This window comes from Curvibacter sp. GW821-FHT09D12 (genome assembly GCF_059416245.1).
In genome coordinates this window covers 1-56608 of sequence record NZ_JBWKOU010000004.1, presented here as the reverse complement: position 1 = coordinate 56608, position 56608 = coordinate 1, and the positions used below count along the sequence as shown (strand labels likewise).

Here is a 56608-nt window from a genome sequence, read left to right as displayed (position 1 = left end):
CCCAGCGGGCCGAGCGCCTCAAAACTGGCCTTGACCAGGGGTTGATGGCTTTGCGTTGCGGTCAGGATCTGCCCCTTGACGCTCGGTCGGGCCTCCTCCACGTGCGAATAGGCCAGCATGCGCCCTTGCGGATCCACCACATAGGCCAAGGCCGAGGGATGCTCTTGCAACAAAGGCAGATGGCGCAGCAAGGCCGACAGATCGTTGAGGGACACGTCGGTGCCCAGCACCCCCAACAGGCGGCCATTGGCGCGGTACACCGGCGTGGTGGCCGAAATCGAGGTGGAGTCGCCAAAGCTGGAGACATAGACCTCCGTCCAGCGCGGCTGCCCCAGGCGGGCGGCTGGGGTGTACCAAGGGCGCTGACGCGGGTCGTAGCGCTGGATCACGGCCTGCTCAGTCCCGCTGTCGGTGTCGTAACTGATCAGGCGCTCGGCCGTGCGGCGGTCTTTGAGAAAGGTCTGCAGCCGACCGTCGGGGCCGATCTTGATGCCGAAGAAATCACCCTGCTCGGTGCCCAGCTGGATCATGCCGACCTGGGGAAAGTGGGGACGGTAGATGGACTTGAAGTGACCGCTGAAAAGGGACTGCACAGCGCTCATGTCGCCGCCGTGGACAAGGTCCTGGCGCGTCAGCAGGTCAGCCATGCTGAGTTGCAAGGTGTAGATGACGTTGAGGTGACTGATCACCTCGGCACGCATGTGATCACTGGTGGCAAACAGGAGGTTGCGGCCACTGGCCTCGATGAGTCGGGCCGAGGTGAGGCGCTGCGCACCGATCAGGATGCCGATCGTGGTCAGCAGCACGCCCCCGAAAGGCAGTGCCAGCGCGACCCACAGCGGCATCCTCCATCTGGACATGACAACTCCTGAAACCCAGTTTCAATCGGCGTCTGGTGCCGAATTGCCCGATAGCAGGCCCCGTTGACACTGATTGCGCCCGATGCGAAATCGATGTTAACAGGCCCTTACCAATGAAACGCGACAAATGAGCATTTCTCTCATTTTTGCGCGCCCAGCGCCCACCCTGATCTCACTCAGTGGGCCTGGTCCCAGTTATGGCCCACGCCCACCTCGGCCAGCAGCGGCACCTGCAGGCTGGCCACACCGGCCATGACGGCCGGGATGGCCTGGCGCAACCAGTCCAGCTCGGACTCTGGCAGCTCGAACACCAATTCGTCGTGCACCTGCATGATCATGCGGGTGCCGCGCTGCTCGGCATCAAGCAATTTCTGCACCTGCACCATGCTCATCTTGATCAGATCGGCGGCCGTGCCCTGCATCGGCGCGTTGATGGCCGCGCGCTCGGCGCCAGCGCGGCGCGGGCCGTTGGGTGAGTTGATCTCAGGCAGGTACAGGCGACGGCCGAACACGGTTTCGACATAGCCCTGCGCCTTGGCCTGGGCGCGGGTGTCGTCCATGTAACGGCGTACGCCCGGGTAGCGCTGGAAGTAGCGGTCGATGTAGGCGGCAGCGGCCTTGGTCTCGATGCCCAGGCTTTTGGCCAGGCCAAAGCTGCTCATGCCGTAGATCAGGCCGAAGTTGATGGTCTTGGCATAGCGGCGCTGCTCGGTGCTGACCTGCTCCAGGGCCACGCCGAAGACCTCGGCCGCAGTGGCACGGTGCACGTCCAGGCCCTCGCGGAAGGCGTTCAGCAAGGCCTCGTCACCACTGAGGTGGGCCATGATGCGCAACTCGATCTGCGAATAGTCGGCACTGGCGATCAGGCGACCTGCCGGGGCCACGAAGGCCTCGCGCACCCGCCGGCCCTCAGCCGTGCGGATGGGGATGTTCTGCAGGTTGGGGTCGTTGCTGGACAGGCGTCCGGTCACGGCCACCGCCTGCGCATAGTGGGTGTGCACACGGCCGTCACGCGGCAGCGCCAGCAGGGCCAGCTTGTCGGTGTAGGTGCCCTTGAGCTTGGACAGGCTGCGGTGCTCCAGGATGCGCGCCGGCAGCGGGTAGTCTTCGGCCAGCTTCTCAAGCACCTCTTCGTCGGTGCTGCGGGCGCCGGTGGCGGTCTTCTTGATCACCGGCAGGCCCAGCTTGTCGAAGAAGATTTCGCCCAACTGTTTGGGGCTGCTCAGGTTGAAAGGCTGGCCGGCGATCTCGTAAGCCTCGGTTTCGAGCTGCAGGATGCGCTGCCCCAGGTCATGGCTTTGCTGCTGCAGGGTGGGGGCGTCGATCAGCACGCCGTTGCGTTCGATGCGGTAAAGCGCCTCGCTGCTGGCGATCTCCAGCTCGTAGATCTCGCGCAGGCGTGGCAGGGCCTGCAGCTGCGGCCACAACACCTGGTGCACGGCCAGGGTCAGATCGGCATCCTCGCAGGCGTACTGCGAGGCCCGGTCGATGGCCACCTGGCTGAACGGGATCTGGTGCACGCCTTTGCCGCACAGGTCTTCGTAGCTCAGGCCGCTGCGCCCCACATGGCGTTCGGCCAGGCTGCTCAGGCCGTGCGGTTTGTGCACTTCCAGCACGTAGCTTTGCAGCATGGTGTCGTGCACATAGCCCTGCACCTCGATGCCGTGGTTGGCAAACACATGGCGGTCGTACTTGATGTGCTGGCCCAGCTTGGGCCGGCTGGCGTCCTCCAGCCAGGGCTTGAGTCGGGCCAGCACCTCGTCGCGCGGCAACTGGGCCGGGGCATCGGGGTAGTCATGGCCCAGGGGCACATAGGCGGCGGCGCCCTCTTGCACACTGAGGCTGAGGCCCACGATCTCGGCGCGCATGGCATCCAGCGAGGAGGTCTCGGTGTCAATGGAGCACAGCTCGGCACTTTGCAGCAGGGTCAGCCAGCGCTCGAAGGCCGGCCAGTCGAGCACGGTTTCGTAGTGCTCGTTGGCCACGGCCACCGCATCGCCCTCGGCCGCCGGGGCCGGATCGGCGAACAAATCACCAGTGCCACCCTCATCGGCAGGCGCCGAGGCTGGTTTGGAGGATGCCTTGGCCTTGGCCAGGGCCGGCGCGGCCACAGCGGCCCCGCCCAGGTTGCGGGCCAGGCCCTTGAAGCCATATTGCTCGTAAAACGTGCGCAGGGGCTCGTTTTGCGGCGCCCGCAGGGCCAGGGTGGAGAAGTCGGGCAGGCCGGGCACCCAGGCCTGCAGATCACAGTCGGTCTTGATGGTGACCAGTTGACGCCCGGTGGGCAGCCAGCCCAGGGTGTTGCGCAGGTTTTCGCCCGCCACACCCTTGATCTCACCGGCCCGCGCCATCAGGGCCTCCAGCGAGCCGTACTCAGCCAGCCACTTGGCCGCCGTCTTGGGGCCCACCTTGGGGACGCCGGGCACGTTGTCCACGGTGTCGCCCACCAGGGCCTGAAAATCGATCATCAGCGACGGCGGCACGCCGAACTCGGCGGTGACACCAGCCACATCGCGCTTCTTGCCGTTCATCGTGTCAATGATGGTGATGTGCTCGTTCACCAACTGGGACAGGTCCTTGTCGCCGCTGGACACCACCACCGTCAGCCCCTGGCGGGCAGCGCCCACGGCCAGGGTGCCGATCACGTCATCGGCCTCGACGCCGGGCACATCGAGCACGGTCCAGCCCATCAGGCGCACCACCTCGTGGATGGGCTCGATCTGGCTGCGCAGATCGTCGGGCATGGGCGCGCGCTGGGCCTTGTACTCGGGGTAGATCTCGTCGCGAAAGGTGGGGCCCTTGGCATCGAAGATGCACACGGCGTAGTCGGCAGGCACCTCCTTGCGCAGGCTCTGCATCATGTTGATCATGCCGCGGATGGCCCCGGTGGCCGGGCTGCCCGGGTCACCTGGCACGGCACGCAGGTCGGGCATGGCGTGAAAGGCGCGGTAAAGGTAGCTGGAGCCGTCCACCAGCAGCAGGGTGGGCGGGGCGCTGGCGGCATTGCCAGCGGAACCGGTCTCGGCGGTGGCTTGTTCGGCGGGGTCGTGGGCTTCGTCTTGCATGGACGCGATTGTGCATTGCCTACAATCAAGTCCATGCGCGCCCTTACCCTTTCTCTCATTTACCCGCTGGCTGCTGCGGCAGCCCTCCTGTGCGGCCCGCTGGCGCGGGCCCAGGCCCAGGCCCCGGCCACGCCAGCGGCCGCCACGGCACCCGCCGCTCCCGCAGCCCAGAAGGGCGATCAGCGCATCCAGCACATCCATGTCGAAGACAGTGGCAGCAAAGTGGACGAAGTGCGCTACGGCGGCCACACCCAGAGCGTGACCGTGCAACCCAAGGGCAGCCAGTTGCCCGAGTACGAAGTGCTGTCCAACGACGGCTCGCGGGCCCGCCCCCTGACGCTGGAGGGCAACAACGGCCCGCTGGGTCAGCGCGTGTGGAACGTGTTCAAGTTCTGAAACCCATTTTTTCGACCGATGGCTGTATTTACCGAAGTCTCTCGCGAAGAGGCACAGAAACTCATGCGCCGCCTGAACCTGGGCGAGCTGACCGACCTGCGTGGCATCGAGGGCGGCATTGAAAACACCAATTACTTTGCCAGTGCCGAGCACGATGGCGTGGCGAATCACTATGTGCTGACCCTGTTCGAGCGCCTGACGGCCGAACAGTTGCCGTTCTACCTGTACCTGATGAAGCACCTGGCCCAGGCGGGTATCCCGGTGCCCGACCCGCAGGCCGACGCCCGCGGTGAGGTGCTGCATCAGGTGTGCAGCAAGCCGGCGGCCGTGGTCAACCGCCTGCAGGGCAAAAGCCAGTTGGCCCCCCAGGCGGTGCACTGTGCGGCGGTGGGCGACATGCTGGCCCGCATGCACCTGGCGGGGCGCGACTACGATCGCCAGCAGCCCAACCTGCGCGGCCTGCCCTGGTGGAACGAAACCGTGCCCGTGGTGCTGCCCTACCTGGAGCCCGCACAGGCCGACCTGTTGAAGGCCGAACTGGCGTTTCAGAACCACACCGCCGCGTCAGCTGACTTTGCGGCCTTGCCGCGTGGACCAGTGCATGCCGACCTGTTCCGCGACAACGTGATGTTCGACGGTGAGCGCCTGACCGGCTTTTTCGACTTCTACTTTGCAGGCGTGGACAGCTGGCTGTTCGATGTGGCGGTGTGCCTGAACGACTGGTGCATCGACCTGGCCAGCGGCCACCACGACGCCGCTCGGGCGCAGGCCTTCGTCGAGGCTTATGCGGCGGTCCGCCCCTTCACGGCGGCCGAGCGGGCGTTGTTCCCGGCCCTGCTGCGGGCGGGTGCCTTGCGCTTCTGGATCTCACGCCTGTGGGACTTTCACCTGCCACGCGAGGCCGCCATGCTCAAGCCGCACGACCCGACCCATTTCGAGCGGGTGCTGCGCGAGCGCATCGCTGCCCCTTGGCGCCCCTGAGCCTCAGAGCCCCCCATGAAACTCAACATCGTTCCTGCACGCACCGGCCTTTTGTGGGTCAAACAGGGCATGAGGGCTTTTTTCAAGCAGCCCATCGCCCTGTCTGGCCTGTTCTTCATGTTCATGGCCGTGATCTCGATGTGCACGATCCTGCCCTGGATCGGCAGCGTGCTGGCCCTGGTGCTGATCCCCGGTGCCACCCTGGGCATGATGGCGGCCAGCCATGAGGCCTCGCGCGGGCGCTTTCCGATGCCCACCATCCTGGTGACGGCATTTCGTGCCGGCCACCAGCAGATGCGCTCGATGCTGGTGCTGGGCGCCCTGTATGCGGCCGGCTTTGTGGGCCTGCTGGGGCTGACGGCCTTGCTCGATGGCGGGCAGTTCGCCCAGCTCTACCTGGTGGGTGGGCGCATCAGCGCCGACCTGCTCAATGACGATCGCTTTCTGGGCGCGATGTGGCTGTTCACCCTGGGCTACCTGCCGCTGTCGCTGCTGTTCTGGCATGCCCCGGCGCTGGTGCACTGGGACCACGTGCCCCCCGTGAAAAGCCTGTTCTTCAGCCTGGTGGCCTGCTGGCGCAACAAGGGGGCCTTCACGATGTTCGGGCTGGCCTGGATGGGCGTGCTGACCACCGGGCTGTTGCTGGCCAGTGTGGTGGGCGGCCTGCTGGGCCCGCTGATCGGCAGCACGCTGGTCATGGTGGCCATGCTGGTGCTGTTGGCCATGTTCTTTGCGTCGCTGGTGTTCACCTTCCGCGACTGCTTTGCGCTGCAGGCGCCGGTGGTCGACACCAGCGCCTGAGGCCGGGTCAAATCACGGTCAGCTTGGCCACGCTGAGCGCCAGCCACTTGACGCCGTGGCGCGGAAAGTTGACCTGGGCCCGGGCATCGGTGCCGCTGCCGTCCACCGTGAGCACTTGGCCCTCGCCGAACTTGTTGTGAAACACCCGCATGCCGGCGCGCAGGCCCTGAGGCGGTTCGGCCTTTTGCGGTGGCAGCGGGGCCGGCGCCGCCGCGGTGTAGGACGAAAAATCGGGCAGGCTGCTGCGCGAGCCCCCGAACGATGAACCACCGCCCGAACGGGCCCCTCCGCCAAAACCGCCCCCAAAACCACCCCCGGAGGGTGCCGAGAACCCCTGCTGCTTGGGCGTGAGCCACTTGAGTGCGGTTTCGGGCAACTCTTCAAAAAAGCGGCTGCGCAGGTTGTAGCGGGTCTGGCCGTGCAGCATGCGGGTTTGCGAATGGCTCAGGTACAGGCGTTTGCGGGCCCGGGTGATGGCCACATACATCAGGCGTCGCTCTTCCTCCAGGCCCTCGTAATCGCTCATCGAGTTCTCGTGCGGGAACAGGCCTTCTTCGAGCCCGGTGATGAACACCGCATCAAATTCAAGCCCCTTGGACGAGTGCACGGTCATGAGCTGCACCGCATCCTGGCCGGCCTGGGCCTGGTTGTCGCCGGCCTCCAGGGCGGCGTGGGTCAGGAAGGCGGCCAAAGGCGACAGGGTTTCGCCCGTCTCGGCATCCGGCGGCAGCGGGTCGTCGGCCTGGATCAGCGGGCGGCTCAGGTCCAGGCCCTGGCTGGCCGGTGACTGGGTCAGGGACTGGCTGAGCGTGGCCACCTGCTGCTCGGCCGACATGGCCACGGCGTCGCGGCCAAAGCCTTCCTGGGTGACAAAGCTTTCGGCGGCGTTGACCAGTTCCTCCAGGTTTTCCAGCCGGTCAGCGCCTTCGCGGTCGGCCTTGTAGTGCTCGACCAGATCGCTCTGCGCCAGCACCAGCTCGATGATCTCGCGCAAGGTCTTGCCCTCGGTCTGCTCGCGCATCACGTCGATGCGGGCCACAAAGGCAGCGATGTTGGTGCCCGCCTTGCCACTCAGGGCGCTGACCGCATCGTGCAGGGAGCAACCGGCCGACCGGGCCGCGTCCTGCAACTGCTCGATGCTGCGCGCACCAATGCCACGGGGCGGAAAGTTGACCACGCGCAGAAAGCTGGTGTCGTCGTTGGGGTTCTCCAACAGGCGCAGGTAGGCCAGGGCGTGCTTGATTTCGGCCCGCTCGAAGAAGCGCAGGCCGCCGTACACGCGGTAGGGGATGCCGTTGTTGAACAGGCCGGTTTCGATCACCCGGCTTTGCGCATTGCTGCGGTACAGCACCGCAATCTCCTTGCGCTCGAAACCGGGCTCGCTGCCCTGATCCCGGATCAGGTTCTTGATCTCGTCGATCATCCAGGTGGCCTCGGCGAAATCGCTGCTGGCTTCGAACACCCGCACCGGCTCGCCCGGGCCCTGGTTGGTGCGCAGGGTTTTGCCAAGGCGCTTCTTGTTGTGGCTGATCAGCTCGTTGGCCGAGTCGAGGATGTTGCTGTAGCTGCGGTAGTTTTGCTCGAGCTTGATCTGGTGGCGCACCTGGAACTCGCGCACAAAATCGGCCATGTTGCCCACGCGGGCGCCGCGGAAGGCATAGATGCTCTGGTCGTCGTCGCCCACGGCCAGCACCGCATTGCCCTCGCCGCACAGCATCTTGATCCAGGCGTACTGCAGCTTGTTGGTGTCCTGGAACTCGTCGATCATGATGTGGCGGAAGCGCCGCTGGTAGTGCTCGCGCACGGGGTCGTTGTCGCGCAGCAACTCGTAGCTGCGCAGCATCAGCTCGCCAAAATCGACCACGCCCTCGCGCTGGCACTGCTCTTCATAGAGCTGGTAGATCTCGACCTTCTTGCGGGTTTCCTCATCACGGGCCTCGACCATGGCCGGGCGCAGGCCATCTTCCTTGCAGCCCGAGATGAACCACTGGGTCTGCTTGGCCGGAAAACGCTCGTCGTCGACGTTGTATTGCTTCATCAGCCGCTTGATGGCCGAAAGCTGATCCTGCGTGTCGAGGATCTGGAAGCTCTGCGGCAGGTTGGCCAGCTTCCAATGCGCACGCAGAAAGCGATTGCAAAGGCCGTGGAAAGTACCGATCCACATGCCGCGCACGTTCACGGGTAGCATGGCGCCCAGGCGCAGCAGCATCTCTTTGGCGGCCTTGTTGGTGAACGTGACCGCCATCAGCCCGCCCGGCGTGACCTGGCCGGTCTGCAGCAGCCAGGCGATGCGGGTGGTCAACACCCGGGTCTTGCCCGATCCGGCCCCGGCCAGGATCAGCGCGTGCTCAGGCGGCAGGGTGACGGCCTGGCGTTGTTCGTCATTGAGTTGGGCCAGCAGCGGCGAGGCCATCGCGGCGGGCGCAGGGGTGGCGGGCGCCGGCGCGTCGAACAGGGAATTTTGCGGGGACATGGCGTCATTGTAGAAAGCCGCACTCAGGTGGGCGGCGCCGCGCTCAACGGCCGGGGTTGGGCGGCCGGATCGGGTCGAGCACCAGGTCCTTCTGGAAGCCCTGCCAGAGCTCATCGCGCCGCTGCAAGGCCTGGCTTACCGCCTCGCTGCGGCCCTGGGCCACGGCGCTGACCAGTGCATTGCACAAAAAGAAGGCCGCGGTGTACGAGTCGAAGGGCGAGGCATTGGCGGTGTGCACCTGCAACCAGTGGCTGGCGTGCTCAATCACCGGGGCGGCCGGGCCGTCGGTGAGGGCCAGCACCTCGCAGCCCTGGCGCCGGAAATGCCGGGCCGCGTGCAGCGCACTGGCGGAGTACCGCCGGATGGTGAACACCAGCAGCACATCGGGCGGCTCCACCCACAAGAGTTTGTCGACCACGGCCGGCGCCCCGGCGCTGAGGTCGTGCACGCCAGGGCGGCACATGTTGAGGTGGGCCACCAGGTAGGCGCCGATCGGGGCGCTGTTCTTTTCGGCCATCACGAACAGGCGCCCTCGGGGCTGGCTCAGGCATTCCACCACCTTGGCAAACACCGGCAAGTCAATGCCGTCACGGGTGGCGGCCAGGTTGTGCTGGTCGTGCAGCAAGGCGTCGTCGATGCACTCATGCAGGCTGCGGTGCGCGCCCAGGGTGGCGCTGGCCCGCTGTCCTGCCGAGTGCAGCCGCGTGCTGACCACACCACGCGCCTCGCGCCGCACCTCGGCCAGGCTGGCATAGCCCAGCTTGGCAAACAGGCGCACCACGGTCGAGGCGCTGGTGCCCACCGCGGCGGCCATGGCACTGGCCGAGTCCAGCACGCTGTCGGGGTAGCCGCGCATGAGGCCGTCGGCCAGGGCACGCTCGCTGGCGGTCAGGGTGTTGGCATGGCGCACCAGGCGCTCGGTCAGAAGCATGTCGGTCTCTCAAAAAACAACGGACGGCGGGGCCAAGCATAGCGATGGCATTGCAATAAATATTGCAATGAATATGATTTGTGAAATATTTATTTCAAACACGCCATGACTCAAGTCCCTTCTACCCCGGCCCAAGCCCCTTCCAATGCCGAACAGCGCCGCCAGGTCTGCGATTGGCTGGCAAGCCAGCGCGGCGAGATGGAAGCCATGCTGGCGCGCATCGTCAACACCGACAGCGGCAGCCGCCAGAGCGCCGGCATTGAGCAAGTGGCCAGCCTGCTGCGTGCGCCGCTGGAGCAGGCCGGCTGGCGCACCGAATGGCTGACCCAGCCCGGCTACGGCGCCTGCCTGCAGGCCGAGCTGCCCGGGCAAGACCCCCAGGCCGCCCCGGTGCTGCTGCTGGGCCACATGGACACGGTGTTTCCGGCCGGCACCGCCGCCGCCCGCCCCTACCGGGTGGAAGACGGCAAGGCCTTCGGCCCCGGCGTGGCCGACATGAAATCAGGCCTGGTGCTGCACACCTGGGTGGCCCAGGCCCTGGCCCGCAGCGGCGGCGCGCCCCGGCCGCTGCGACTGTTCTTCTCGTGCGACGAAGAGATCGGCTCGCCCGCCACGCGCGGCGCCATCCGCCAGGCCGCCCAGGGCTGCCACGCAGTACTCAATGCCGAGCCCGGCCGCATCAGCGGCAATGTGGTGACCTCGCGCAAGGGCTCGTGCGTGACCGTGTTCGAGGTGGAGGGCGTGGCCGCTCACGCCGGCATCAACCCGGCCCAGGGCGCCAGTGCCATCGGCGCGCTGGCGCTCAAAATCGTGGCCCTGCACGCCCTCAATGGTCGGGAAGACGGTGTGACGGCCAATGTGGGCCACATCGAGGGCGGCATGGCGGCCAATGTGGTGGCCCCGCTGGCCCGCGCCCAGCTCGACCTGCGCTACACCGCCGACACCGACCTGCCGCGTCTGCTGGAGACGGTGCGCCAGATCATCGAAGCCCCCAGCCTGGAGCGCACCCGCGGCCGCATCATCGAACAACACAGCACCCTGCCCATGGCCCCCACCCCGGCGCCGCTGCTGCAGCTGTACCAGCGCAGTGCCGCCGAAGCCGGCTTTGCGGTCGAGGGCGAATTCACCGGGGGTGCGGCCGACAGCGGCATCACCTCATCGATGGGCATCCCGACCCTGTGCGCCCTGGGCCCCGTGGGGGGCTACGCCCACAGCGAACGCGAGTTCTGCCTGCTCGACACCCTGGTGCCCCGCGCCCAGGCCCTGGCACTGACGGTGCTCGGGCTGACCTGACCTGATTTTTAGCCTCTGAACTGGAGCCCACCCCATGAAGCACACCCCCCTGTCTGCACTGCCCCTGATGCCACGCCGCCGCCTGTTGGCCGGTGGCCTGGGCCTGGCCGCACTGTCCAACCCGCTGGCCAGCCTGGCCGACGGCGACAAATACCCCTCGCGCCCGATCAACCTGATCGTGCCCTTCCCGCCGGGCGGGTCGGTGGACGTGATGGCCCGCACCTATGCCGACCCGCTGGGGCGCCTGCTGGGCGTGCCCATCGTGATCGACCACAAACCGGGGGCCGGCGGCTCGATCGGCAGCCAGTTCGTGGCGCGCGCCAAGCCCGACGGCTACACCCTGGTGGTGTCTTCGCAAAGCAGCCACCTGGCCAACCCGCTGGTGCAGCCCAAGCTGGGCTACGACCCGATCAAGGATTTCGAATCGATCGCCATCCTGGGCCGCCAGCCCAATGTGCTGGTGGTACACCCCAGCCTGCCGGTGCGCACCTTCCAGGAGTTTCTGGCCTACGTGAAGGAACGCCCAGGCCAGCTCAACTTCTGCTCGGCAGGGGCCGGCAGCATGGGACAGTTGAACGTCGAGATGCTGATGCTCAACACCGGCATCAAGGCCACCCACGTGCCGTACAAGGGCGGCTCGCCGCTGATCACGGCCATTCTGAGCAACGAGGTGCAGTTTGCCCTGGACAACCTGGTGATCATGCTGCCCCACATCCAGGCCGGCAAGATGCGCGCCCTGGCCGTGGCCTCACCCACCCGACTGGCTCAGTTGCCTGACGTGCCCACCTTCACCGAACTGGGCCACGCCGGGCTGAACCAGACCTCCTGGACCGGGCTGGCCGCGCCGGCCAACACCCCGGCCCCGGTGGTGCAGGCCCTGTACAAGGCCGTGCGCGAGGTGGCCACCAGCGCTGCAATGCAGGACACCCTGAAGCAACGTGGCGTGATCGTCCCCGAGGAAATGTCGCCCAAGGACTTCGAAAAAATGATGGCCGATCGCCTGGTGGTGTATGGCGACGTGGTCCGCCGCGCGAACGTGAAACCCGAGTAAGCCCGGCCCGGCAAGGGCCGGACCGCCTGTGCGACCATCGGGCACTCACCCGACCTGGAGTTGCATCATGTTTCTTCGCGCCCCCGCCCTCGCCGGCCTGGCGGCCCTGACCACCCTGCTGGCGGGTGCCGCGGCCCAGGCTCAATCCACCTGCAGCAGCGATGACCAGGTCAGCCCGCGTGCCGTGCGCGAGCGCTTTCTGTCGGCGCAATGTGCCGACTGCTGGGGCGCGGCGGGATTGCCCATCCCGGCGGGCACCGTGGCGGTGGACTGGATCGTGCCCTCCGCCGAACAAGGCGACGAAGCTCCGCTGTCCGCCGCAGCCACCCGCGACAGCCTGGAGCGCTTGCCCAGTTGGGGCCTCACCGAAGAGGCCGTGCGACAAAACACATCGGCTGCCCTTGAAAAATCACACGCCCCAGCCCCCCGGCAAGGCCATCTGCGCGTGGCCCAGGGACAGGCCGTGAACGACTACATCGGAACGTCGGTGCAATGGCAATCGCACCACCGACAAGCAGGTCAAAGCCTTTGGCTGCTGCTGGTCGAAGCCCTGCCGGCGGGCACCGAGGGTTCACCCGTGGCCCGGCTTCTGGTGCGCAACAGCCTGAACCTCGAACTGCCCCGCGCAGGCCAAAAACCCTGGCGCGACCTGCGCGCCATGCGCATCCCTGAGGGAGCCAACCCCGAACGGCTGCGGCTGCTGGGCTGGGTACAGGATGCCCACGGGCGTATGCTGGCCATAAGCGAAACCGTATGCAAAAACGCCCCTGAAAGCGGGGCAGGTCGATAGAATCAATCACCGGGCCCAAGATTCTTGCGCCCGGTTTCTGCTGGCCGGCATCCACGATGCCTGCGCCCATCAGGCCGGTCTCAAGCCAAGCGCTCAATCGTTTTTCAACGACCCTTCTGGAGCTTGGTTTTCTCATGGAAATTTTCGACTACGACAACATCCTTCTGCTGCCGCGCCAATGCCGCGTGGAGAGCCGATCCGAGTGCGACGCCAGCGTCGAGCTGGGCGGACGCCGGTTCCGCCTGCCGGTGGTGCCAGCCAACATGAAGACGGTGGTCAATGAAAGCATCTGCCTGTGGCTGGCGCAGCACGGCTATTTCTACGTGATGCACCGCTTTGACATCGACAACGTGAAGTTCGTGCGGGAGATGCACGAGCAAGGCGCATTTGCCTCGATCTCGCTGGGCGTCAAGGCGCCGGACTACGAGACCGTCAACACCCTGGCTGCCGATGGTCTGGTGCCCGAATACATCACCATCGACATTGCGCACGGCCACGCCGAAAGCGTGAAGAACATGATCGGCCACATCAAGGCCAAACTGCCCACGGCCTTTGTGATCGCCGGCAATGTGGGCACACCCGAGGCCATCATCGACCTCGAGAACTGGGGTGCCGACGCCACCAAGGTCGGCATCGGCCCAGGCAAGGTGTGCATCACCAAGCTCAAGACCGGCTTTGGCACCGGCGGCTGGCAGCTCTCGGCACTGAAGTGGTGTGCCCGCGTGGCCACCAAACCCATCATTGCCGACGGGGGCATCCGCGAACATGGCGACATCGCCAAGAGCATCCGCTTTGGCGCCACCTTCGTGATGATCGGCTCGATGCTGGCCGGCCACGAAGAATCCCCAGGCGCCACCGTCGAGGTGGATGGCCGCCTCTACAAGGAATATTACGGCTCGGCCTCCGACTTCAACAAGGGCGAATACCGCCACGTGGAAGGCAAGCGCATCCTGGAGCCCGTCAAGGGCCAACTGGCCGACACCCTGATCGAGATGGAGCAGGACGTGCAAAGCTCGATCAGCTACTCGGGTGGCAAGAAGCTGATGGACATCCGCAAGGTGAACTACGTGATCCTGGGCGGAGACAACGCAGGCGAACATCTGCTGATGTAAACCAGGGCCGCGCAGGGCGCCTGAAGCCCTGCGCGGCACCGGGTTGACAGCCCCCCGACAGCGAACCGGGGGCAAATTGTCCGATCATTCAGGGTATTGGACGGGCCCTCTCTGTGGCTCGTTCCCGGAAACCGCCCCCACGGGCCCCTGTTCGATCCACAGCTTCAGCCCATGACCACCGCCACCCCCACCTCCCAACCCACCATCGCCGTGCTCGGCATCGGCCTCATGGGCTTCCCGTTGGCTCGCCGCCTTTGCGAAGCCGGCTATGCCGTCCACGTCTGGAATCGCAGCCGCGACAAGGCCGAGCGCGTACAACCCTTTGGCGCAACCGTGCACGACAGCCCTGGCGCCGCAGTGGCCCAGGCGGACCTCGTGGTCAGCATGCTGGAGAACGGCAGCGTGGTCGGCGACGTGCTTTTCCGCCAAGGGGCGGCCGCCGCCATGCGCCCAGGCACCCTGGTGGTGGACATGGCCTCGATCAAGCCCGCCGAAGCACGCGACCATGCGGCCCGACTCAGCGAACGGGGCGTGGCCCACCTGGATGCGCCGGTCTCGGGCGGCACGGTCGGGGCGGAACAAGGCACGCTGGCCATCATGGCGGGCGGGCGCGCCGCCGACTACGAACGCGCCCTGCCCGTCTTCAAGGTGTTTGGCCGAGCCACCCATGTGGGCCCCCATGGCGCCGGCCAGTTGGCCAAGCTCGCCAACCAGATGATCGTCGGCATCACCATCGGCGCCGTGGCCGAAGCCCTGCTGTTTGCGGCCAAGGGCGGCGCCGACATGGCCAAGGTGCGCGAAGCCATCGGCGGCGGCTTTGCCGAAAGCCGCATCCTGCAACTGCACGGCCAACGCATGGTCGAGCGTGACTTTGCCCCGCGTGCGCGCATGTCGGTGCAACTCAAGGACATGCGCAACGCCCTGGACACCGCCCAGGACATCGGCTTCGATGCCCCGGTCACCGCCCTGTTCGAATCGCTCTACGCCAGTGGCATCGAGCACGGCCTGACCGATCTGGACCACTCCGGCCTGTTCGTCGAACTGGCCAGCCGCAACGGCATGACCTGACCCGAATCGGCCCCAAACAAGATTTTTTAAAATTTTTGTTCAAAAGCTTGCAAAGCCCGAATTTTTCCATGCATAATAGAGGTCTTGACGCAGTGCTGAACAGCAAGGCGGCAAGAAAACAAAGAGTGGGTTCTTAGCTCAGTTGGTAGAGCAGCGGACTCTTAATCCGTAGGTCGAGTGTTCGAGTCACTCAGGACCCACCACTCACAAGCCTCACAGGCAACCTCAAAGCCCGCTTCGGAAACGACAGCGGGCTTTGTTCATTCTGGCTTTGCCGCAAGACCAGAATGCGATCCCCCCACCCAATGACAACCGATCTTGCGTGCTGCAAACGCTCACAGTGGGTTCGCCAAGTCACAAAAACATTACATGCCGTTACCACGATCGTCATTGAAAAGCAGCCGTTCACGACGATGATTTCGGCTCTCCCTGCTTCAACGAAACCCACTTTCAAGGAGCATGCCCATGAGCTTGAACACTGAGCCAACGCTGGTGCCAGCCGGCCTCCCCACTGTTGTACTGGCACGCCAGGTCGGCGGCCCCGAGCTGGCCCGCGCCGTGACGGCTGAATCGCCCGAAGAGCAAGGCAAGGCCTTGTCCCTGTTGATCGGTCAGGTGTATGAATCCGCCAGCCCGCCGCTGAAGGCACGCCTGCTGCAGCGCATGATCGCCCCGCTGGGCGTGCTGGCCACCGTGGCGGTGGCGCATGGGGCGTTTGCGCGCCTCAAACTGCAGACAGGCTGGCAGGATCTGCAAAGCCTGGGCCCGGAGTTGCAGAAAATCAGCGCGGATGACGTGGTGGCCCTGGCTGACCGCGTGCAGCTGGTGGGCACCGACGCCCTGCTGCGCCTGGCCGATGTGATCGGCAAATCGCCGGTGCTGGCCTCCTCGGCCGCGGCCGCGCTGCTGATGACCTTGCTGATCCGCAAGGCGCAGAACACCTCACTGCTTGAAGACTAGGGCCTGTTAACAGGCCCTAGACTCAGCCCCACCCCGCCCCAAGGCCCGAGCCGGCCCTGAACAGTCACCCCACCTTCGGGCGCCCACAGCAGCCCCGTGCAAGACCCCGTGGTCACGATCTGACCGGCCCGCAGCGGCAGACCCCGCCGGGCTGTGTGCCCGATCAGCCAATCCACCAGCCGGCGCAGGTCTTGCGCCGGGTTGCCGCCCACCGTGCTGGCCACGGGCAGGCCGTTCCAGCCCAGCGTGGCGCTCAGGGTCCGCAGATCGGGCTCGGGGTCGGCCGGGCCCAGTGAACGCGCCAGCCCCAGGATCAAAGCGCCGTGGCTTTGCAGATCGGCCAGCCGCACCACGGCCGGGCTGGCCTGCCCCAGGGCCAGGCGCGAGTCCACCCACTCGATGGCCGGCAGCACCGCATCGAACACCGTATTCAAAGGGGCATCACCCAGGCCCTGCTGCTGGGGTGGCAGGTCGCGCGCCACGCGCAGAGCCAGTTCCAGCTCCAGGCCGCGCAAGGCGCCTCGGGGTGGGCTCAGGGCCAGGCCTGAAGCCAACAGGCCGGCGGCCGGCAGGGGTGCACAGATGGGGTTCTGGGTCGGGCCGGCTGCGCCCACTTTCCAGCCCCCTACCGGGCCCAGCCAGCGCAGGCTCTGGTCCTGCACGGCATAGGCAGCGGCCGCGTCGGGCAAAGCCGAGGCATCGCAGACCGGGCCACTGACCCGGGGCTGGCCGGGCTGACGGGCCAGCCACAAAGCCTGGGCCAGGGCCGCTGGCGTCATGCCGGGACCTCAGCGGGTTCGGGCTCCAGGCCCGGCGGCCAGAGGGGCCCTTGCCGCAGATGGGGCTCCAGTCGAGCAGACAGGGCCAGCAGCGCGGCATCAGCACCGGCCGGGCCGATCAATTGCAGGCCACAGGGCAGCCCATCCACCAGCCCTGCCGGCAGGCTGATGGCGGGCAGGCCGGCGGCATTGGCCAGGGCGGTGAACACCGCATGCCCGCGCGGGCCCACGGGCTGCCCATCGATCTGTTCGGGGTGGCTGACGCCCAGCGGCCAGGCCACGCAGGCCGTGCTCGGGGTGAGCACAAAGTCGACCTGCTCGAACAGCGCCCGCATCGTCTGCTGCAGCACATGGATGGCCGCCAGCAGGCGAAACAGGCTTTGCGCCGTGCCCTGGCGCCCGGCCGCCAAGGCAGCCTGCGCCACCGGGCCGGCCAGGCTCAGGTCCGCCGGTGCCGGCTGCCCGGTGCCCAGCCGGGCCCAGGCCACAGGTGTGTCCAGCAGCCAGGCCAGGCCCACCCCATTGAGGCTGGGCCAGTGTTGGTTAAGATCGTCGGCCAGGTCGAACGACGTGGGCTGCACCAGCTCATGACCCAGCGCCTGCAAGCCCTCGGCCACCTGGCCCAGGCGCTCACCCACCCCGGCCTGTACCGGGTGCTGGCCAAAACGGGGCAATACCAGGATGCGGGCTGGTCGGGCGGGCGGCTCAGGCACAGCGGCCTTCGCGCCACCGGCCAGCACCTCCAGCAGGGCCTGCAGGTCGCGGCTGCTGCGTGCCAGCCCGCCCACCACCTCGTAGTCCAGAAAGATCTCGGGCAGGCCGCCTGCCCGCGGCACCCGGCCCGCCGAGGGTTTGAAGCCCAGCACGCCGCAGTGGGCGGCCGGCCGGCGGATCGAGCCACCGCCGTCGGTGGCCAGCGCCAGCGGGCCCACGCCGGCCGCCACGGCGGCCGCAGCGCCGCCCGACGAGCCGCCAGGCGTTCGGCCCAGGTCCCAGGGGTTGTGGCAGGGGCCGTGCAGCAGGTTGTCGGTGATGCCTTGCATGGCAAATTCGGGCAGATGGGTCTTGGCCCATAGCACGGCACCGGCGGCGCGCAGCCGGGCCACGGGCAGTTCGTCGGCCGGGCGTGGCAGCTCGGGCAACAGGCGACTGCCCCAGCGGGTGGGCCAGCCCTGCACATGCAGGTTGTCCTTCACCGTGACCGGCACACCGTCGAGCTCACTCAGAGGCTGGCCCCGGGCCCAGCGCCGGGTGCTGGCCCGGGCTGCGGCCAGCGCGCCTTCAGGATCACGCCAGATCAGCGCATTGAGGCGATCGCGGGTGGCCGCATCCCGCGCCAGGCAGGCCAGCAAGGCCTGCTCGGGCGTGAAGTGACCCGCCCGGTAACCCGCCACCAGCGCGGTCGCGTCCAGGCGCCAGAGCGCTTCGCCAGCCATCAGAGCCAGCTTGTTCGGATGGGGCCGCTCATTGCGGCAGATCGCCCGCGGGGCGGCCCAGCCACTTCACGGCCAGACGGTCCAAGTCACCGCTCTTCTTGGCCTCCAGCAGGATCTCGTTGACACGCAGGCGCAGCTTGTCTTCGCCTTTGGCCAGACCGATGTAGTTGGGAGAATCCTTGAGCACGAACTTGTATTCGGTGCCCAGTTGCGGGTTGCGCGCCATCATGGCGCCGGCCACCTGGGCACTGGTGGCAATGAACTGGGTCTGGCCGGCCACAAAAGCCGAGATGGTGGCGGTGTTGTCCTCGAAGCGGCGCACTTCGGCGCTGGCCGGGGCCACCTTGGTGAGTTCGGTGTCGTCCACCGAACCCCGGGTCACGCCGATGGATTTGCCGGCCAGGTCGGCAGGCGCCTTCAAGGCCTGGGTCTTGGGACCGAAGACGGCAATGAAGAAGGGCGAATAGGCCACGGTGAAGTCGATCACCTTTTCGCGCTCGGCGTTCTTGCCCAGGGTGGAGATCACCAGATCGGCCTTGTGGGTCTGCAGGTAGGGCACGCGGTTGGAGCTGGTGACGGGCAGCAGCTCGGCCTTCACGCCCAGCTTGTCGGCAATCAGCAGGCCCACATCAATGTCCAGGCCCTGGGGCTTGAGGTCGGTGCCCACAAAGCCATAGGGCGGAAAGTCGGTCGGAATGGCCAGGCGCAGGGTCTTGTTCTTCAGCACCTCGTCGAGGGCGTTCTGGGCGTGGGCGCCTTGCAGCAGGCCCAGGGACAGGGCCAGAGCGGAGCCGGCCAGTGTGATCAGCGATTGGCGTTTGCAGGGAATCATGACGGGTCCTGTGGTGGTGGGTCTCAAAAGATCACCGCCATGCAAGATGTCTGCCTGCCCTGACAGGCCTGTCCAGATGCCCTGGTTTGGTGCAAAACCGGGCCACCCAGGCTGGCCGCGCCACAAAACAGGGCGAGCCCTGGGCCTTGCCAACCCGCCGCGCTCAGAGTGCCAGCAAGGTCTCGCTGCCGTCCAACGCCACCACCGTGGGGGCCGCCCCGGGTCGGATCTCGATCGGCGCGCCATGGTATTGGTCGCGCGGAAACTCCTGGGCCGAGGGGCCGAACACCTCGCGAACCACGGCAATCTCGTGCATCAGCGAGGCATGGTCTTCAGGCGACAGGATGAATCGGGGGTACTGGTTCTGGTGCTGCTTCCAGTGCGACTGAAGAGCAGAGTTCATGGCTTCGTAAAGGCTGGGCATCCGTGTATTGTGCCCGCCCATCAAGTCTTTGCCGGCGGCCTGGCGCTCGTCCAAGCGGCACAAGGTTGCCAATGGGCCAGCCACACCAGAAAGTCGGCCGCGGGCATCGGGCGCGCAATCACGTAGCCTTGGGCCAGCTCACAGCCCATGTCGATCAGGCGGCGGCCCTGCTCGATGTGCTCCACCCCTTCGGCCACCACCTGGCGGTTGAAGGCCTTGGCCAGGCTGATCACCCCTTGCACGATGGCCAGGTCCTCCTCGTCCACCAGCATGTCACGCACAAAGCTCTGATCGATCTTGAGGGTTTCGGCCGGCAGGCGCTTGAGGTAGGTGAGCGAGGAGTAGCCGGTGCCAAAGTCGTCCACCGCAAAGTGCACCCCCATGTCGCGGCACTCGCGCATGACCCGAGAGGCCTGGTGGATGTCCTCCAGCGCGCTGCTCTCCAGCACTTCCAGCTCCAGCCGGCTGGGGTCGACCTGCGGAAAGTCGGCCAGGCAGGCCCGCAGATGGGCGGCAAAGCCGCCTTGCAGCATCTGACGGGCCCCGACATTGACACTCAGGCCCAGGACCAGGCCCTGGCGCGACCACTCGTCCAGTTGGCGCAGCGCCTCGCGCAGCACCCAGTCACCCAGGGCGTCCTCCAGGTCCTGGCCGATGACCAAGGGCAGAAAAGCCGGCGGGTGCAGCAGGCCGCTGCTGGGGTGGTGCCAGCGCAGCAAGGCCTCCACGCCCACCACCGCGCCGCTGCGCATGTTGACCTTGGGCTGGTAATGCAACTCAAGCTGGTGCTGGTCCAGGCCCAGGCGCAAGGCCGCCAGCACCCCGGCGCGGCTGCGCATGCGGGCGTCGTGCACCGGGTCGAACAGGTGGTAGCGGTTCTTGCCCATCTGTTTGGCCTGGTACATGGCCTGGTCGGCATGGCGAAGCAGCTGATCGACATCGGAGTCGTCCTGCGGGAACAAGGTGATGCCGACGCTGGCCGACACCTGCAGCAACCACTCACCCACCCGCAAGGGGGTGGCACAGGCCAGCAGCAGGCGATCCACCAAGGGCAGGCAAGCCTCGGCCCCGGGCAATTGGCCCAGCACCACCACGAATTCATCGCCCCCCATGCGCGCCAGGGTGTCGGACTCGCGCAGGGCCATCTTCATCTGGGCCGCCACCGCCACCAGCAGCGCGTCGCCCACATCGTGGCCATGGCTGTCGTTGATGGCCTTGAAACCGTCCAGATCCAGGTACAGCACCGCCAGCGCCTGGCTGTGGCGACGGCTGTGGGCCATGCTCTGGCGCAGGCGGTCGGACAGCAACAGGCGGTTGGGCAGGCCGGTCAGGGCATCGAAATGGGCCAGGTGCTCCAGCCTCTCCTGCTGGACCCGCATCGAGGTCACATCGGCAAACAGCGCCACGTAGTTCTGAGGCTGGCCGGCGGCATCGTCGACCCGGCTCACGGTGAGCAGGCCGGCATAGGCCTCACCTGTCTTGCGCCGGCTCCACACCTCGCCCTGGCATCGGCCGTGGGCCTGCAGATCGGACAGCAGACGCAGCACCACGTCCGGGCCATCCCGCCCGGAGCGCAGAAATTGGGCCGTGCGGCCCAGGGCCTCCTCACGCGCGTAGCCGGTGATGCGCTCAAACGCCTGATTCACGTCCACCATGCGCCCCTGCGGGTCGGTGATGACCACCCCCTCATTGGCATGGGTGAACACGCTGGCCGTCAAGCGCAGTTGCTCCTCCAGGCGCTGCTGGTGCGAGATGTCGCGCACGATGGTGGAGGCCCCCGAGACGCGGCCCAGGTGATCGCGCACCGGCGAGATGGTGACGGACACGGCCAAGCGGCGCCCGTCGCGGTGGCAGCGCTGGGTCTGGAAATGCGCGATGCGCTGACCCGCCGCGATGCGCCGCAGGATCTCGGCCTCTTCGCCCTGGCGGTCGGGGGGCAGCAGGCGCAGCATGGGCTGGCCAATCATCTCGTCGGCCCGGTAGCCAAACAGTTGCTCGGCCGACGCGTTCCAACTGGTGACAATGCCTTGGGTGGTCTTGCTGATCACCGCGTCGTCGGTGGACTCGACAATCGCCTGGAACAGTTGGGAGCGGTGCCACAACTCGACGCGCTCGCTGATGTCGCGTGCAATCTTCGAAGCCCCCACGATGCGCCCCTCAGCATCGCGGATCGGCGAGATGGTGACCGACACATGCAAGCGGCGCCCGCTCTTGTGCAGGCGCACGGTCTCGAAGTGGTCCACCCACTCGCCCTGCACGATCTTCTCGAGAATGAAGCTTTCTTCGTTCTGGCGCTCGGGCGGAAACAGGCGCAACAGCGGCTGGCCCAGCATCTCGTGGGCCGCATACCCGAACAGGCGTTGCGCCGCGGGGTTCCAACTGGTCACGATCCCATCGAGGGTCTTGGTGATGATGGCGTCGTCGCAACAGCGCAGCACGGCCTCATAAAAAAGGGCCGGGTCGTCGGATCGGGTATCGCAGGAAGGCATGCACGCTCCCTCAAGCAGAGTGACAAAAGCGCCAGCCCGGCTCCAGCTTTTCTGCGGATACCTGTCCGCCAGAATAAGCCAGCCCTCCCAAGCTACGCATTGCAAGGCCGCTAACACATCAACATGTGCCGGCCATTCTTTCAACACCCCATTGTGAGCGCAAATCGGTTTTTGTGGGCAGGGGCTAGGCCTTGCCCCAGGCGCGCCAGAAGCCTCAACTGCCGAGCGCAAAGCCCGTGTCGAAGGTGCTCCTGGTGTCCAGGCGTTGGCGGATCAGGCCGGCCTCAAAGTAGAAATCGGCGGTGCGCTGCTGCTCGGCCACCACGGTCGCGTCGATGGCCTGCCAGCGGGTCTGGCGGCGTTCGAACTGCAGGCGGGCGGCTTCGGCCGGAATGCCGATGATGCGCGCCAGGGTGTCGCCAAATTCGGCCGGGTGCTGGCTGGCCCAGCGCTGCGCCCGGGCAGAGCGCTGGGCAAAGTCCAGCAGCACGGCGCGCTTGTCGCGCAGTGCGGTGTCGGTGGCGGCCAGAAAGCTCAGGCCGCTCCACAGGCCGCGCCCGCTCACCAGCACGCGGGCGTGGCCGCCCGTCTCGGCCAGGGCGGTGTAGGGCTCCCAGGTGGCCCAGGCATCCACCGCCCCGGTGCTGAGCGCCAGCTTGGCCTCGGCCGGCGGCAGAAAGCGCCATTGCACGTCCTCGCTTTTCAGGCCCACCGAGGCCAGGGCCTTCAGGGTGACAAAGTGCCCGATCGAACCACGGTTGGTGGCCACGCTGCGGCCCTTGAGGTCACGCGCGTCCTTGAGTGGCGAGTTGGGCGCCACCAGCACCGCCGTGCCGTAGGCGTCCGAGCGGTTCACAGCAAAGGCCTTGACGCGGCTGCCCGCGGCCAGCGAGAAGATCAGCGGTGCATCGCCAATCGGCCCCAGGTCCACCGCCTGGGCATTCAGGGCTTCGGCCAGGGGCGCCGCGGCCGGGAACTCGGTCCACTGAATGTCGTAGCCCAGGCCCTTGAGTTCGCCTGCGGCCTCCAGCAAGGCGTGCAACCCGCCCTTCTGGTCACCGGCCTTGAGCAGCGGGCGGCTTTGCGCGCGCACCGGCAGGGCCGGGCCCGTCAACAGCCCAGCGGTACCCGCCAGGCCCAGCCACTGGTGAAAACGACGACGATGCATGGTGAGCTTCCTCTGACAAAGAAAGCCTGGATTGCAGCAGTGCCCTGGACGATGCACAACGACGCATTTCGCACAACGATATGCAGGCCGTTCAGGCCGGCGCGCCCGGGATGGGCAGCGACTCGAAGCCCCGGAACTCCTCCAGCGAAAAGCTGGTCTGCACCTGCCGCACGCCGGGCAGGCGGTGCAGGCGGCGCTGCAACAGGGCCGAGTAGGCGTCCAGGTCAGGGGCCACCACCATCAGCAGAAAATCGGCCGAGCCCGTGACGCCATGGAACATCACCACCTCGGGGATGCTCAGCACCGCCTGCACAAACTCGGCCGAGCGTTGCTCGTTCTGGAAGTCGATGCTGATGCTGACAAAGGCCACCACGCCATAGCCCAGCTTGCGGCGCTGCAGGCGGGCGTGGTAGCCCTCGATCAGGCCCAGTTCCTCCAGCCGGCGGATGCGGCGCCAGCAGGGCGACTGCGACAAACCCGTCAGTTGGGCCAGGTCACTGGTGGTCAGGCGGGCATTGCCCTGCAGGGCACGAAGCAACTGCCGGTCGGTTTCATCGAGCTCAATTTGCATGGATATTCCACCAATCAATTATTAACGGGTATTTTTATCCACAAATCAAATTTTTGTTGGATTGAACAAAGAGCGGCAACACAATTGACGCACAAAGCAACTTTCAACCAAGACAAACTGCCATGAACCCAAGCCAGTCCGCCCTGATGTCCCATGTGCCCGCCTTCCCGGGCGACCCCATCCTCTCGTTGATGGAGGGCTTCCAGGCCGACCCGCGCGCCAACAAGGTCAGTCTGAGCATCGGCCTGTACTTTGACGAAAACGGCCAGGTGCCGCTGCTGCCCTCGGTGCGCCGCGCCGAAGCCGCGTTGATGCAGCACAACGGCCCCCGCTCCTACCTGCCCATCGACGGTCTGCCCACCTACCGCGCCGCCGTGCAACGCCTGATCTTCGGCCCCGCCCACGAAGCGGTGCTCAGCCAGCGCATCGCCACCCTGCAAAGCCCGGGCGGTTCGGGCGCCTTGAAGGTGGGTGGCGACTTTCTGCGCCGCTACTTTCCGGACAGCGGCCTGTGGCTCAGCGACCCCAGCTGGGAAAACCACCGCACCATCTTCGAAGGCTGCGGCTTCACGGTGCAGAACTACCCCTACTTTGACGCACTCACAGGCTCGGTTCGCATCGAAGACATGCTGGCCAGCCTGAAATCCCTGCCTGAGCGCAGCATCGTGCTGTTGCATGGCAGCTGCCACAACCCCACCGGCGTCGACCTGACTCAAAGCCAATGGCGGGCGGTGATCGAGGTCCTGCAAAGTCGCAACCTGATCCCCTTCATCGACCTGGCCTACCAAGGCTTTGGTGACGGCCTGGACGAAGACGCCTTCGCTCCCCGTGCCATGGCCGAGGCCGGCCTGACCTGCCTGGTGGCGAACTCGTTCTCGAAGAACTTCTCGCTGTACGGCGAGCGCTGCGGTGCCCTGAGCGTGGTCTGCCCCGATGCCGTCACCGCCGATCGCGTGCTGGGCCAGCTCAAGGCCACGGTGCGGGCCAACTACTCGACCCCCCCGATGCACGGGGCCCAGGTGATTGCCCAGGTGCTCAACGAACCTGAGCTGCTGGCCCTGTGGACGGCCGAGACCACGGCCATGCGCACCCGCATCCGTCGCATGCGCGAACACCTGCACGCCGCGCTGAACCAGCGCTTCCAGGGCCGCCGCTCGTTTGACTACCTGCTGAGCCAGCGCGGCATGTTCAGCTACACCGGGCTGAGCGCCGAGCAGGTGGACCGCCTGCGCGCCGAGCATGCGGTGTACCTGGTGCGCTCGGGTCGTCTGTGTGTCTCGGGCCTGACCGATGGCAACCTGGCCCACGTGGCCAACGCCATCGCCGCCGTGCTGGAAGCCGCATGACCCAGCCCAGCGCCGACGTCAACGCCGACACCGCCACGGCCTGCCTGGCCGAACTGCTCACCGCACTCGGCCACCAGGGCATGCGCCTGGGCGATGAGGTTGAGCTGCCACGCTGCACCGACTGGAGTGGTCACCCGCCCGTGCGCCCGCTGGCCTTGCTGCGCCCCGGCAGCACGGCCGAAGTGTCGGCCGCCCTCGCCATCTGCCACCGCCACCGCATGGCCGTGGTGCCCCAGGGCGGGCTGACCGGCCTGGCCGGTGCGGCCGTGCCGGTGGCCGGCGGGGTGACGCTGTCTTTGGAACGCATGAAAGGCATCGATGAGGTGGACAGGCGGGCCGCGACGATGACCGTGCAGGCCGGCGCCACGCTGCAGGCCGTGCAGGAAGCGGCGGCCGAAGCCGGTCTGGCCTTCGGGGTGGACCTGGGTGCGCGCGGCAGTTGCCAGATTGGTGGCAACCTGGCCACCAACGCCGGTGGCAACGGCGTGATCCAGTTTGGCATGATGCGCGAGCAAGCCCTGGGGCTGGAGGTGGTGCTGGCCGACGGCACCGTGCTCGACATGCTGCGCCCCATGATCAAGAACAACACGGGCTACGACCTCAAGCAACTGTTCATCGGCTCCGAGGGCACGCTGGGGGTGATCACACGCGCCGTGCTGCGCCTGCGCCCGGCCCCGTTGGCGCGCGCCACCGTGTTGCTGGCCCTGCCCGATTTCGAGGCGGCCATGGCCCTGCTGGGCCGCTTGCAGGCGGCCTTCCCGGGGGCCCTGGCGGCGTTCGAGCTGATGTGGCGTGACTTTGTCGAGCTGTCGCTCGCCTGGAAAACGGCGCCCCCACCCTTTGCCGAGCCGCACGCCTTTCTGGCCCTGGCCGAGGTCACAGGCGCAGACGAAGCCCTTCTGCAGCAGGCGCTGGAAGAACTGCTGGCCCCGGCCCTCGAAGAAGGCCTGGTGGTGGACGCGGTGCTGCCGCCCTCGCGCGCCCAGGCGGCAGCGCTGTGGCGCATCCGTGAAGCCACGGCCGAGTTTCCGACCCGCATGCAGCCCATCAATTTCGACATCAGCCTGCCCCTGGCGGTGATCGGCGAATTTGCCCAGGCCTGCGTGGACGCCCTGACGTTGCGCTGGCCCGGGCAACACAGTGTGCGCTTCGGCCACCTGGGCGACGGCAACCTGCACCTGAGCACCGACGCGCGCTCGCTGGGCGGGCTGTCGTTTGCCGAGGCCGAGGCGGCGGTCGAAGAACTGGTCTACGGCTTGCTAGCCACCTACGGGGGCAGCGTGTCGGCCGAGCATGGCATCGGCCTGCACAAAAAGCCCTACCTGGGCCTGAGCCGCAGCCCGGCCGAACTGACCGCGATGCGGCAGATCAAGCAGGCCCTGGACCCGCTGGGCCTGATGAACCCCGGCAAGATTTTCTAGGAGCGTGTTCAATGCCTCCCTCGTGCGAGACATTGAACACGCTCTAACAACAAAAGCACCCACCCCCTCGAAAGGAAATCCATGAACCGCCACCACTTCCTGCTCGGCGCCCTGGCACTGGCCCTGACCAGCACCACCGGCGCGGCCCTGGCCCAGAGCAATGCCAGCATCCGCATCCTGGTCGGCTTTGCCGCTGGCGGCAGCTCGGACATGATTGCGCGCCAGTTGGCTCAGGGCCTGCAACAGGAGCTGGGCCAGCCGGTGGTGGTGGACAACAAGCCCGGAGCGGGCGGCCAGATCGCGGCCCAGTTGCTCAAGGCCGCCAAGCCCGACGGGCAGACCCTGTACCTGTCGAACAGCCACACCATGGCCATGATCCCGTTGACCGTGCTCAACCCGGGCTACGACGCCGCCAAGGACTTCGCCCCCATCGGCCTGGTGGCCGTCAACCCCGATGTGTTCGTGATCAACCCCAGTGTGGTCGGCAACCCCAAGGCGGGCTTGAAAGAGTACGCGCAATGGGCCAAGGGCGGCCCCGACCGTGGCAGCGTGGGCGTGCCGGCCCCTGCGAGTGCGCCCGACTTTGCGGTGGGCATCGTGGCCAAGGCCCTGGACGCCGACCTGCGCTCGGTGCCCTACCGCGGCGATGCCCCCGTGGCCCAGGACGTGATGGCCGGCCAGATCAGCGCCGGCATCGGCTCGGTGGGCGCCATGCTGCAACCGGCCAAGGCGGGCAAGGTGCGCATCGTGGCGGTCAACGGCACCAGCCGGCTGGCCCTGCTGCCCGACGTGCCCACCTATGCGGAACTGGGCATCAAAGGCTACGAAGAAATGATCTACACCGGCCTGTTCGCCCCAGCCGGCCTGCCGGCCGATCTGGTGCAGCGCTACAGCACCGCCCTGGCCAAGGTGGTCAAGTCGGAGGTGTTTGCCGAGAAGCTGGCGGCCCTGGGCATCAGCGCCGCCAGCAGCAGCCCGGCCGAGCTGGCCGCCCGCGTGGCCCACACCCACAAGGATTGGTCGGTGATGGTCAAGAACGCCGGCTACAAGGCCCAGTGATCGCCCCCGTGAACGACCAGCCCTTCCCCCCACGACTGGCAGCCCCCGAACTGGGGCTGGCCGAGCGCGAGCAGGCGTATTCGCCCAGCTCGTGCATCGGCGGCGACTACCGCCCCTTTCTGCAGCAGTACCAGCAGCGCAGCGACACAGCCCGGGCCCTGCCCCACCAGGAGCATGCCTACGGCGGCCTGCCGCGCCAGCGCCTGGACCTGTTCCTGCCCCCGGCGCCACAGGGCGCCGCCCGCCCCCCAGCGCTGCTGGTGTTCATCCATGGCGGCTACTGGCAGGAGTTGTCCAAGCAAAGCGCCTGCTTTGCCGCCCCGGCCTGCCTGGCCGCGGGCCATGCCTTTGCGGCCGTGGGCTACACCCTGGCGCCGGAAGCCACGGTCGAGCAGATCGTCCAGGAGTGCCGCACAGCCCTGGTCTGGCTGCACCAGCATGCGGACCGACTGGGCTTTGACCCGGCCCGCATCGTGGTGGCCGGAAGCTCGGCCGGTGCGCACCTGGCCGCCATGTGCGCGCTGCGCAGCTGGCCGCACGAGGCCGGCCTGCCCGCCGGGGCCGTGCTGGTGTCGGGGGTGTACGAATTGGCCCCGCTGGTGGGCACCTCGATCAACACCGCGCTAAACCTGACGCCCGACAGCGCCAGCCGCGTGAGCCCGCTGCACTACAGCCTGGCAGGCTTTGCCCGCACCGTGCTGGCCTGGGGCGAGATCGAGACCACGGAGTTCAAGCGTCAAAGCCGCGCCTTCGGGCAGGCGCTGCAGGCCCAGGGCCTGCCCGAGGTGCCCAACCTGGAGGTACTGGCCCGCAACCACTTCGACGTGGTGCTCGACCTGTGCGAACCCGGCACGCCACTGGGCGACGCCACGCTGTCCCTGCTGGCCCGTGTCTGAGCCCCTTCAATTCCCCTTCATCACTCCGAACCTGCCATGAGCAAACAAGTCATCGACATCGGCCTGCCGCCGCTGAAGCAACCTTTTTCGTGGGCCGTGCAAGGCGCCGGCATCGTGTTCACCGCGCACGGACCGGTGCAGGCCGACGGCAGTGTGTTCACTGGCGACATTGAAACCCAGACCCGCCTGACCTTCGGCAACCTGAAGAAGGCCGCCGAAGCCGCAGGTGCCACCCTGGCCGATGTGGCCCAGGTGCTGATCTACATGACCGACGTGAAAGACATGCCGGCGATCGACAGCATCTACCGCGAGTTTTTCGAAGCCCCCTACCCCAACCGCTCCAGCATGGGCGTGAACGCCCTGGTGGTGCCGGGCATGAAGATCGAGATCGTGGCCTACGTGCTGGCGCCGCCCAAGGCGTGAGCACTGAGCGCATGGGCCACTCTGTCGCGGAACTCCTCTTCGCTGACCACGCTCAGGCTGGCCGATCCACACCTCACTTCCCTCGCCAGGGCCTGTCGCCAGCGCTGCTGCAGGCCTGTCGGCTCACGACCCCGCTCGGCCTCCAGCCACCAAAGGCCAGCCACCGCGCCATCCACCCCGGGGCGCACCACGGCCTCCACCCCGGCTGCCCTCAAGGGCGGGGCCAATTGCCACCAGTCGTCTGACAGCAGCACGTCCAGCGCCACTGATTCCAGCCTGGGCTTGGGGGCGTGTGCCTCGCTCAGAAGGAAGGCCTGGCCTTGCCGGCTCCAGGAACACCCCGAATCATGAAACAAGGCCTGCGTCTGTGAGGGATCGACGCAGTTGAACCACTGCGTCGACGCAGGCCCGCGCAGCGCTGAGGGGAAGACCCGGGCCCAGCCCCGGCGTTGCGTGTCATCTTGCGAAAGGTGATCCAGTCGCGCCATGCCCACCCAAACACGCGCCAGCAGTTGCTGGACCGGCTGGGGCACACCGCCCTCCAGGCCGGGCTCTCGGCACGCCCAGCCCAACAGCTCGAGGGTGCCCTGTCTGGGCGGCAGCAGACCCAGCTGCCAGTCGGAGGACAGGGGGTTCTCACAGATCAGGAGGTGGGTCATGGTCAGTGCGGGGGCCAAGTGCCGGAGGCGGGATGCGGGTGTCGACTGCACAGAATCAGGCGCACCCATGAACATCACACTCTAGGCACTGAAATGCCCCCACCAAGCCCAAGTCCCCATGACAAACGACCTTCGGTCACATCTGTCGCCCTGAATGCACTCACGTGGCGCCCCAGGGCACTGGCGCACTCAGGCAGCACCACGGCCCACGGGCTCAGTAGGTCCCGGGGTAGGCCCCGCCATCGGGCAGGATGTTCTGCCCCGTGAGGTAGCCCGCGTGCACGCTGCAGAGGAAGGCGCAGATGGCACCGAACTCAGCCGGGTTGCCGTAGCGCCCGGCCGGGATCTGGGCTTGCTGGGCGGCACGGATGGCCTCGATGGGCTTGCCGCTTTTCTTGGCGGCAGCGCCCAGGGTGCCGGCCAGGCGGTCGGTGTCGAACTTGCCGGGCAGCAGGTTGTTGAGGGTGACGCCGCGGGCCGCGATCGAACTGCGCGCCACCCCCGCCACAAAACCGGTCAGGCCGCTGCGAGCCCCATTGGACAGGCCCAGGATGTCGATGGGCGACTTGACCGAGCTGGAGGTGATGTTGACGATGCGGCCAAAGCCGCGCTCGGCCATGCCGTCGATGGTGGCCTTGATGAGCTCGATGGGCGTGAGCATGTTGGCATCCACCGCCTTGATCCAGGCCTCGCGGTCCCAGTCGCGGAAGTCGCCGGGGGGTGGGCCGCCGGCATTGGTGACCACGATGTCGAAGTTGACCCCGGGGCCGCCGGGCACGGCAAACAGCGCGGCGCGGCCTTCGGGCGTGGTGACGTCGCTGGCCACGCTCAGCACCTGGGTGGCCGATGGCCGCAACGAATCGCCCAGCAGGCCCGCCGTGGCCACCTGCAGGCCTTCGGCACCACGCGCAGCGATCACGACGTTGACGCCCTCGCGCACCAGGGCCTGTGCGCAGCCCAGGCCCAAGCCTTTGCTGGCCCCGCAGACCAGGGCCCATTTGCCGGCAATTCCGAGATCCATGTCTTGCTCCAATGAGGTGAGTGTTCAGTTGGAGGCCGATGATACGGCTGGTAACCATCTCCGCGCTGGCCAGGGTGATCCGCCCTGGCAGCGCAGGCTGTCATCAGCCCCGGCGCTGTGCGCCCCGGGTCACGACAAAGATGCCCGCCATCACCAGCACCGTGCCCGCCGCCACCCAGGCCGTGAAGGGCTCGCCCAGGATCAGCACGCCCATGAGGATGGTGGACAGCGGCCCAATCATGCCGGTCTGTGCGGTGAGGCCGGCGCCGATGCGCTCAATGGCCATCATCACGATCAACACGGGCACCGCGGTGCACACGGTGGCATTGAGCACCGACAGCCACAGCACCTCGGGCGCCACCAGGGCGGCCGACCAAGGGCGCAGCACGGCAAACTGGAGCAGGCAGCACAGGCAGGCCACCGAGGTGGCCAAACCCACCAGGCGCAGCGAGCCGATGCGCTTCACCATCTCGCCGCTGTAGACCAGGTACAGCGCATAGCTGACCGCACTGAGAAACACCAGCAGGGTGCCCCAGGCGATCTGGCCGCCTTGCAGGTTGACCTCGTGGCCAAACACCAGCAGCACACCGCAATAGCTGACGCCCATCGCCACCACCTGGCGCACCGTGATGGGCTTGCCATACAACACCCGCCCCAACAGCAGCACCAGGGTGGGGTTGAGGTAGAGGATGAGCCGCTCCAGGCTGGCACTGACATAGGCCAAGCCGGCAAAGTCAAGAAAGCTGGCCAGGTAGTAGCCGCTGATGCCCAGCCCCAGGACACCGAGCCAGTCGCGCCCGCTGAGGGCGGCTGGGCGCACGGCCTGGCGGTAGGTGGCCCACCAGGCCATGGCCAGAAAGATGGGCAGCGCAAACAGCATGCGGTACATGATCAGGGTGACCGCATCGACGCCGTGCCGGTAGGCCAGCTTGACGATGATGGCCTTGCCGCTGAAGGCGATGGCGCCCAGGCTGGCCAGGGCCAGGCCGCTCGCCATGCGGCGCGAGGCATCGGGGGCATGGGAACGCGTCATGGCCGGCCCAGCCGTGCACCTGCGTCACCATGCAGGATCGAATCAGGCCCGGCCCTCAAAAGCCAGCCGCCAGACCGTCGCGGCGCGGGTCGCTGGCCACCACGTAGCCTTCCACCTTGGGGTCGCCCGCACGCCAGATGAACTGGCCGGCACCGAAGTCCTGGTAGGAGTCGTTGATGACTTCCATCACATGGCCGCGCTCGGACAGGCCCTGCACCGTGTCGGCCCGCATGGCGGCCTCGACGTTGATCTCCAGGCCGGCGTTGTAGCGCCAGCGCGGGGCGTCGCAGGCGGCCTGCGGGTTCTGGCGATAGTCCAGCATGCGCACCAGGGTTTGCATGTGGCCCTGGGGTTGCATGTTGGCGCCCATCACGCCATAGCTCATGACCGGCTGGCCATCCCGGGTCAGGAAAGCCGGGATGATGGTGTGGAAAGGCCGCTTGCCGGGTGCCACCAGGTTGGCCGGGTTGAAGGCCGAGGCGTCGAGGCTGAAGCCATGGCCGCGGTTTTGCAGGCTGATGCCGAACTCGGGTTCGACGCAGCCCGAACCGAAGCCCATGTAATTGCTCTGGATGAAGCTGACCATCATGCCGTCTTCGTCGGCCGCCGTCAGGTAGATGGTGCCGCCCTTGACCGGGTTGCCGGCGCCAAAGTCTTGCGCCTTCTTCATGTCGATCAGCCGGGCGCGCGAGGCCAGGTAGGCCGGGTCGAGCATCTGCTGGGGCGTGACCTCCATGGCCGAGGGTTCGGCCACGTAGCGGTACACATCGGCGAAGGCCAGCTTCATGGCTTCGATCTGCAGATGCTGGGAGTCAATGCCGTCCACCGCCAACGAGGCGATGTCGAAGTTCTCCAGGATGCCCAGGGCGATCAGGGCCGCGATGCCCTGGCCGTTGGGCGGGATCTCATGCAGGGTGTAACCACGGTAGTTCTGGGCGATGGGCTTCACCCATTCAGGCCGGTACTCGGCAAAGTCGCGCGCCGTGATGCTGCCGCCATGGCGGGCCGAGAAGCGTTCGATGGCCTCGGCGATCTGGCCGCCGTAAAAGGCCTGCCCCTTGGTTTCGGCAATCGCGCGCAGGCCGCGGGCCGCCGATTGAAAGCGGAACAGCTCGCCCACCTGCGGTGCCCGGCCCCAGGGCAGGAAGGCATCGGCAAAGCCGGGCAGGCCACGCAACTCAGGGGTGGCGGCGGCCCACTTCTGCTGTACCACGGTGGGCAGCAGGTAGCCACGCTCGGCGATCTCGATGGCGGGCTCCATGAGGTCGGCAAAGGGCAGTTTGCCGAAGCGCTCGCTCATGGCCACCCAACTGCTGACCGCGCCAGGCACGGTGACGGCATCGAAGCCGCGCTTGGGCGGGTTCTTGGCCTCGGCGCCGTACTTGGCCTTGAAATAGTCGGGGGTCCAGGTCTGGGGCGCGCGGCCCGAGGCATTGAGGCCGTGCAGTTCCTTGCCGTCCCACAGGATGCAGAAGGCATCGCTGCCCAGGCCGTTGCTGACGGGCTCGACGATGGTCATCGCGGCGGCGGCCGCCACCGCAGCGTCCACCGCATTGCCGCCCTTCCAGAGCATGCGCAGGCCGGCCTGGGCCGCCAGCGGATGCGAGGTGGACACCACGTTGCGGGCAAACACCGGCAGACGGGTGCTGAGGTAGGGGTTGGCGTAATCGAAGTTCATGGGTTCGCGCCTTCAGGCAGGTGGCAGGGGTTGAGGAATCGGGGTGCGATGCGGGCCGGCCCGGCTTGACCGGGCAGTCAAAAATTATCGCACCGCCGGAGGGTTCATGCCGCTGACGGGGGATCGCGCCACTGCGGCGCCAGCAGGCGCGTGGCCTGGCGTGCCGCCTGCAGGTGGGCACGCATTTCGCGGTGGGCGGCCAGCGCGTCGTGCGCGAGGATGGCCTCCACCACGCGGCTGTGCTCCTCGTACGACTGCACCAGGCGATCGAAGCGGGTGAACTGGCCGCGCCGAAAGGGCTTGACCCGGGTGCGCAAGGCGCGCGCGGCCTCGGTCAGGTGGGCGTTGTGGGCCCCCTCAAGCACCAGCTGGTGCAACCGCAGATTGGCCTGATCGTAGGCTTCCATGTCGTGAGCCTGCATGGCCAGGCGTCCCTGGGCATGGGCCTCGGCCAGGGCCTGGCGTTGCGCCTCGTCCATGCGCAGGGCGGCATACCGTGCGCAGGCCGACTCCAGTTCGGCGATGGCCTCGAACATCAGGTCCAGCTCGGCCGCGTCCAGCCGGCGCACCATGGAACCGCGGTTGGGTCGGTAATCGGCCAGGCCGGTGGCCACCAACTGTTTGAGGGCTTCCCGCACCGGGGTGCGCGAGACCTGGTAGCGCGCGGCCATGGCCTGTTCGTCCAGGTGCTGGCCCGGTTGCAAGTGGCCGAGCACGATGTCATCGGCCAGCCGCCGGAAGACCTGTTCAGCCAGGCGCCCACGCGGCACGCCGGACAAGGCGGCCACCGGCTCGGTGCGGGCCTCGGGCAAGGCTTCAGACATGGCGTGAAGCCCGGCTCAGTAGCCGATGGTGGTGAGGTCCTGGAACCAGTGCTGGGCCTGCACAAAGTGCTTGATCCTGGGCGAGTGGGCATGCGGATTGGTGTCGTGTACCACCCACAGCATCAGGGCCTGGTCGACCAGGGTCTCATGCAGGGAGGCCAATAGCTTGTCCTGCGTCTTGGTGTCAAACGTGGTACGGATCTTGTCGATCGTGGCGTCCACCTGCGGATCATTCAGGCCGCCCCAGTTGACGCCGTTGGGCGCGATGTAACGGCTGTCCATGAAGCGCGTCAGGGCATAGAACGGGTCGGCCGTGACATAACCCAGGTTGATGGCGCTGATGCCCTCGCCGGCGTTCATGTCGGCCTTGGCACCGCTGCGCCAGTGCAGGTAGAGGTTCTCCAGTTCGACCACCTCGAACTCGATCTGCACCCCGATTTCGGCCAGGCTTTGCTGGATGAACTCGTTCATGGGCAGCGACAGCATCTGCCCGCTGCCCCCCTGCGCAATGATGACCTTGGCCTTGAGCGGCCGGTTCTTGCCATAGCCGGCCTGAGCCATGAGAGCACGGGCCTGCGGCAGGTCGTACTTGATGTCGAAGTGAGGTTTGCCGAACCAGGGGCTGCTGGGGTCGAGTTGCCCCCGGGCCACCGAAGCCTGGCCGTTGAGCAGTTGCACGATGGCCTCGCGGTCGATCGCCAGGTTGACGGCCTTGCGCACACGCACATCGCCCCAGGGCGAGCCGGGGTAGGTGCTGAAGTGGTAGGGCCAGACATGGGGGGTGACATTGCTCACCACCTTGAAGCCCCCCTTCCGGAGCTGGTCCAGCGCATCGGGCGGCGGCGTTTCGATGACGTCGACCTGGCCGTTGATGAGGGCGTTGGCGCGGGTCAGTGCGTCGGGGATGGGCATCAGCACGATGCGGTCGGCATGGGCCAAGCGGGTCTTGTCCCAGTAGCCCGGGTTGCGCACCAGCTCGGCGCGTTCACGCGGCACCAGTTTGTCGAGACGGAACGGACCGGTGCCCGAGGGCTGACTGGCCACCTTGTTCCAGTCGCGGCCCAGTTTGTCCCATTGCGTGGGGCTGCCAATCAGGAACCAGGGCAACTGGTAGGGGAACAGGGCATCCACGTCCTTGGTGGTGATTTCGACCGCGTAGTCACCCACCTTGCGCCAACTGGCCACCGAGGGGATGCGCGGGCGCACCTGCGCGGCCTGCTTGGCATCGTATTGAGGCGATTTGTCGCTGAGCACCTTGTCGAGGTTCCAGACCACCGCGTCGGCGTTGAACTCGGAGCCATCGTGAAACTTGACACCCCGGCGCAAGGTGAAAACCCATTTGCGAGAGTCCTTGGCATCGACCTTCCATTCGGTGGCCAGGCCAGGGATCAGCTTGCCTGGTCGGCTGCCGATGTTGGCCTCCCAGGCAATCAGCGGGTCATACAGGGTGTGCCCGGTGAACTGATAGGCCCCGGCCCCACGGTCAGGCTGGCCGGTGGTGAGCGGAATGTCGGCCATCGACATGCCGTAACGGACCACGGTTTCAGCCCATGACCCGAAACACGCGCTGCCTGCGCTCAAGGCCACGGCGGTGTTCACGGCCAGACGGCGCCAGCGCGCCCAGACATGGGGACGGCCGGCAGGGGATGCGGATGGCATGGAAGGCACTCCTCAAGTGTTGGGAATGCAGAGGTTCAGCATGCACCGTGCCAGGCCGGCCCAGCCCGCCCATGTATTTGAAACAAGCCGGCGGCAAGCGGCTTGCAGGGCATTTGTACGCCGATTGCCAAACCGGCGTCGCTGCACCGGCCGCAGACCGGGTCACCCCCGCGGTGCATGCACCGGATTCAGGCGATGCCGGCGGCGGACCCTGCACGGCCCTGGCGCCGGATCGACCTCAATCGGTGCTGATGCGTCGCTCGACGATGATCTTCTTCCACTTGGCGGTGTCAGCCGCCACCATGGTGGCCAACTGTTGCGGTGAACCGGTGACGGCCTCGATGCCCATGCGTTGCAGCTTGTCCTTGACCTCGGGGTCGGCCAGGGTCTGAGCGGCTGCGGCGTTGATCCGTTGCAGCAGGTCGGCCGGCAGGCCCTTGGGGCCGTACAGACCAAACCAGGTCGTGGACTCGTACCCAGGGAGCACGTCGGCAATCGGCGGCAGCTCGGGTGCCAAAGGGCTGCGTTTGAGCGTGGTGATGCCCAGCGCACGCAGGCGCCCGTCACGCACATGGGGCATGCCAGTGGGCAAGGAATCAAACAACACGTCGAGCTTGCCGCTGACCAGGTCAGGGATCGCCAGGGCAGTGCCTTTGTAGGGAATGTGCACGATGAACAGCCCGGCCTGCGCCTTGAACAACTCGGTGGTGAGCTGCACGATGGTGCCGTTGCCGCTGGAGGCGTAGTTGAGCTTGCCCGGGTTCTTGCGCGCCAGTTCGATCCACTCTTTGATGTTGCGGGCGGGAGAGCTGTTGGGCACCAGCATCACGCTGGGCGCGTTGCCGACCTGCGCGATGGGCGTGAAATCACGCACCGTGTCATAAGGCAGGCGGGCCCCCAGGGCAGGGCCGATCGAGTGCGTGCTGGAGGTGGCCAGCAACAGGGTGTAGCCGTCGGGGGCCGCCTTGGCGACCAGATCTGAGCCGATCGCACCGCCTGCGCCGGGGCGGTTCTCGATCACCAGCGAGCCGCCCAGGCGCTCACCGAGTTTCTGCGACAGGGCCCGGGCAAAAAGATCGGTGGCACCGCCGGCCGGAAAAGGCACCACCAGGCGCACCGGCTTGTGGGGATAGCCCGTCTGAGCCCAGGCGCCCGAAGCGCCCAAACCAGTGGTGGCCAGGGCTGCCGCCTGGCCGATCAGGTGTCGTCGTTGCAAGAAAAGCTCCCGATGGAATGATGAACCCGGCCCGAGGCGGTCCGACTCAATGGCCGTCGCTGCCCACGATGCGGTGGTGCAGCCGCCGCAGCGACCACCATACTGCCAGCAACACCACGGGAATGGCCAGCGCGGTGGTGGACTCCACGCTCCAGGGCCAGCCCACCTTGGTGGCGCCCTTGGCCACGTAGCCCAGCAGACCGACGATGTAGTAGCTGATGGCGGCCACCGACAAGCCCTCCACCGTGGACTGCAGCTTGAGCTGCAGGCCCTGCCGCTGATTCATGGTGGTGAGCAGGTCCTGGCTGCTTTGTTGCTGCTCGATCTCGACCCGGGTGCGCAACAGGTTGCTGATGCGCGAAACCCGCTGTGACAGCGCATCCTGACGGCGTGCGGCCCATTCGCAGGTGCTGCGGGCCGGGGTCAGGCGGCGCTCCATGAATTCGCCAATGGTCTGCATGCCCGCCAGCCGTGATTCGGCGATGTCCTGGATGCGCTTGTCGACCAGCTCGAAATACGCGGCACTGGCCGAAAAGCGGCTGTGGGTGAGCGCGTACTGGCTCTCCACCTGGCCGGCCAGGCGGGTCAGGCGGTCCAGCAGTTCAGGCTCGTCCTGGCGGGCTGCCACCCGGATCGATTCGGCCAGGGCGGCCAGTTCGCGGTCGACCACCGACAAGGCAGCCCCTGCCTCACGGGCCACCGGCAGGCCCAGCAGGGCCGCCATGCGGTAGGTCTCGATCTCCAACAAGCGCTGCACCAGGCGACCCAAGCGGCGCGGCGACAGGCTGCCGGCCAGCAGCAGCATGCGCGAAAAGCCGTCGGGGTGGATCGCAAAGTCGGTGTAGACCTCGCCATGCCCATCGGCCACCTGAGAGGCCACCAGCGAATCCTCATGGAACAAGCGGCGCACCCGCTCCTCGGGGTCGCCCGCCGAGGCAGGTTGCACGATCAGGTGCATGGCACAGAAAGAACGCCCAGGCAAGCCAGCCAGCCACTCCTGCGGCGCCAGCCCGACCGCCGTAGGAGGCTCGGTGCGGTCCAGATCGGCCAGCTCCAGGCTGCGGCTGAAGCTCCAGCTGACAAATTCAGTGTGCAGCTCCCAGCGCAACCGCCAGGGGCCCAGATCGGTGCGCAAGTGGGTGGTACTGGCGTCGGGCAAGGCCTGGTGGTGGTTGCGAAGCAGGGCCGCCAGGTGCTCACGGCTGGCCTCGCGTTCGCGGGCATCACAGGCCATGACCAGGTGCGAGATCACCAGCGGCGCCTGCAAAGCCTCCGGCGGGCGAGCGTGGATCTCGTTGTGCAGCGCCACGCGCTGGGGATGTTGCGAAATGGGAAAGGGCAGCTTCATGCGTCTCTCAGGGTTGGCCGGCCCGGCCGGGACAGCCGGCATTGTGACGCATGCCAAAGGCTGGCCTTCCACGATCCGCCCCGCCCAGAAAAAACGGCACCCGAAGGTGCCGTTTGAACTTGGGGCCCGGGAGCCGCCAGAGGCGGGCTCGCCAAAGCAGCCGGGGTCAGTCTTCGACGAAGGCTTCCTCGCGCTTGTTCTTGACCGCAGGCAACAGCACGATGATCAGCAGCAACAGGGCAGCGGCCAGCAGACCAGCCGACAACGGACGGGTCACGAACACGCTCCAGTCGCCACGCGACAGCAGCAGCGCACGGCGCAGGTTTTCTTCCATCATCGGGCCCAGGATGAAGCCCAGCAGCAAGGGGGCAGGCTCCACACCCAGCTTGTTGAACAGGTAGCCGATGAAGCCGAAGCCGCCCACCATCCAGATGTCGAAAGTGTTGTTGTTGGTGGAGTACACGCCGATCGCGCAGAACAGCACGATGGAGGGGAACAACCAACGGTAAGGCACGGTCAACAGCTTGATCCAGATGCCGATCAGCGGCAGGTTCAAGATGATCAGCATGGCGTTGCCGATCCACATCGAGGCAATCAGGCCCCAGAACAGTTCGGGGTTGCTGGTCATCACCTGCGGGCCCGGCTGGATGTTGTGGATGGTCATGGCACCCACCATCAGCGCCATCACGGCGTTGGGCGGGATGCCCAGCGTCAGCAGCGGGATGAAGGAGGTTTGTGCACCGGCATTGTTGGCGGCCTCAGGGGCTGCCACACCGCGAATGTTGCCTTGGCCGAAGGGCACTTCACCCGGGCGCAGCTTGGTCTTCTTCTCGATGGTGTAGGCGGCAAAAGCAGCCAGCAGCGCACCGCCGCCGGGCAGGATGCCCAGGGCAGAACCCAGCGCCGTGCCACGCAGCACAGCCGGGATCATGTTCTTAAAGTCTTCCTTGTTCGGGAACAGGCCTTCGACCTTGGCGGTGAACACTTCACGGTCTTCGTCCGACTGGGCGAGGTTGGTGATGATTTCGCCGTAGCCGAACACACCCATGGCGATGGCCACGAAGCCGATGCCGTCGGTCAATTCAGGGATGTCGAAGCTGAAGCGGGCCACGCCCGAGTTCACGTCGGTACCGACCAGACCCATCAACAGGCCCAGCACGATCATGGCCACCGCCTTGAGCAAAGAGCCCGAGGCCAGCACCACGGCGCCGATCAGGCCCAGGATCATCAGCGAGAAGTATTCGGCCGGGCCGAACTTGAAGGCAACTTCGGTCAGCGGCGGCGCGAAGGCGGCCAGGATCAAGGTGCCCACGCAACCGGCAAAGAACGAGCCCAGGCCCGCCGCAGCCAGCGCCGGCCCCGCACGGCCCTTGCGAGCCATCTGGTAGCCGTCGATCACGGTCACCACCGACGAGGATTCACCTGGCAGGTTGACCAGAATCGCGGTGGTGGAGCCACCGTATTGAGCACCGTAGTAAATGCCGGCCAGCATGATCAGCGCAGCCACCGGGGGCAGCGCGTAGGTGGCGGGCAGCAGCATGGCGATGGTCGCCACGGGGCCGATGCCAGGCAGCACACCGATCAGGGTGCCCAGCAGACAGCCGACGAAAGCGTAGATCAGGTTTTGGCCCGTGAAGGCAACGCCAAAACCGAGCGCCAGGTTATTCATCAAATCCATTTTTTGTACTCCTCAATGCTCAGCCGGTGATGAAGCTGGGCCACACCGGGAACTGCAGCTTGAGCAGGACCACGAAAGCCAGGTAGCTGCCAATCGCCAGGATGGTGGACAGACCGAGCACACCCTTGAGGCTGAACTCATTGCCCGCCAGGCTGGAGATGATGACCAGGGCGTAGATGCCGAGGATCATGCCCATGGCCGGCAAACCAATGCTGGGCAGACCGCCGAGCAGGATGCCGAACACGAAGTTGGCGGCCAGGATGAAGAACAGGGGCTTCCAGGCCCAGGCACCGATCTTGTCGCCACCTTCGGTCTCGACCACCATCGCCTTGAAGGTGATGACAGATCCGATCAAAGCCAGCAGGATGCCCAGCATGAGGGGAAAGTACCCAGGACCCATGCGCGCACCAGACCCCACGCTGTAAGTCGTGGCACCCCATGCGAACGCGACACCGACCCCCATGAACATGAGGCCGGAAAAAAAGTCTTTTTGACTTTTGATTTTCACGAAGTATCTCCTCGAAAGAATTTTTCGACTGGGCGATTGTGGTGGCTTTCACGAAGCTGTCAGATGTGGATATCACCTACCAAGTCACTGACGCAGCGCAAATCTGGAGCAGCGGCAGCCCAGAAAAGCACAAATCCAAGGGAAAACCCAAATTGACTAAACAAGCGCCACCACAACGCCCCATCCAAACAAAGGAAAACCCTGCTACCAGGGAGTAGCAGAGCGCGATGCGCAGGCTTGTGGGGGGCGGTCATGGCCCCGACCGGCCCCTCAATCCAGAGGGGGGGTGGTGCTGAGCACTTCTTCGAGCGTGGTCAGGCCTTCGGCCACGCGCAGCGCTCCGGCCAGGCGCAGCGGCCGCATGCCATCGCTGACGCCCTGGCGGCGCAGCGCATCCAGGCTGGGCTCACGGTTGACGCGATCCTTGAAGGCTTCGCTGATGGAGAGCAGTTCGTACAGGCCCATGCGCCCCATGAATCCCGTCATGCGGCAGTCCACGCAGCCCACGGGCTTGTAGGGGCGGTAGCCACCGCTGGCATTGATCTTCCAGGGCTTGACGAAGTCGGCCAGGGTCTCGGCGCTGAAGGCCTCGTCGGGCACCTTGCACTGGCGGCACAAGGTGCGCACCAGGCGCTGGGCCAGCACCCCCAGCACCGTGGCGTTGAGCAGGTAGGGCGGCACGCCCAACTCCATGAGCCGGGTGATGGCCGAGGGCGCGTCATTGGTGTGCAGGGTGGAAAACACCAGGTGGCCGGTGAGGGCCGCCTGGACCGCCATGTCGGCGGTCTCCAGGTCACGGATTTCGCCCACCATGATGATGTCCGGGTCTTGCCGCATGAGCGAGCGCAGGCCCTCGGCAAAGCTGAAGTCGAGCTGGGGCTGCACCTGGGTCTGGTTGAAGGCAGGCTCGATCATTTCGATCGGGTCTTCAACGGTGCAGACGTTGACCTCGTCGGTGGCCATCCGCTTGAGCGTGGAATACAGCGTGGTGGTCTTGCCCGAACCCGTGGGCCCGGTCACCAAGATGATGCCGTAAGGCCGGCGCGTGAGCTGCTCCCAGCGTTGGGCGTCGTGGGCCGAAAAGCCCAGGGCGTCCAGGTCTTTGACCGCCGTGTCAGGGTCGAAGATGCGCATCACCATCTTCTCGCCGAAGGCGGTGGGCAGGGTGGACAGGCGCATTTCCACCTCATCACCCCGCGGGTTGCGGGTCTTGATGCGACCGTCCTGCGGGCGTCGGCGCTCGACCACGTCCATGCGACCCAGCAGCTTGACGCGAGCCACCATGGCGTTGAGAACGCCCATGGGCATCTGGTAGACGGAGTGCAGCACGCCATCGATGCGAAAGCGGATCACGCCCTGCTCGCGCCGGGGTTCCAGGTGGATGTCGCTGGCACGCTGGTCGAAGGCGTATTGCCACAGCCAGTCGACCACCCGCACCACGCCCTGATCGTTGGCATCAAGCTGCTTGTTGCTGCGGCCGAGTTCGACCAGTTGCTCGAAGCTCGCCGCGTTGTTGCTGGCCCCCGCCTTCTGCGCGGCACGCACCGATTTGGCCAAGGCGAAAAACTCGGCGGTGTAGCGGTGAATCTCCAGCGGGTTGGCCACCACACGCCGAACCCGGCGCCGGGACTGGCGTTCGACTTCGCTGATCCAATCGGTCACAAAGGGCTCGGCCGTGGCCACGACCACCTCGCTGGCAGTGATCTGCACCGGCAGCACGCGGTGGCGCTCGGCGTAGGCGGCGCTCATGGTCTCGGCCACCTTGCCCACATCGACGCGCAGGGGATCGATGCGAAGGTACTCAACCCCGGCGCGCCCGGCGATGTACTGGGTGAGCTCCTCCAGGTCCAACGGCCGGCCGTTGGAGGCCCTCAGCATGGCCACGCTGGCCAGACGCACCAGAGGATGCTGTGCGCTTTCAGCCTGCGAACAGCGTGCCACGGTGCGCTCGGCCTGCTCGGCCGAGATCACGCCGTCGGCCCGCAGCCAATCGACCACCCGCCGCCAGTCGAGCAGACCGATGTAGGGAATGGTGAGGCCGGCGGACGGGGGGGCGCTGGAAGGTGGGGTGGCGCTGGCGGAAGGGGGCGCGGTGGCACTCATGACGGCTGGGTTCCGGTGATTCCGCCAGGTTTGGCGGCGCAACCGCCAGCATAACGCGCCCGGCGGCCACGCGGGCCCTGGCACGGCACCGGTTCACCAAGCTGATTCGAAGCCTTTGCAAAGGCGTTGCCGCGGGCCTGCACCGGCAGGTGCCAGGCCCAGGCCAAGGCACTCAGGCAGAGCGGCGTGACACCAGCGGCTTGAACACGCGCAGCCACTTGGTGGCCGGCAGGCCCCAGCGGCTCTGGATCAGTTCGGCGCGCTCCAGCAAGACTTCGCGCTTGGGGCGCGACGGCGTGCGCTGGGCCAGCACCACGGTGTTGCCTTCGCGGGTGGGCTTGAAGGCCCAGATGGCGTCAGCCCCAAAGGCCTCGACCATTTTCTCGACGCTGCGCTCGTAGCTGGAGGAGCGACCGAACAGGTTCACGGTCATGCAGGCGTCTTCGCTGAGCAACTGACGGCAATCGGCATAGAACTCGGCGCTGTCAAGGACCGGAGCGGCCGCCTCATGGTCATACAGGTCGACCTGAAGGGCATCGACCACGCCGTGCCACATGGGGTTGCGGATTTCCTCGGCGGCGTCGGCGATCACCACGCGCAGCTTGCTGTCGTCGGGCGGCAGCTTGAACCAGCCGCGGCAGGCATGCAACACCTGAGGGTTGAGTTCGATGGCCGTGGTGGTGACCTTGAGCTTTTTGCGGCAGAACTTGGTCAGCGTGCCGGCGCCCAGGCCCAGTTGCATGGCATGGAAGCGCGTCAGGCGGGCTGGGTCGGTGAACAGCAGCCAGGCCATCATGCGTTGCACGTACTCCAGTTCGATGTCGTACGGGGCGTCCATGAGCATGGTGCCCTGGATCCATTCGGTGCCCAGGTGCAGACTGCGCACACCGTCCCAGTCCGAGAAATTGACTTCGGGCAGTTCGACGGGGGTGGGGGTGGATTTGCTGCGGGCCATGGCTGTGCGGGTGAAAAACGGTGCAGCACTGTAGCAGGCCCGCCCAGCACATGAAGCGCCGGCAGCCGGCACTCAGAGCAGACCGGCCGACTCGAAGGCCTCGCGCCAGGCGGCCAGCTTGTGCGCCAGGGTCTGGGACGCATTGGCCGGGCTGGTGGACGGCAGGCGCCACACCGGCAGCCCCAGCGCCAGGGTGTGCCGGGCATGGCGGTAGCTTTCGCCGCCGTTGTGGGCGATGGCGCACAGGCAGGGGCAACGCTGACGCAGGCTGGCCAGGTCATTGACCAAGGGCTTGCGGATGGCGCTGTCCAGGCTGCCTTCGCGTTCACACGAGGCATAAACATCCCACAGCCCCAGGCCGCGCCGCTGCAGTTGCTGCAGCCGATCGGGGTAATCCAGTGCGACCAGGTCGCATTGCCACAAAGTGGACAGGATCTTCCAGAACTGGTTTTGCGGGTGCCCGTAATACTGCTGCTGGGCCAGTGAGCGGGCACCCGGAAAACTTCCCAGCACCAGCAGGCGGGTTTCTGGCCCCAGCACCGGGGGCAGGCCTGTGAGGCGCTCGCTCATGGCGTGGCCCCGGCCAGCAGGGCTTCGAGTCGGGGCAAGGCCGAGCAGGCATTGCGCGTGGTGGCCGCGGCCAGTTCGGCCAGGGGCAGGCCCCGCAGGCCGGCCAGCACCTCCGCGATGCGGGGCAGTTCGGCCGGCGTATTGCGGCCCTGCGGCAGGCCTGCCGCACGCTCGGCCGCCGTGCGGTACAGCCAGTGCGGCGGAATGTCGGGCGCGTCAGTCTCCAGCACCAGCGAATCCAGCGGCAGTTCGGTGGCCAGGCGTCTCAGTTGCAACGCCCGGTCGTAGGTGAGCGCCCCGCCGAAGCCCAGCTTGAAGCCCAGGTGAACAAAGGCCTCGGCTTGCTGGAAGCTGCCATTGAAGGCATGGGCAATGCCCCGCCAGGCCCCCGCACCGGGGCCCCCGATCGAGCGCAGGGCGGCCAGCAGTGCGTCTGCCGACCGGCGCACGTGCAGGATCACCGGCAGATCGAACTGCCGCGCCAGGCGCAACTGAGCCCGGTAGAAATGCTGCTGGCGCGCCATGTCCAGGCCCGGCACAAAGCCGTCCAGGCCGATCTCGCCCACGGCCACCAGGCGCGGGTCGGCCTGCGCGACCTGCAGGGCCTGGACCAGGCGGGCCAGGTCAGAGTCGGCCGCCCGTGGGGTGTAAAGGGGGTGGATGCCCAGGGCATAGCTGTCGCCGTGCCGGTGGGCCAGGCAGCGCACCGCCTCGAAATGGGCCACCTCGACCGCCGGCAGCACACAGTGCCCGACCCCGGCGGCCCGGGCCCGCTGGCGCACCTGGTCGACATCGGCGGCCAGTTCGGGGGCGTCAAGGTGGCAATGGGTGTCTAGCCAGAACAACATGGGCCCGATGATGCCTGAAGCGCCAGGGCTGCACGGCCTCCCCGGGCCGTGCAGCCGACGGCAAACCATGCTAAGGTTTTGCCCAGGCGTCGGCACCGTGCCCATGCCCCAGGACACAGGTGACCCCATGCGCAGGCCCGCCTTGTACATCCCACCCCGCCCTCCCGCCGCCGCCACGGCCCGGGAGCCCGTGCCGGTCGACGCGCCCCCCTCTCCACAAGAGCCTTTGAGCCAGGCCCCCCAGGCCACCGATACGACCGCACGACACCCCGCCAACCCAGCCACCCCATCCGCCCCTGCGCGACAAGCCCATTGGCGCGCCCGGGCGCCGGCCTGGATCAGCGCCGCCGCCCTGCTGTTTGCCGGCCTGTTGCTGGGCTGGCAACTGGCACCCCGGCCTCGCCCATTGACGCAGCAGGACATCGATGCCGCGGTGCGGCACAGCCTCGAAACCCAGCCGCTGCGTTCAGCCGTGGCACTGGCCGCAGAGCGGGTGGCGCCCTCGGTGGTTCGGGTCGTGGGTTTTGGCCACGAGCGGACCGAACGCCCCGCCCACCAAGGCAATACGCGAGGCCGTGAAGAACGCGAAGGACATGAGACCAGCGTCGGCACCGGCGTGGTGCTGGTGGACAGCGGCCTGATCCTGACCAACCTGCATGTGGTCAAAGGGGCCAAACGCATCGGCCTGGTATTCAGCGATGGCTTGCGCGCCAGCGCCACCCTGGTGGCCACCCGACCCGCGCAGGATCTGGCGGTGCTGCAGGCCAGCCGCGTGCCCGATGACCTGGTGGCCGCCACCCTGGCCAGCAGCGGCAGCCTGCACCCGGGCGACACCGTGGGGGTGATCGGCTTTCCGTACGGCATCGGGCCATCGGTGTCCGCAGGCGTGGTGTCGGGGCTGGACCGCGAATTTGATTCGCCTCAGGGACGCCAGACACTGAACCACATGATTCAGTTCGATGCGGCAGCCAACCCGGGCAACTCAGGTGGGCCCCTGTTCACGGCCCAAGGTGAGGTGGTGGGCATCGTGACGGCCATCCTCAACCCCGGTGCGGCCAAAACCTTCATCGGCATCGGCTTTGCCGTACCGATCGAGAGCGCCGCCACGGCGGCCGGCATGCCCCCTTTCTGAAGCCCCCTGCCAGAACAAGGAACCCGCCCATGGATGCCCCGCCCCCAACGCAGACCGCGCCCGGCGCCGACACCGCCGCCCTGATGGAGCAGATCCTCTACGAGATCAAGCGCGTGGTGGTCGGGCAGGACCGGTTTCTGGAGCGCGTGATGGTGGCGCTGCTGGCGCAGGGGCACTTGCTGGTGGAGGGCGTGCCCGGGCTGGCCAAGACCCTCACGGTGAAGACACTGGCGCAGACACTGCATGGCCAGTTCAAGCGCATCCAGTTCACGCCTGACCTGATGCCAGCCGACCTGGTGGGCACACGTCTGTTCAACCCGCGCAACGGGGAATTCAGCACCGCCCTGGGCCCCGTGTTCACCCACCTGCTGCTGGCCGATGAGATCAACCGCGCGCCGGCCAAGGTGCAAAGTGCACTGCTGGAGGTGATGCAAGAGCGCCAGGTGACCCTGGCCGGCGAAACCCACCGGGTGCCCAGCCCCTTTCTGGTGATGGCCACCCAGAACCCGATCGAGACCGAGGGCACTTACCCCCTGCCCGAGGCCCAGTTGGACCGGTTCATGATGAAGGTGCACATCGGCTATCCGAGCGACGAGGAGGAGCTGGCGATCGTTCAGCGGGCGATCGCCCCGCCGGTGGCCGTGCGGCCAGTCGCCAGCATGGAGGCCCTGGTCGCGTTGCAAGCCTGCTGCCGGCAGGTGTACCTGGACCCAGCTTTGCTGCAGTACGCCGTGCGACTGGTGTCGGCCACACGGCAGCCGGCCCAACACGGTCTGCCCGAGCTGCAGGGGTGGCTGAACGCCGGGGCCAGCCCCCGGGCCACGATCGCGCTGGCCGAGGGCGCACGGGCACTGGCGCTGATGCGTGGCCGGCGCTACGCACTGCCTGAAGACCTGACGGACCTGGCACCCGAAGTGCTGCGCCACCGGCTGACCTTGTCCTATGAAGCCCTGGCCGAGGGGCACAGCCCCGACAGCCTGATCAACCGGCTGATGGGCCGCATCAGCCCGCCACCCCGAGCCCTGCAGCATGACGACCCACGCCCTGGATCGATCTGACACGGCTGCGCCCTTCGGGCCCCGGCCAGCCCAGATGAAGCTGGACTGGCCTGCGCTCAAGCGGCTGCAGGGCTGGCGGCCCGGGCCGTATCTCAGCCTGCTGCGCGGCAGCGGCCTGGATCTGGCGGACCTGCGCGAATACCAGCCGCACGACGAGGTACGGCACATCGACTGGAACGCCACGGCCCGCCTGCACACCCCCCACGTGCGCCTGTTCCACGAAGAGCGCGACATGAGCGCGTGGTTTGTGCTGGACCAGAGCCGCTCCATGCATTTCGGCTCGGGCCGCCACAGCAAAGCCCGCCTGGCGCAAGAGCTGATCTGGGGTTTGGCCCTGACCTGGCTGGAGCACGGCCACCGGGTGGGCACACTGACTTTCAATGAGTTCGGCCCTCAGGGCCTGCGACAAAGCCCTCGCGCTCTGGGCGGACGCCAGGGGGCCGCGCAGTTGCGCCATGCCTTGGACCAGGGGCCAGACAGCCGCCGCCCTGCAGGCCCACCCGCCAGCGCTGCAACGCGCCCCCAGGCCCTGGCCCGAGCGCTGCACCGGGCCGGCGCCACGCTGCACCGGCGGAGCACGGTGCTGGTGCTGAGCGATTTCCAGGAGCAGATCGACTGGGAGCGCCCTCTGGGACGCCTGGCCCAAAAGCACGATGTGGTGGCCCTGCAGCTGCTGGACCCACTGGAGCAAGCGCTGCCGGATCTGGGCCTGCTGCACCTGCGGGATCCTGAAAGCGGCATGGCCTTGTGGGTGGACAGCCACGACCGTGCCCTGCGCGAGCGCTTTGCCCAGGCCGCGGCAGAACGCGGTGTGCGCCTGCGCGAGGCTTTTGGCCGCGCCGGGGTCGACGCCCTGGCGTTGAGCACGGCCGCTGATTGGGCGGCCGAGTTGCGGCGCTTTGTGCGCTTGCGCAGAGGCCTGCCTGCCGAGGCCCCCAGACCTCAGAACCGATGGCCTCAGGCGGAGGCCCCCACATGAGCTTTCTGTGGCCCCAGATGCTGTGGCTGCTGGCCTTGTGCCCGGTGGCCGTGGCGGCTTACGTGTTGCTGCTGCGCCGCCGGCGTGCAGCCACCCTCTACCCGGGGCTGGGCCTGCTGCAACAGGCCATGGGGCCGGGCCGGCGCTGGCGGCGGCACTTGCCACCCGCCCTGCTCTTGCTGGCCTGGGGTTTGTTGCTGCTGGCCGCCGCCCGTCCGGTGGCGCGGATCAGCCTGCCCAGCGAACAACAGACCCTGTTGCTGGTGATGGATGTGTCGGGCAGCATGCGCGCCACCGACGTCAAACCCAACCGGCTGGTGGCGGCCCAGGAGGCGGCCAAGGCCTTCATCCGCAGCCTGCCAAGGCCCGTGCGCGTGGGCATCGTGGCCTTTGCCGGCAGCGCCCAGCTGGCCCAGGCCCCGACCCGCAACCACGAGGACTTGTTTCAGGCGATCGATGGCTTTCAACTGCAACGGGGCACGGCCACCGGCAATGGCTTGGTGGTGGCGCTGGCCACTTTGTTTCCCCAGGCCGGCATCGATTTGGCCCATTGGGGGGCCGGCACCATCACCGCAGCCCCACTGGGCAGCCCGGAGGCCACCAGACCACAGCCCTGGCAGCCTGTACCCGCAGGCTCTTACACCACGGCGGCAATCATCATGTTGACGGACGGCCAGAGGACCACGGGGGTCGATCCCCTGGAGGCCGCCCGCCTGGCCGCAGAGCGCGGGGTGCGCGTATACACCGTGGGGGTGGGGACGGTGGATGGCGATACCGTGGGATTTGAAGGCTGGTCAATGCGGGTGCGACTGGACGAGGAGACGCTGAAGGCGGTGGCAGCGCGCACCCAGGGCGAGTACTTTCATGCGGCTTCGGCCGAGGCCCTGCATCAGGTCTACGAAACCCTGGGCTCACGGCTGGCCCTGGAAACCCACGAGACCGAGATCAGTGCCTTGCTGGCCCTGGCAGCGGCGGCACTGGTCTTGCTGGCCTCGGGTTTGTCCTTAAGCTGGTTCGGCCGCGTGGCTTGAAACCCACTGTTCCTGACTGAGGCAACGCAAGCCGCACTGCGAAACCGGTGCCAGGCCCCACTCTGACGCCCCATAGCGCGAAGTTGGGGCTAGACTGTGTTTTTCTTTGTCACAAGTGGAATCCGCCATGACCTCAGAAGCCCAACGAGAGATCGACGAGCGCACCAACCTGACCAGCACCAACAAATTTGAACTGCTGTTGTTCCGCCTGGGCAAGGATGCTCATGGGGACAGGTCTGAGCTGTTTGGCATCAACGTGTTCAAGGTCAGAGAGATCGTGGAGATGCCCAAGATCACCGCCATCATCGGGGCCGCCAAGGGTGTGCTCGGGGTGGTGAACCTGCGCGGCCAGGTGATCCAGGTGATCGACCTTCCGTTCATCGTGGGATGCCAGCCGGTGACCGGTTTGAACATCATGCTGGTGGCCGAGTTTGCACGCCACACCATCGCGTTTGCGGTGGAAGCGGTGGAAGAGATCGTGCGCCTGGACTGGACGCAGGTGCTGGCGGCCGAGGGCAACGCGGCCTCAGGCATGGTGACCAGCATTGCCCGCCTGGACGGCGATGTGGACAACACCCGCCTGGTGCAGGTGCTGGATGTGGAAGCCATCCAGCGTCGCGTCAGCCCCACCCCCGATCAGGAAGTGAACCCGGGCACCATTGGCCCCTCGCTCAACCTGCGCCCTGGCAGCGTGGTGCTGGCAGCCGACGACTCGCCCATGGCCCGCACGCTGATGGAAAAGAGCCTCGAAGCCATGGGAGCCCCCTTTGTGATGACCCGCAGCGGCAAAGAGGCCTGGGAGACGCTGCAACGCATCGAGGCCGATGCGCGCAAGGAAGGCCTGACGATCCGCGACAAGGTGGCCCTGGTGCTGACTGACCTGGAGATGCCCGAGATGGACGGCTTCACCCTGACGCGAAACATCAAGCAAGACGTGCGTTTCAGCGGGCTGCCGGTGGTGATCCACTCCTCGCTGTCAGGCACGACCAACGAGGATCACGTGAAGAGCGTGGGCGCCGATGCCTATGTGGCCAAGTTTGCCCCGGCCGAACTGGCCCAGGTGTTGCGCTCCGTGATGAGCCGCTGACCCTCACGAAAGGGCCAACGGTCGCACCCTTGCATCAGACTGTTTGAATCTTGCCGATCTGACCCAGGTTACCGGGGGTTGGTATCTACCTTGTCGCGGCTGCCACAACAGCCGCCCCACGCCCATCCTGGCGCGGGCTCTCACCGACACTGAGGACTTGGCCCATGCCCCCCGCAAAAAAAGCTGCAAAAAAACATGTCTGGCCCTTGTGGAGCCTTTGCCTTTTGAGCAGCGCTCTCTTGAGCGCCTGCAATGACCAGGGCTCCGACGCCCCGATTGGTGGCACGCTGAGCGGGCTGCCCAGTGGCCAGCAACTTGTGCTGCAAAACAATGCCGACGACGATCTGACGCTGACGCGCAACGGTGAATTCCGCTTTGACACGCGACTGAAGGCTGACGAACGCTACAACGTCAGCGTTCTCACCCAGCCTGCCGGCGTGAACTGCAGTGTGAGCAGTGGCAGTGGCAAGGTGAACAGCCGAGGCGATGGGGTATTTGCCGTGAAAGTGGCCTGCGATACCGGCCTTTCGCTGGGCGGCACCCTGGCCGGGCTGCAAGCGGGCACCAGCGTGACGCTGAGCACCAACGGTCTGTCGCTGTTGCTGGCGCAGAACGGCTTCTTCCAATTCAAGAACTCACTGCCCGCGGGGACACCTTATCAGGTGGTGGTGGCTCAGCAACCGCTGCAAGGCAAGTGCAGCGTGAGCAATGGCAGCGGCAACATTGTCGCGGGCAAGCTGTCGCTGGTGAATGTGGATTGCCAGTGACGGTCTGAGAAAAAGAGGTCAAGCCCCACGTTCAACGGTCGATAACCGTGACAGGCGCCAAGCCGGTCGGCAGCTTTGATGCCCCGAAATGCGGGGTGATTGCCCCTCTTTTCAGAAGATCCCGCGGAGGCGAAGAGCAGACCATGGAGGCACGTGTTTCTGCGTCATGACCGCGCTCACCCGGGGGTGACGGGTGAAGCAGACCCCACGGTCAATGCCATGAATATTCTGAGACTTCGTATCCGGCCTGATGCTCCTATCAACCTACATGCCCCACTGATCCGACAGGCACCCTCCGTGGTCACGGTCAGCCACCGCGTTCAAGCCTCAGCCAACCAGGTTCAAGGCCAAGAGGTGAGCGAACCGTCGCCAGCAGCGCCGTCTGTGAGCGCCCATGGCGGGCCCGACGCCCTGTCCGCAGCCGCCTGAGGCCCCGTACCGGACCGGGTCAAACTCACCCTGGCCCACGGCGCTCGCACCCATGACCCGTGACCAGCGGCAGTTGCGATGCGACTTAAAGTGCGAATCGCTCGCGCATGGCCTCAGCGAAGGTGACGCTGCCACAGAGTGAAAGGGTGACGGTGCGACGCACCCGCTCTTCGCCGGGGGCCTCTTCTGAAACCACCAGTCCTGGGGTGTGAAGGTTCACGGTCAGGCTGTGCACGGGCTGGGTCTCGCACCAGGCCTGCAGATCCACGTCCCAGTCACCGCCATGGTCCAGAGGCCTTTCAGGGCCAAAGTGGTCTCGCGCCCATTTCAGCACCGCGGCGATCTCGGCCAGTACCAGGGGCAGTTGCTCGGGCCAGACCGATGCCATGGCGTCGAAGGTGCCCCCTTCATCGGTGTCTTCGCTGCAATCGAAATCCAACCAGTCCAGCGTCATGCGGGCACCTTGGTGGCCTGGTCCGTGCGCTCCTCGGCCAGGCAACCCCGAACCAGGCGCATTTGGCGGGCACAGCGTGCCGCCAGGGTTTCGTCGTGGGTGACCATGACAAAGGCGGTGCCCTGATCGCGGGCCAATTGCAGCATCAGCTGGAACACCTGCTCGGCCGTACCCCGGTCAAGGTTGCCTGTAGGTTCGTCCGCCAGCACGCAGGCGGGTTGGGCTACGAGGGCGCGGGCGATGGCCACGCGCTGTCTCTCGCCGCCAGAAAGCTCCGCCGGTCGGTGGTGCAAGCGATCGGCCAACCCCACCGCCTCAAGCATGCGGCGCGCCGCCTCGGAGGAGACGGCTGCGGCTTCACGGCGGATGCGCAGAGGCATGGCCACGTTGTCCAGCGCGCTGAACTCGGGCAGCAAGTGGTGGAACTGGTAAACAAAGCCCAGGTGCCGGTTACGCAATCGCCCCTGGGTGGCAGGGTCGAGTTGCGACAGGGGTTGGCCCATGAGGCTGACCTCACCGGCGCTGGGCGCATCGAGCCCGCCCAGCAAGTGCAACAGCGTGCTTTTGCCCGAACCGGACGCGCCGACGATGGCCACGGTGTCGCCAGCGCGGATGCTGAGGTCCACGCCCTGCAGCACCGACACATCCAGCCGGCCTTCGGTGAAACGCTTGCTCAGGCCCCGGGCTTGCAGCACGGTGTTGGAGAGGGTTGGATCACTCATATCGCAGGGCCTCGGCAGGGTTGACCCGGCTGGCACGCCAACTGGGATAGAGAGTGGCCACAAATGCCAGCAGCAGTGAGATCAGGGTAATGGGCAGGATGTCGCCCTGCTGCGGGTCACTGGGCATGCGGCTGATGAGATAGATGTCCTTGGGCAAAAAGCTGGCGTGGAAGGCTTGCTCGATGGCCGGTACGATCACATCGATGTTGCAGGCAATGGCCAGGCCCAGCACCAGCCCCGCCAAGGTGCCGATCACACCCACCATCGCGCCCTGCACGACAAAGATGCCCATGATGCTGGCCGGACTGGCGCCCAGCGTGCGCAAGATGGCGATGTCGGCGCGCTTGTCGGTGACGGTCATGACCAGGGTGCTGACCAGGTTGAAGGCGGCCACGGCCACGATCAGGGTCAGGATGATGAACATCATGCGTTTTTCAAGCTGAACGGCCGCGAACCAGCTCTTGTTCTGGCGCGTCCAATCGCTGATCAGCAGATCCCCACTCAGGCTGCCGGCCAGTTGCTGGGCCACCTCGCGGGCCTGGTGAAGATCGCGAATGCGAAGGCGAATGCCGGTGGGCCCCTCCAGGCGAAAGATGCGCTGGGCATCTTCCATGTGCAACATGGCCAGGGTGGAGTCGTACTCATAGTGACCGGAGTCGAAGGTGCCGACCACGGTCATCTGTTTGAGGCGGGGCACCACCCCCGCGGGCGTGACCTGGCCTGAGGGGGCGATCAAGGTCACCGGATCGCCTGTGCGCACGCCCAGGCTGCGGGCCAGGTCGGCGCCAAGCACGATGCCGAATTGCCCAGGCACCAGGCGTTGCAGCACGTCTTGCTTGAGGGCGGAGTCCATGTCCGCGACTTCCGGTTCACGCGCGGGGTCGATGCCGCGCACGATGGCCCCTTTCATGGTGTCGCCCCGGGCGAGCAAGGCCTGCACAGCGATGAAGGGTGCTGCGCCCAGCACCTCAGATTGGCGTCTCGCCTCCTGGAGCGTCAGCGACGGATCGGGCAACGCGTCACCCTGGGGGGTGAAGATCTCGATGTGTGCCACCACGCTGAGCATGCGGTCACGGACTTCCTTCTGGAAACCGTTCATGACCGACAGGACAATGATCAGGGCCGCCACGCCCAGCGCAATGCCCAGCATGGAGACCCCGGAGATGAATGAGATGAAGCCGTTGCGCCGTGTGGCACGGCCGGCGCGGGTGTATCGCCAGCCCAAGGCCAATTCGTAAGGGATTTGCATGGAGCCGAGATTGTGGCATCCCGGACAATACACCCCATGTCAGAACAGAATATCGCTAGCCGTATGGTGCGGCTCATCGTGCCCTATGCGCATTGCTCCGCCGAAGGCGCCCAACAGGCGCTTGGCCCCAGGGAGTTACCCAACCTCTATCAGTTGAGCCGACTGCTGAGCCCAGGCACCCGCCACGCTCCAAGTGAAGACAGCCCCACACTGCCTCATGAATGGGCCTTGGCCCAGGCGATGGGCTTGCCCGAAGGCTCCTCGCTGGATGCAGCGCCCACACCGTGGGCCGCCTGGGACGCCCTGCAGTGGCTGGGGCCAGCCACCATGGAACATGCCTGGAGCTGGATCACCCCTTGTCATTGGCAGGTTGGGAGCAGCCACATCGCCATGAGCGACCCGCAGGCCTTGGGGCTGGGCGAGGCCGAGTCGCGTGCCCTGCTTGACATCTTGGCACCGTTTTTCAAAGACGACGGCATCGAACTGCACTACCAGAGCCCAGAGCGGTGGTTGGCCTGTGGTGAAGTTTTTCGAAAGTTGCATGCGCCCAGCCTGGATCGGGTGATCGGACGCTCGATTGACGCATGGATGCCTCAGGGCCCCTCTGCAAACCTGCTGAGGCGCTTGCAAACAGAAACCCAGATGCTGCTGTACACGCACGCGTTCAGCGAGGCACGCCAGGCGCAAGGTGCGCCAAGCATCAACTCCTTCTGGATCAGTGGCTGTGGCGCCCTGCCCCAGGGATGGCAGGCGCCGCAGGCTGCGCCACAGGTATTGGATGACTTGCGCAGGCCCGCGCTGGCAGGGGACTGGAACGCCTGGACAGACGCCTGGAGGCAATTGGACGCCGGACCGATGGCCCAATGCCTCCGCATCGCAAGCCAGGGTATACCGATAGAACTGACGCTGTGCGGCGAGCTGGCTCTGCAAAGCTGGCATGGCCCGCGCAATGGTCTGCTGTCCAGGTTGGCAGCTCGCTGGCAAGGCACAACTGCATTCAGGCAGGCGCTGGAGTCACTATGAAAATACTCGAACGAGATATCCCTCCTCGCGCCTGCTGGGCCCTGGAGCAAGCCGGCATCCACCCACTTTTGGCACGCCTTTATGCGGCCCGGGGTGTGCAGAACAAGGAAGAACTGGACGATGGGCTGGCCCATCTGCTGCCGCCGCATACCCTCAAAGGGGCTCAAAAGGCCGCACAACTTCTGGCTGACGCCTTCGCAGCGAACATGAGCCTGTGCATCGTGGCCGATTACGACTGTGACGGCGCCACGGCTTGTGCGGTAGCCCTGCGTGGCTTGCGTGCTTTGGGGGCGCAACGCGTGGATTACCTGGTGCCCGACCGGGTCATTGATGGTTATGGCCTGACCGCGCCGATTGCGGAGCGGGTGAAGGCCATGGGCGCCGATGTGCTGATCACGGTCGACAACGGGATTGCCAGCATGGAAGGGGTCGCCCGCGCCCGAGAACTAGGGCTTCAGGTCTTGATCACCGACCATCACCTGCCGGCCGCCGAAACGCCGGATGCCCATGTCATCGTCAATCCAAACCAGCCCGGATGCGACTTCGGCAGCAAATCCATGGCGGGTGTTGGCGTCATGCTTTATGTGCTATTGGCCTTGCGAGCTGAACTCCGCCGCCGTGGCGCGTATGTGGAGCATCCTCAACCCAAACTGGATGACCTGCTCCCCCTTGTGGCGCTCGGCACCGTGGCCGATGTGGTCAAGTTGGACGAAAACAACCGGCGATTGGTCGCCCAAGGTCTCAAGCGGATTCGTGCAGGGGTCATGCCAGCGGGCATCGAGGCCTTGTTTCGCGCCGCAGTGCGTGATGCGCGCAAAGCAACAACCTTTGATTTCGGATTTGCACTGGGCCCCCGCATCAATGCGGCGGGCAGGCTGTCCGACATGACGGTTGGCATCGAATGCCTGGTGACAGACAACGCCGGTCGAGCCGACGAACTGGCAAAATTGCTCGATAGCATCAACCGCGAGAGGCGTGACATCGAGGGCGGCATGCGTGAACAGGCCTTCGCAATCGCTGAAACTCTTTTTGAAGAAGGCCAGGCCGCCCCTTCAGCCATCAGCGTGTTCGACCCCGACTTCCACGAAGGCGTGGTGGGCATCGTGGCCTCTCGCATCAAAGACAAACTGCATCGCCCAACGTTCGTGTTTGCGGCGAGCGCGGCGCCAGGCCGGGAGCACGAACTCAAGGGATCAGGGCGGTCGATCCCCGGCTTTCACTTGCGCGATGCACTGGATTTGGTGGCCAAACGTCACCCTGGTGTCTTGTTGAAATTTGGCGGTCATGCAATGGCGGCCGGGTGCTCAATCCCCCGATCCCACTTCGACACCTTTTCACAGGCGCTGGCCCAAGTGGCAGATGAGTGGCTTGACGCAGCCACCTTGACCCGCCGTCTGGATACCGATGGCCCGTTGGCGCCGGAATACCGACGCACCGATGTCGTCGACACCTTGCACCGTGAAGTATGGGGTCAAGGATTTGCACCCCCTACTTTCAGCGAAGAACTGGAGGTGGTGTCACAAAGGCTGGTGGGGGAGAAGCACCTGGCCCTGAAATTGAAGCACCAGGGTGATGCCGTGGATGGCATTTGGTTTGGGCATACCGAGCCATTGCCCAAACGAGTCAAGCTCGCGTTTCGGCTGGACGCCGATGAATGGCAAGGCGTTCGCAGGGTTCGCTTTCTGGTCGAAGGCGCGGAGTTCTGACTGCGCCGCGTCTCGGGCTCATTCAGCCTCAACAGGCCTGCGCCATAGCTGGGTGGCCTGCATGGAGCGAGATCAGCGCTCCACATCACAGGCAGGATAAAGAGGCCACACCAGTTGCATTGGCCATGAATACCTAATGGCACCAGGATCGGCTGCGGGGCGAGCCAATGTAAGCGTCCTGGCAAGTCATCTACCCAACCCTGCGCCGCCGCCTGAGGATCCAACCCACCAATCACTCCCCTTGGT

The 56608-nt window shown here is 66.4% G+C and carries 50 protein-coding genes and 1 tRNA gene (1 of these 51 cut by a window edge); 23 read left to right on the top strand and 28 right to left on the bottom strand.

Annotation, left to right across the window (positions count from 1 at the left end; translation table 11 throughout):
- Together AC07PT_RS07450 and polA are read right to left on the bottom strand one after the other, a co-directional pair.
- On the bottom strand, window positions 1-860 hold the start of the coding sequence (locus tag AC07PT_RS07450; RefSeq protein WP_494656316.1) for a bifunctional diguanylate cyclase/phosphodiesterase. 1693 nt of this gene lie to the left of the window's left edge; 860 of the gene's 2553 nt are visible here — the first part of the coding sequence; its start codon is at window positions 858-860; its stop codon lies beyond the left edge, outside the window.
- A gap of 176 nt (window positions 861-1036) precedes the next feature.
- Window positions 1037-3925 carry a DNA polymerase I gene (gene polA, locus AC07PT_RS07445; protein WP_494656315.1) on the bottom strand — a complete coding sequence of 963 codons (2889 nt, stop codon included), beginning with the start codon at window positions 3923-3925 and terminating at the stop codon, window positions 1037-1039.
- Window positions 3926-3958: 33 nt separating this feature from the next.
- Between polA and AC07PT_RS07440 the strand changes: the two genes are divergently transcribed.
- The 3 genes from AC07PT_RS07440 to AC07PT_RS07430 are packed head-to-tail and all read left to right on the top strand — an operon-like array spanning window position 3959 to window position 6103.
- Window positions 3959-4321 (top strand): hypothetical protein, encoded by a 363-nt coding sequence (locus AC07PT_RS07440; protein ID WP_494656314.1) that lies wholly within the window; start codon window positions 3959-3961, stop codon window positions 4319-4321.
- Between the two features lie 18 nt (window positions 4322-4339).
- Window positions 4340-5302: a homoserine kinase gene (locus AC07PT_RS07435; protein ID WP_494656313.1), complete on the top strand. Its 963-nt coding sequence runs from the start codon at window positions 4340-4342 to the stop codon at window positions 5300-5302.
- Window positions 5303-5317: 15 nt separating this feature from the next.
- Window positions 5318-6103, top strand: a complete 786-nt coding sequence (locus AC07PT_RS07430; protein ID WP_492346719.1) for a BPSS1780 family membrane protein — start codon at window positions 5318-5320, stop codon at window positions 6101-6103.
- Window positions 6104-6110: 7 nt separating this feature from the next.
- Here AC07PT_RS07430 and AC07PT_RS07425 read toward each other — a convergent pair whose 3' ends face one another.
- Both AC07PT_RS07425 and AC07PT_RS07420 read right to left on the bottom strand, forming a co-directional pair.
- A complete protein-coding gene (locus AC07PT_RS07425) occupies window positions 6111-8576 on the bottom strand; it encodes a UvrD-helicase domain-containing protein (protein WP_494656312.1) in 2466 nt (821 codons plus the stop codon).
- A gap of 43 nt (window positions 8577-8619) precedes the next feature.
- Window positions 8620-9507 (bottom strand): MurR/RpiR family transcriptional regulator, encoded by an 888-nt coding sequence (locus AC07PT_RS07420; RefSeq protein ID WP_494656311.1) that lies wholly within the window; start codon window positions 9505-9507, stop codon window positions 8620-8622.
- A 105-nt stretch (window positions 9508-9612) separates the two neighbouring features.
- On the opposite strand from AC07PT_RS07420, the gene AC07PT_RS07415 reads away from it, so the two are divergent.
- The 7 genes from AC07PT_RS07415 to AC07PT_RS07385 all read left to right on the top strand — a co-directional run bounded on the left by AC07PT_RS07415 (window position 9613) and on the right by AC07PT_RS07385 (window position 15781).
- Complete coding sequence (locus AC07PT_RS07415) at window positions 9613-10800, top strand: M20 family metallopeptidase (protein ID WP_494656310.1); 1188 nt, start codon at window positions 9613-9615, stop codon at window positions 10798-10800.
- 34 nt (window positions 10801-10834) lie between these two features.
- Window positions 10835-11851 carry a Bug family tripartite tricarboxylate transporter substrate binding protein gene (locus AC07PT_RS07410; protein ID WP_492346715.1) on the top strand — a complete coding sequence of 339 codons (1017 nt, stop codon included), beginning with the start codon at window positions 10835-10837 and terminating at the stop codon, window positions 11849-11851.
- Window positions 11852-11918: 67 nt separating this feature from the next.
- Window positions 11919-12641: a hypothetical protein gene (locus tag AC07PT_RS07405; RefSeq protein WP_494656309.1), complete on the top strand. Its 723-nt coding sequence runs from the start codon at window positions 11919-11921 to the stop codon at window positions 12639-12641.
- 134 nt (window positions 12642-12775) lie between these two features.
- Window positions 12776-13753 (top strand): GMP reductase, encoded by a 978-nt coding sequence (locus AC07PT_RS07400; RefSeq protein WP_494656308.1) that lies wholly within the window; start codon window positions 12776-12778, stop codon window positions 13751-13753.
- Window positions 13754-13924: 171 nt separating this feature from the next.
- Complete coding sequence (locus AC07PT_RS07395; RefSeq protein ID WP_494656307.1) at window positions 13925-14821, top strand: NAD(P)-dependent oxidoreductase; 897 nt, start codon at window positions 13925-13927, stop codon at window positions 14819-14821.
- Between the two features lie 127 nt (window positions 14822-14948).
- Window positions 14949-15024 (top strand) — tRNA-Lys (locus AC07PT_RS07390).
- 262 nt (window positions 15025-15286) lie between these two features.
- Window positions 15287-15781, top strand: coding sequence for a hypothetical protein (locus AC07PT_RS07385; protein WP_492346710.1), 495 nt, complete (start codon window positions 15287-15289; stop codon window positions 15779-15781).
- Here AC07PT_RS07385 and AC07PT_RS07380 read toward each other — a convergent pair.
- The 7 genes from AC07PT_RS07380 to AC07PT_RS07350 all read right to left on the bottom strand — a co-directional run bounded on the left by AC07PT_RS07380 (window position 15778) and on the right by AC07PT_RS07350 (window position 23480).
- Window positions 15778-16560 carry a hydratase gene (locus AC07PT_RS07380; protein WP_494656306.1) on the bottom strand — a complete coding sequence of 261 codons (783 nt, stop codon included), beginning with the start codon at window positions 16558-16560 and terminating at the stop codon, window positions 15778-15780. The genes AC07PT_RS07385 and AC07PT_RS07380 overlap by 4 nt on opposite strands.
- The gene (locus AC07PT_RS07375; RefSeq protein ID WP_494656305.1) at window positions 16557-17996 is read right to left on the bottom strand and encodes an amidase; all 1440 of its coding nucleotides are present in this window, start codon (window positions 17994-17996) and stop codon (window positions 16557-16559) included. Before AC07PT_RS07375 ends, AC07PT_RS07380 begins: the two co-directional genes overlap by 4 nt.
- Window positions 17997-18024: 28 nt before the next feature.
- Window positions 18025-18828 (bottom strand): transporter substrate-binding domain-containing protein, encoded by an 804-nt coding sequence (locus AC07PT_RS07370; protein WP_492346707.1) that lies wholly within the window; start codon window positions 18826-18828, stop codon window positions 18025-18027.
- A 163-nt stretch (window positions 18829-18991) separates the two neighbouring features.
- Window positions 18992-19231, bottom strand: a complete 240-nt coding sequence (locus tag AC07PT_RS07365) for a hypothetical protein (RefSeq protein ID WP_494656304.1) — start codon at window positions 19229-19231, stop codon at window positions 18992-18994.
- Window positions 19232-19272: 41 nt separating this feature from the next.
- Window positions 19273-21741, bottom strand: coding sequence for a sensor domain-containing protein (locus AC07PT_RS07360; protein ID WP_494656303.1), 2469 nt, complete (start codon window positions 21739-21741; stop codon window positions 19273-19275).
- A 214-nt stretch (window positions 21742-21955) separates the two neighbouring features.
- Window positions 21956-22909, bottom strand: coding sequence for an ABC transporter substrate-binding protein (locus AC07PT_RS07355; protein ID WP_494656302.1), 954 nt, complete (start codon window positions 22907-22909; stop codon window positions 21956-21958).
- A gap of 91 nt (window positions 22910-23000) precedes the next feature.
- The gene (locus AC07PT_RS07350; protein ID WP_492346703.1) at window positions 23001-23480 is read right to left on the bottom strand and encodes an Lrp/AsnC family transcriptional regulator; all 480 of its coding nucleotides are present in this window, start codon (window positions 23478-23480) and stop codon (window positions 23001-23003) included.
- A 143-nt stretch (window positions 23481-23623) separates the two neighbouring features.
- Between AC07PT_RS07350 and AC07PT_RS07345 the strand changes: the two genes are divergently transcribed.
- From AC07PT_RS07345 to AC07PT_RS07325, 5 genes are all read left to right on the top strand, one after another.
- Window positions 23624-24826 carry an amino acid aminotransferase gene (locus AC07PT_RS07345; protein WP_494656520.1) on the top strand — a complete coding sequence of 401 codons (1203 nt, stop codon included), beginning with the start codon at window positions 23624-23626 and terminating at the stop codon, window positions 24824-24826.
- On the top strand, window positions 24823-26247 hold the full coding sequence (locus AC07PT_RS07340; protein ID WP_494656301.1) for an FAD-binding oxidoreductase: 1425 nt from the start codon (window positions 24823-24825) through the stop codon (window positions 26245-26247). The genes AC07PT_RS07345 and AC07PT_RS07340 overlap by 4 nt, the downstream gene beginning before the upstream one ends.
- 81 nt (window positions 26248-26328) lie before the next feature.
- Window positions 26329-27306 carry a tripartite tricarboxylate transporter substrate-binding protein gene (locus tag AC07PT_RS07335; protein ID WP_492346701.1) on the top strand — a complete coding sequence of 326 codons (978 nt, stop codon included), beginning with the start codon at window positions 26329-26331 and terminating at the stop codon, window positions 27304-27306.
- A gap of 8 nt (window positions 27307-27314) precedes the next feature.
- Entirely contained in the window at window positions 27315-28202 is an 888-nt protein-coding gene (locus tag AC07PT_RS07330; RefSeq protein WP_494656300.1) for an alpha/beta hydrolase, read from the top strand.
- A 36-nt stretch (window positions 28203-28238) separates the two neighbouring features.
- A complete protein-coding gene (locus AC07PT_RS07325) occupies window positions 28239-28625 on the top strand; it encodes a RidA family protein (protein WP_492346699.1) in 387 nt (128 codons plus the stop codon).
- Here AC07PT_RS07325 and AC07PT_RS07320 read toward each other — a convergent pair.
- The 14 genes from AC07PT_RS07320 to AC07PT_RS07255 form a co-directional block, all read right to left on the bottom strand.
- Window positions 28598-29284, bottom strand: a complete 687-nt coding sequence (locus AC07PT_RS07320; protein WP_494656299.1) for a hypothetical protein — start codon at window positions 29282-29284, stop codon at window positions 28598-28600. The two genes, AC07PT_RS07325 and AC07PT_RS07320, sit on opposite strands and share 28 nt — an antisense overlap.
- Before the next feature lie 214 nt (window positions 29285-29498).
- On the bottom strand, window positions 29499-30305 hold the full coding sequence (locus AC07PT_RS07315) for an SDR family oxidoreductase (protein ID WP_492346697.1): 807 nt from the start codon (window positions 30303-30305) through the stop codon (window positions 29499-29501).
- Window positions 30306-30408: 103 nt separating this feature from the next.
- Window positions 30409-31338, bottom strand: coding sequence for a DMT family transporter (locus tag AC07PT_RS07310; RefSeq protein ID WP_492346696.1), 930 nt, complete (start codon window positions 31336-31338; stop codon window positions 30409-30411).
- A gap of 55 nt (window positions 31339-31393) precedes the next feature.
- Complete coding sequence (locus AC07PT_RS07305) at window positions 31394-33016, bottom strand: gamma-glutamyltransferase family protein (RefSeq protein ID WP_494656298.1); 1623 nt, start codon at window positions 33014-33016, stop codon at window positions 31394-31396.
- Between the two features lie 104 nt (window positions 33017-33120).
- Window positions 33121-33840: a GntR family transcriptional regulator gene (locus AC07PT_RS07300; protein WP_492346694.1), complete on the bottom strand. Its 720-nt coding sequence runs from the start codon at window positions 33838-33840 to the stop codon at window positions 33121-33123.
- Window positions 33841-33855: 15 nt separating this feature from the next.
- Window positions 33856-35499: an ABC transporter substrate-binding protein gene (locus tag AC07PT_RS07295; protein WP_494656297.1), complete on the bottom strand. Its 1644-nt coding sequence runs from the start codon at window positions 35497-35499 to the stop codon at window positions 33856-33858.
- A gap of 238 nt (window positions 35500-35737) precedes the next feature.
- Window positions 35738-36715, bottom strand: a complete 978-nt coding sequence (locus AC07PT_RS07290; RefSeq protein ID WP_494656296.1) for a Bug family tripartite tricarboxylate transporter substrate binding protein — start codon at window positions 36713-36715, stop codon at window positions 35738-35740.
- A 46-nt stretch (window positions 36716-36761) separates the two neighbouring features.
- Window positions 36762-38063 (bottom strand): DUF3422 family protein, encoded by a 1302-nt coding sequence (locus tag AC07PT_RS07285; RefSeq protein WP_494656295.1) that lies wholly within the window; start codon window positions 38061-38063, stop codon window positions 36762-36764.
- Window positions 38064-38229: 166 nt separating this feature from the next.
- Complete coding sequence (locus tag AC07PT_RS07280; RefSeq protein ID WP_494656294.1) at window positions 38230-39741, bottom strand: tripartite tricarboxylate transporter permease; 1512 nt, start codon at window positions 39739-39741, stop codon at window positions 38230-38232.
- Window positions 39742-39760: 19 nt separating this feature from the next.
- On the bottom strand, window positions 39761-40249 hold the full coding sequence (locus AC07PT_RS07275; protein ID WP_492346689.1) for a tripartite tricarboxylate transporter TctB family protein: 489 nt from the start codon (window positions 40247-40249) through the stop codon (window positions 39761-39763).
- Between the two features lie 270 nt (window positions 40250-40519).
- Window positions 40520-42352 carry a type IV pilus assembly ATPase TfpB gene (gene tfpB, locus AC07PT_RS07270; RefSeq protein ID WP_494656293.1) on the bottom strand — a complete coding sequence of 611 codons (1833 nt, stop codon included), beginning with the start codon at window positions 42350-42352 and terminating at the stop codon, window positions 40520-40522.
- A 172-nt stretch (window positions 42353-42524) separates the two neighbouring features.
- Window positions 42525-43307 (bottom strand): class I SAM-dependent methyltransferase, encoded by a 783-nt coding sequence (locus AC07PT_RS07265; RefSeq protein ID WP_492346687.1) that lies wholly within the window; start codon window positions 43305-43307, stop codon window positions 42525-42527.
- 72 nt (window positions 43308-43379) lie between these two features.
- Window positions 43380-43877 carry a DNA-deoxyinosine glycosylase gene (locus AC07PT_RS07260; RefSeq protein ID WP_494656292.1) on the bottom strand — a complete coding sequence of 166 codons (498 nt, stop codon included), beginning with the start codon at window positions 43875-43877 and terminating at the stop codon, window positions 43380-43382.
- Window positions 43874-44725 (bottom strand): TatD family hydrolase, encoded by an 852-nt coding sequence (locus AC07PT_RS07255; RefSeq protein ID WP_494656291.1) that lies wholly within the window; start codon window positions 44723-44725, stop codon window positions 43874-43876. Before AC07PT_RS07255 ends, AC07PT_RS07260 begins: the two co-directional genes overlap by 4 nt.
- Window positions 44726-44852: 127 nt before the next feature.
- Here AC07PT_RS07255 and AC07PT_RS07250 point away from each other — a divergent pair, with 127 nt between their 5' ends.
- The 6 genes from AC07PT_RS07250 to AC07PT_RS07225 all read left to right on the top strand — a co-directional run bounded on the left by AC07PT_RS07250 (window position 44853) and on the right by AC07PT_RS07225 (window position 50779).
- Entirely contained in the window at window positions 44853-45857 is a 1005-nt protein-coding gene (locus AC07PT_RS07250) for a S1C family serine protease (RefSeq protein WP_494656519.1), read from the top strand.
- Between the two features lie 29 nt (window positions 45858-45886).
- Window positions 45887-46915 (top strand): AAA family ATPase, encoded by a 1029-nt coding sequence (locus AC07PT_RS07245; RefSeq protein WP_492346683.1) that lies wholly within the window; start codon window positions 45887-45889, stop codon window positions 46913-46915.
- Window positions 46887-47894, top strand: coding sequence for a DUF58 domain-containing protein (locus AC07PT_RS07240; protein WP_494656290.1), 1008 nt, complete (start codon window positions 46887-46889; stop codon window positions 47892-47894). Before AC07PT_RS07245 ends, AC07PT_RS07240 begins: the two co-directional genes overlap by 29 nt.
- A complete protein-coding gene (locus AC07PT_RS07235; protein ID WP_492346681.1) occupies window positions 47891-48925 on the top strand; it encodes a VWA domain-containing protein in 1035 nt (344 codons plus the stop codon). Before AC07PT_RS07240 ends, AC07PT_RS07235 begins: the two co-directional genes overlap by 4 nt.
- A gap of 127 nt (window positions 48926-49052) precedes the next feature.
- Window positions 49053-50012, top strand: coding sequence for a chemotaxis protein (locus AC07PT_RS07230; RefSeq protein ID WP_492346680.1), 960 nt, complete (start codon window positions 49053-49055; stop codon window positions 50010-50012).
- A 239-nt stretch (window positions 50013-50251) separates the two neighbouring features.
- Window positions 50252-50779, top strand: a complete 528-nt coding sequence (locus AC07PT_RS07225) for a hypothetical protein (RefSeq protein WP_494656289.1) — start codon at window positions 50252-50254, stop codon at window positions 50777-50779.
- Window positions 50780-51293: 514 nt separating this feature from the next.
- Here the strand turns inward: AC07PT_RS07225 and AC07PT_RS07220 are convergent.
- The 3 genes from AC07PT_RS07220 to AC07PT_RS07210 are packed head-to-tail and all read right to left on the bottom strand — an operon-like array spanning window position 51294 to window position 53633.
- On the bottom strand, window positions 51294-51662 hold the full coding sequence (locus tag AC07PT_RS07220) for a hypothetical protein (RefSeq protein ID WP_494656288.1): 369 nt from the start codon (window positions 51660-51662) through the stop codon (window positions 51294-51296).
- A complete protein-coding gene (gene lolD / locus AC07PT_RS07215; protein ID WP_494656287.1) occupies window positions 51659-52384 on the bottom strand; it encodes a lipoprotein-releasing ABC transporter ATP-binding protein LolD in 726 nt (241 codons plus the stop codon). Before lolD ends, AC07PT_RS07220 begins: the two co-directional genes overlap by 4 nt.
- Window positions 52377-53633: a lipoprotein-releasing ABC transporter permease subunit gene (locus AC07PT_RS07210; protein WP_494656286.1), complete on the bottom strand. Its 1257-nt coding sequence runs from the start codon at window positions 53631-53633 to the stop codon at window positions 52377-52379. The genes lolD and AC07PT_RS07210 overlap by 8 nt, the downstream gene beginning before the upstream one ends.
- A gap of 36 nt (window positions 53634-53669) precedes the next feature.
- Here AC07PT_RS07210 and AC07PT_RS07205 point away from each other — a divergent pair, with 36 nt between their 5' ends.
- Both AC07PT_RS07205 and recJ read left to right on the top strand, forming a co-directional pair.
- The gene (locus AC07PT_RS07205) at window positions 53670-54656 is read left to right on the top strand and encodes a phosphoglycerate mutase (RefSeq protein ID WP_494656285.1); all 987 of its coding nucleotides are present in this window, start codon (window positions 53670-53672) and stop codon (window positions 54654-54656) included.
- Window positions 54653-56362, top strand: coding sequence for a single-stranded-DNA-specific exonuclease RecJ (recJ, locus tag AC07PT_RS07200; protein WP_494656284.1), 1710 nt, complete (start codon window positions 54653-54655; stop codon window positions 56360-56362). The genes AC07PT_RS07205 and recJ overlap by 4 nt, the downstream gene beginning before the upstream one ends.
- The last annotated feature ends 246 nt before the right edge of the window (window positions 56363-56608 follow it).

Excerpts from the sequence above, each read along its gene's own strand:
- AC07PT_RS07295 (WP_494656297.1), bottom strand. The coding sequence starts at position 35,499 with ATGCCATCCGCATCCCCTGCCGGCCGTCCCCATGTCTGGGCGCGCTGG.
- AC07PT_RS07235 (WP_492346681.1), top strand. The coding sequence starts at position 47,891 with ATGAGCTTTCTGTGGCCCCAGATGCTGTGGCTGCTGGCCTTGTGCCCG.
- AC07PT_RS07230 (WP_492346680.1), top strand. The coding sequence starts at position 49,053 with ATGACCTCAGAAGCCCAACGAGAGATCGACGAGCGCACCAACCTGACC.
- AC07PT_RS07340 (WP_494656301.1), top strand. The coding sequence starts at position 24,823 with ATGACCCAGCCCAGCGCCGACGTCAACGCCGACACCGCCACGGCCTGC.
- AC07PT_RS07405 (WP_494656309.1), top strand. The coding sequence starts at position 11,919 with ATGTTTCTTCGCGCCCCCGCCCTCGCCGGCCTGGCGGCCCTGACCACC.
- AC07PT_RS07440 (WP_494656314.1), top strand. The coding sequence starts at position 3,959 with ATGCGCGCCCTTACCCTTTCTCTCATTTACCCGCTGGCTGCTGCGGCA.
- AC07PT_RS07425 (WP_494656312.1), bottom strand. The coding sequence starts at position 8,576 with ATGTCCCCGCAAAATTCCCTGTTCGACGCGCCGGCGCCCGCCACCCCT.
- AC07PT_RS07385 (WP_492346710.1), top strand. The coding sequence starts at position 15,287 with ATGAGCTTGAACACTGAGCCAACGCTGGTGCCAGCCGGCCTCCCCACT.
- AC07PT_RS07435 (WP_494656313.1), top strand. The coding sequence starts at position 4,340 with ATGGCTGTATTTACCGAAGTCTCTCGCGAAGAGGCACAGAAACTCATG.
- AC07PT_RS07420 (WP_494656311.1), bottom strand. The coding sequence starts at position 9,507 with ATGCTTCTGACCGAGCGCCTGGTGCGCCATGCCAACACCCTGACCGCC.
- AC07PT_RS07240 (WP_494656290.1), top strand. The coding sequence starts at position 46,887 with ATGACGACCCACGCCCTGGATCGATCTGACACGGCTGCGCCCTTCGGG.
- AC07PT_RS07265 (WP_492346687.1), bottom strand. The coding sequence starts at position 43,307 with ATGGCCCGCAGCAAATCCACCCCCACCCCCGTCGAACTGCCCGAAGTC.
- AC07PT_RS07350 (WP_492346703.1), bottom strand. The coding sequence starts at position 23,480 with ATGCAAATTGAGCTCGATGAAACCGACCGGCAGTTGCTTCGTGCCCTG.
- AC07PT_RS07280 (WP_494656294.1), bottom strand. The coding sequence starts at position 39,741 with ATGGATTTGATGAATAACCTGGCGCTCGGTTTTGGCGTTGCCTTCACG.
- AC07PT_RS07245 (WP_492346683.1), top strand. The coding sequence starts at position 45,887 with ATGGATGCCCCGCCCCCAACGCAGACCGCGCCCGGCGCCGACACCGCC.
- AC07PT_RS07415 (WP_494656310.1), top strand. The coding sequence starts at position 9,613 with ATGACTCAAGTCCCTTCTACCCCGGCCCAAGCCCCTTCCAATGCCGAA.
- AC07PT_RS07380 (WP_494656306.1), bottom strand. The coding sequence starts at position 16,560 with ATGACGCCAGCGGCCCTGGCCCAGGCTTTGTGGCTGGCCCGTCAGCCC.
- AC07PT_RS07315 (WP_492346697.1), bottom strand. The coding sequence starts at position 30,305 with ATGGATCTCGGAATTGCCGGCAAATGGGCCCTGGTCTGCGGGGCCAGC.
- AC07PT_RS07310 (WP_492346696.1), bottom strand. The coding sequence starts at position 31,338 with ATGACGCGTTCCCATGCCCCCGATGCCTCGCGCCGCATGGCGAGCGGC.
- AC07PT_RS07255 (WP_494656291.1), bottom strand. The coding sequence starts at position 44,725 with ATGTTGTTCTGGCTAGACACCCATTGCCACCTTGACGCCCCCGAACTG.
- tfpB (WP_494656293.1), bottom strand. The coding sequence starts at position 42,352 with ATGAGTGCCACCGCGCCCCCTTCCGCCAGCGCCACCCCACCTTCCAGC.
- AC07PT_RS07260 (WP_494656292.1), bottom strand. The coding sequence starts at position 43,877 with ATGAGCGAGCGCCTCACAGGCCTGCCCCCGGTGCTGGGGCCAGAAACC.
- AC07PT_RS07410 (WP_492346715.1), top strand. The coding sequence starts at position 10,835 with ATGAAGCACACCCCCCTGTCTGCACTGCCCCTGATGCCACGCCGCCGC.
- AC07PT_RS07210 (WP_494656286.1), bottom strand. The coding sequence starts at position 53,633 with ATGCAAATCCCTTACGAATTGGCCTTGGGCTGGCGATACACCCGCGCC.
- AC07PT_RS07395 (WP_494656307.1), top strand. The coding sequence starts at position 13,925 with ATGACCACCGCCACCCCCACCTCCCAACCCACCATCGCCGTGCTCGGC.
- AC07PT_RS07430 (WP_492346719.1), top strand. The coding sequence starts at position 5,318 with ATGAAACTCAACATCGTTCCTGCACGCACCGGCCTTTTGTGGGTCAAA.
- AC07PT_RS07365 (WP_494656304.1), bottom strand. The coding sequence starts at position 19,231 with ATGAACTCTGCTCTTCAGTCGCACTGGAAGCAGCACCAGAACCAGTAC.
- AC07PT_RS07355 (WP_494656302.1), bottom strand. The coding sequence starts at position 22,909 with ATGCATCGTCGTCGTTTTCACCAGTGGCTGGGCCTGGCGGGTACCGCT.
- AC07PT_RS07285 (WP_494656295.1), bottom strand. The coding sequence starts at position 38,063 with ATGAAGCTGCCCTTTCCCATTTCGCAACATCCCCAGCGCGTGGCGCTG.
- AC07PT_RS07325 (WP_492346699.1), top strand. The coding sequence starts at position 28,239 with ATGAGCAAACAAGTCATCGACATCGGCCTGCCGCCGCTGAAGCAACCT.
- AC07PT_RS07400 (WP_494656308.1), top strand. The coding sequence starts at position 12,776 with ATGGAAATTTTCGACTACGACAACATCCTTCTGCTGCCGCGCCAATGC.
- AC07PT_RS07300 (WP_492346694.1), bottom strand. The coding sequence starts at position 33,840 with ATGTCTGAAGCCTTGCCCGAGGCCCGCACCGAGCCGGTGGCCGCCTTG.
- AC07PT_RS07220 (WP_494656288.1), bottom strand. The coding sequence starts at position 51,662 with ATGACGCTGGACTGGTTGGATTTCGATTGCAGCGAAGACACCGATGAA.
- AC07PT_RS07250 (WP_494656519.1), top strand. The coding sequence starts at position 44,853 with ATGCGCAGGCCCGCCTTGTACATCCCACCCCGCCCTCCCGCCGCCGCC.
- AC07PT_RS07205 (WP_494656285.1), top strand. The coding sequence starts at position 53,670 with ATGTCAGAACAGAATATCGCTAGCCGTATGGTGCGGCTCATCGTGCCC.
- lolD (WP_494656287.1), bottom strand. The coding sequence starts at position 52,384 with ATGAGTGATCCAACCCTCTCCAACACCGTGCTGCAAGCCCGGGGCCTG.
- recJ (WP_494656284.1), top strand. The coding sequence starts at position 54,653 with ATGAAAATACTCGAACGAGATATCCCTCCTCGCGCCTGCTGGGCCCTG.
- AC07PT_RS07360 (WP_494656303.1), bottom strand. The coding sequence starts at position 21,741 with ATGCCTTCCTGCGATACCCGATCCGACGACCCGGCCCTTTTTTATGAG.
- AC07PT_RS07305 (WP_494656298.1), bottom strand. The coding sequence starts at position 33,016 with ATGAACTTCGATTACGCCAACCCCTACCTCAGCACCCGTCTGCCGGTG.
- polA (WP_494656315.1), bottom strand. The coding sequence starts at position 3,925 with ATGCAAGACGAAGCCCACGACCCCGCCGAACAAGCCACCGCCGAGACC.
- AC07PT_RS07370 (WP_492346707.1), bottom strand. The coding sequence starts at position 18,828 with ATGATTCCCTGCAAACGCCAATCGCTGATCACACTGGCCGGCTCCGCT.
- AC07PT_RS07375 (WP_494656305.1), bottom strand. The coding sequence starts at position 17,996 with ATGGCTGGCGAAGCGCTCTGGCGCCTGGACGCGACCGCGCTGGTGGCG.
- AC07PT_RS07335 (WP_492346701.1), top strand. The coding sequence starts at position 26,329 with ATGAACCGCCACCACTTCCTGCTCGGCGCCCTGGCACTGGCCCTGACC.
- AC07PT_RS07320 (WP_494656299.1), bottom strand. The coding sequence starts at position 29,284 with ATGACCCACCTCCTGATCTGTGAGAACCCCCTGTCCTCCGACTGGCAG.